This is a genomic window from Agrobacterium vitis (assembly GCF_014926405.1).
Lineage (GTDB): Bacteria > Pseudomonadota > Alphaproteobacteria > Rhizobiales > Rhizobiaceae > Allorhizobium > Allorhizobium vitis_H.
On record NZ_JACXXJ020000005.1, the window covers coordinates 2,753,330 to 2,810,386 of the forward strand.

52 protein-coding genes and 2 tRNA genes (2 of these 54 only partly in view) are annotated in these 57,057 nt (G+C 58.1%); 24 read left to right on the forward strand and 30 right to left on the reverse strand.

All coding sequences use genetic code 11. The features are described 5' to 3' along the window. From IEI95_RS24090 to IEI95_RS24110, 5 genes are all read right to left on the reverse strand, one after another. Nucleotides 1-749, reverse strand: partial view of an alpha/beta hydrolase gene (locus tag IEI95_RS24090; protein ID WP_194417359.1) — the 5' portion only. It extends 502 nt beyond the left edge of the window; the window shows 749 of its 1,251 coding nt (coding positions 1-749); it begins with the start codon at nt 747-749; the stop codon falls past the left edge of the window. Nucleotides 750-952: 203 nt separating this feature from the next. Beyond that, complete coding sequence (scpC, locus tag IEI95_RS24095) at nt 953-2,443, reverse strand: succinyl-CoA:acetate CoA-transferase ScpC (protein ID WP_194417119.1); 1,491 nt, start codon at nt 2,441-2,443, stop codon at nt 953-955. Between the two features lie 487 nt (nt 2,444-2,930). Further along, entirely contained in the window at nt 2,931-3,416 is a 486-nt protein-coding gene (locus IEI95_RS24100; protein WP_156531362.1) for a hypothetical protein, read from the reverse strand. A 181-nt stretch (nt 3,417-3,597) separates the two neighbouring features. Next, nucleotides 3,598-4,890 carry an MFS transporter gene (locus IEI95_RS24105; protein ID WP_156531361.1) on the reverse strand — a complete coding sequence of 431 codons (1,293 nt, stop codon included), beginning with the start codon at nt 4,888-4,890 and terminating at the stop codon, nt 3,598-3,600. Nucleotides 4,891-4,922: 32 nt separating this feature from the next. Beyond that, nucleotides 4,923-5,786 (reverse strand): LysR family transcriptional regulator, encoded by an 864-nt coding sequence (locus IEI95_RS24110; protein ID WP_156531360.1) that lies wholly within the window; start codon nt 5,784-5,786, stop codon nt 4,923-4,925. Nucleotides 5,787-5,967: 181 nt separating this feature from the next. Here IEI95_RS24110 and IEI95_RS24115 point away from each other — a divergent pair, with 181 nt between their 5' ends. The 4 genes from IEI95_RS24115 to IEI95_RS24130 are packed head-to-tail and all read left to right on the forward strand — an operon-like array spanning nt 5,968 to nt 10,010. Continuing rightward, nucleotides 5,968-6,963 (forward strand): TRAP transporter substrate-binding protein, encoded by a 996-nt coding sequence (locus IEI95_RS24115; protein ID WP_156531359.1) that lies wholly within the window; start codon nt 5,968-5,970, stop codon nt 6,961-6,963. 10 nt (nt 6,964-6,973) lie between these two features. Continuing rightward, nucleotides 6,974-7,492, forward strand: a complete 519-nt coding sequence (locus IEI95_RS24120; RefSeq protein ID WP_156531358.1) for a TRAP transporter small permease — start codon at nt 6,974-6,976, stop codon at nt 7,490-7,492. Next, the gene (locus IEI95_RS24125) at nt 7,489-8,775 is read left to right on the forward strand and encodes a TRAP transporter large permease (RefSeq protein ID WP_015914786.1); all 1,287 of its coding nucleotides are present in this window, start codon (nt 7,489-7,491) and stop codon (nt 8,773-8,775) included. The genes IEI95_RS24120 and IEI95_RS24125 overlap by 4 nt, the downstream gene beginning before the upstream one ends. A gap of 2 nt (nt 8,776-8,777) precedes the next feature. Further along, nucleotides 8,778-10,010: an aspartate aminotransferase family protein gene (locus IEI95_RS24130; RefSeq protein WP_156531356.1), complete on the forward strand. Its 1,233-nt coding sequence runs from the start codon at nt 8,778-8,780 to the stop codon at nt 10,008-10,010. Between the two features lie 113 nt (nt 10,011-10,123). Here IEI95_RS24130 and IEI95_RS24135 read toward each other — a convergent pair whose 3' ends face one another. From IEI95_RS24135 to IEI95_RS24175, 9 genes are all read right to left on the reverse strand, one after another. Further along, nucleotides 10,124-10,438 carry a plasmid stabilization protein gene (locus IEI95_RS24135; RefSeq protein ID WP_156531355.1) on the reverse strand — a complete coding sequence of 105 codons (315 nt, stop codon included), beginning with the start codon at nt 10,436-10,438 and terminating at the stop codon, nt 10,124-10,126. A 229-nt stretch (nt 10,439-10,667) separates the two neighbouring features. Then, nucleotides 10,668-12,155 carry an HAL/PAL/TAL family ammonia-lyase gene (locus tag IEI95_RS24140; RefSeq protein ID WP_156537825.1) on the reverse strand — a complete coding sequence of 496 codons (1,488 nt, stop codon included), beginning with the start codon at nt 12,153-12,155 and terminating at the stop codon, nt 10,668-10,670. 128 nt (nt 12,156-12,283) lie between these two features. Further along, nucleotides 12,284-13,042, reverse strand: a complete 759-nt coding sequence (hutC, locus tag IEI95_RS24145) for a histidine utilization transcriptional repressor HutC (RefSeq protein ID WP_156537826.1) — start codon at nt 13,040-13,042, stop codon at nt 12,284-12,286. A gap of 146 nt (nt 13,043-13,188) precedes the next feature. Then, a complete protein-coding gene (locus IEI95_RS24150; RefSeq protein ID WP_156537827.1) occupies nt 13,189-14,103 on the reverse strand; it encodes an ABC transporter substrate-binding protein in 915 nt (304 codons plus the stop codon). A 63-nt stretch (nt 14,104-14,166) separates the two neighbouring features. Beyond that, nucleotides 14,167-14,844, reverse strand: coding sequence for an ABC transporter permease (locus tag IEI95_RS24155; protein WP_156537828.1), 678 nt, complete (start codon nt 14,842-14,844; stop codon nt 14,167-14,169). Beyond that, nucleotides 14,841-15,491, reverse strand: coding sequence for an ABC transporter permease (locus IEI95_RS24160; protein ID WP_156537829.1), 651 nt, complete (start codon nt 15,489-15,491; stop codon nt 14,841-14,843). Before IEI95_RS24160 ends, IEI95_RS24155 begins: the two co-directional genes overlap by 4 nt. Further along, a complete protein-coding gene (locus tag IEI95_RS24165) occupies nt 15,488-16,600 on the reverse strand; it encodes an ABC transporter ATP-binding protein (RefSeq protein ID WP_156537830.1) in 1,113 nt (370 codons plus the stop codon). Before IEI95_RS24165 ends, IEI95_RS24160 begins: the two co-directional genes overlap by 4 nt. Before the next feature lie 469 nt (nt 16,601-17,069). Next, nucleotides 17,070-17,145, reverse strand: a tRNA-Thr gene (locus tag IEI95_RS24170). Nucleotides 17,146-17,228: 83 nt separating this feature from the next. After that, entirely contained in the window at nt 17,229-18,194 is a 966-nt protein-coding gene (locus IEI95_RS24175) for an NAD(P)H-dependent flavin oxidoreductase (protein WP_156531349.1), read from the reverse strand. Nucleotides 18,195-18,506: 312 nt separating this feature from the next. On the opposite strand from IEI95_RS24175, the gene IEI95_RS24180 reads away from it, so the two are divergent. Beyond that, nucleotides 18,507-19,775 (forward strand): hypothetical protein, encoded by a 1,269-nt coding sequence (locus IEI95_RS24180; protein ID WP_194417120.1) that lies wholly within the window; start codon nt 18,507-18,509, stop codon nt 19,773-19,775. Between the two features lie 106 nt (nt 19,776-19,881). On the opposite strand, the gene ppk2 is transcribed toward IEI95_RS24180, so the two are convergent. Continuing rightward, nucleotides 19,882-20,766: a polyphosphate kinase 2 gene (ppk2, locus tag IEI95_RS24185; RefSeq protein ID WP_156531347.1), complete on the reverse strand. Its 885-nt coding sequence runs from the start codon at nt 20,764-20,766 to the stop codon at nt 19,882-19,884. 251 nt (nt 20,767-21,017) lie between these two features. On the opposite strand from ppk2, the gene phoR reads away from it, so the two are divergent. From phoR to phoB, 7 genes are all read left to right on the forward strand, one after another. Next, nucleotides 21,018-22,235 carry a phosphate regulon sensor histidine kinase PhoR gene (gene phoR, locus IEI95_RS24190; RefSeq protein WP_071202818.1) on the forward strand — a complete coding sequence of 406 codons (1,218 nt, stop codon included), beginning with the start codon at nt 21,018-21,020 and terminating at the stop codon, nt 22,233-22,235. Between the two features lie 193 nt (nt 22,236-22,428). Further along, nucleotides 22,429-23,454 carry a substrate-binding domain-containing protein gene (locus IEI95_RS24195; protein WP_015914773.1) on the forward strand — a complete coding sequence of 342 codons (1,026 nt, stop codon included), beginning with the start codon at nt 22,429-22,431 and terminating at the stop codon, nt 23,452-23,454. Nucleotides 23,455-23,581: 127 nt separating this feature from the next. Continuing rightward, nucleotides 23,582-25,069 carry a phosphate ABC transporter permease subunit PstC gene (gene pstC, locus IEI95_RS24200; protein WP_015914772.1) on the forward strand — a complete coding sequence of 496 codons (1,488 nt, stop codon included), beginning with the start codon at nt 23,582-23,584 and terminating at the stop codon, nt 25,067-25,069. Beyond that, nucleotides 25,066-26,403, forward strand: a complete 1,338-nt coding sequence (pstA, locus tag IEI95_RS24205; protein ID WP_071202609.1) for a phosphate ABC transporter permease PstA — start codon at nt 25,066-25,068, stop codon at nt 26,401-26,403. The genes pstC and pstA overlap by 4 nt, the downstream gene beginning before the upstream one ends. Before the next feature lie 98 nt (nt 26,404-26,501). Continuing rightward, the gene (gene pstB / locus IEI95_RS24210; RefSeq protein WP_015914770.1) at nt 26,502-27,317 is read left to right on the forward strand and encodes a phosphate ABC transporter ATP-binding protein PstB; all 816 of its coding nucleotides are present in this window, start codon (nt 26,502-26,504) and stop codon (nt 27,315-27,317) included. Nucleotides 27,318-27,360: 43 nt separating this feature from the next. After that, entirely contained in the window at nt 27,361-28,068 is a 708-nt protein-coding gene (phoU, locus tag IEI95_RS24215) for a phosphate signaling complex protein PhoU (protein WP_015914769.1), read from the forward strand. Between the two features lie 360 nt (nt 28,069-28,428). Further along, entirely contained in the window at nt 28,429-29,112 is a 684-nt protein-coding gene (phoB, locus tag IEI95_RS24220) for a phosphate regulon transcriptional regulator PhoB (RefSeq protein WP_015914768.1), read from the forward strand. 104 nt (nt 29,113-29,216) lie between these two features. Here the strand turns inward: phoB and IEI95_RS24225 are convergent, their stop codons facing one another. Continuing rightward, a complete protein-coding gene (locus tag IEI95_RS24225; protein ID WP_156531346.1) occupies nt 29,217-29,768 on the reverse strand; it encodes a GcrA family cell cycle regulator in 552 nt (183 codons plus the stop codon). A 429-nt stretch (nt 29,769-30,197) separates the two neighbouring features. Here IEI95_RS24225 and IEI95_RS24230 point away from each other — a divergent pair, with 429 nt between their 5' ends. The 3 genes from IEI95_RS24230 to IEI95_RS24240 all read left to right on the forward strand — a co-directional run bounded on the left by IEI95_RS24230 (nt 30,198) and on the right by IEI95_RS24240 (nt 33,620). Continuing rightward, nucleotides 30,198-31,406, forward strand: a complete 1,209-nt coding sequence (locus tag IEI95_RS24230; RefSeq protein WP_015914765.1) for an aspartate aminotransferase family protein — start codon at nt 30,198-30,200, stop codon at nt 31,404-31,406. A gap of 15 nt (nt 31,407-31,421) precedes the next feature. Next, nucleotides 31,422-32,339, forward strand: coding sequence for an ornithine carbamoyltransferase (gene argF / locus IEI95_RS24235; protein WP_156531345.1), 918 nt, complete (start codon nt 31,422-31,424; stop codon nt 32,337-32,339). 291 nt (nt 32,340-32,630) lie between these two features. Beyond that, complete coding sequence (locus IEI95_RS24240) at nt 32,631-33,620, forward strand: Hsp33 family molecular chaperone (protein WP_041696131.1); 990 nt, start codon at nt 32,631-32,633, stop codon at nt 33,618-33,620. Nucleotides 33,621-33,631: 11 nt separating this feature from the next. On the opposite strand, the gene IEI95_RS24245 is transcribed toward IEI95_RS24240, so the two are convergent. The 5 genes from IEI95_RS24245 to dapD all read right to left on the reverse strand — a co-directional run bounded on the left by IEI95_RS24245 (nt 33,632) and on the right by dapD (nt 38,389). Then, the gene (locus IEI95_RS24245) at nt 33,632-34,912 is read right to left on the reverse strand and encodes a glycerate kinase type-2 family protein (RefSeq protein ID WP_420360075.1); all 1,281 of its coding nucleotides are present in this window, start codon (nt 34,910-34,912) and stop codon (nt 33,632-33,634) included. 8 nt (nt 34,913-34,920) lie between these two features. After that, a complete protein-coding gene (locus IEI95_RS24250; RefSeq protein ID WP_420360079.1) occupies nt 34,921-35,520 on the reverse strand; it encodes a DsbA family protein in 600 nt (199 codons plus the stop codon). Between the two features lie 129 nt (nt 35,521-35,649). Then, nucleotides 35,650-36,246 (reverse strand): hypothetical protein, encoded by a 597-nt coding sequence (locus IEI95_RS24255; RefSeq protein ID WP_087727128.1) that lies wholly within the window; start codon nt 36,244-36,246, stop codon nt 35,650-35,652. Further along, nucleotides 36,233-37,447, reverse strand: a complete 1,215-nt coding sequence (gene dapE, locus IEI95_RS24260) for a succinyl-diaminopimelate desuccinylase (RefSeq protein WP_156531343.1) — start codon at nt 37,445-37,447, stop codon at nt 36,233-36,235. The genes IEI95_RS24255 and dapE overlap by 14 nt, the downstream gene beginning before the upstream one ends. Nucleotides 37,448-37,531: 84 nt before the next feature. Next, on the reverse strand, nt 37,532-38,389 hold the full coding sequence (dapD, locus tag IEI95_RS24265) for a 2,3,4,5-tetrahydropyridine-2,6-dicarboxylate N-succinyltransferase (RefSeq protein WP_015914758.1): 858 nt from the start codon (nt 38,387-38,389) through the stop codon (nt 37,532-37,534). Nucleotides 38,390-38,655: 266 nt separating this feature from the next. Here dapD and IEI95_RS24270 point away from each other — a divergent pair, with 266 nt between their 5' ends. Then, nucleotides 38,656-39,534 (forward strand): LOG family protein, encoded by an 879-nt coding sequence (locus IEI95_RS24270; RefSeq protein WP_156531342.1) that lies wholly within the window; start codon nt 38,656-38,658, stop codon nt 39,532-39,534. 250 nt (nt 39,535-39,784) lie between these two features. Here IEI95_RS24270 and IEI95_RS24275 read toward each other — a convergent pair whose 3' ends face one another. Then, nucleotides 39,785-41,020 carry a flagellar hook protein FlgE gene (locus tag IEI95_RS24275; protein WP_071202597.1) on the reverse strand — a complete coding sequence of 412 codons (1,236 nt, stop codon included), beginning with the start codon at nt 41,018-41,020 and terminating at the stop codon, nt 39,785-39,787. A gap of 460 nt (nt 41,021-41,480) precedes the next feature. Here IEI95_RS24275 and IEI95_RS24280 point away from each other — a divergent pair, with 460 nt between their 5' ends. Together IEI95_RS24280 and IEI95_RS24285 are read left to right on the forward strand one after the other, a co-directional pair. Beyond that, nucleotides 41,481-42,710, forward strand: coding sequence for a DNA recombination protein RmuC (locus IEI95_RS24280; protein ID WP_418884137.1), 1,230 nt, complete (start codon nt 41,481-41,483; stop codon nt 42,708-42,710). 86 nt (nt 42,711-42,796) lie between these two features. Next, nucleotides 42,797-43,696: a ribokinase gene (locus tag IEI95_RS24285; RefSeq protein WP_156531340.1), complete on the forward strand. Its 900-nt coding sequence runs from the start codon at nt 42,797-42,799 to the stop codon at nt 43,694-43,696. Between the two features lie 57 nt (nt 43,697-43,753). Here the strand turns inward: IEI95_RS24285 and argB are convergent, their stop codons facing one another. Continuing rightward, nucleotides 43,754-44,641 (reverse strand): acetylglutamate kinase, encoded by an 888-nt coding sequence (argB, locus tag IEI95_RS24290; protein WP_015914753.1) that lies wholly within the window; start codon nt 44,639-44,641, stop codon nt 43,754-43,756. A 146-nt stretch (nt 44,642-44,787) separates the two neighbouring features. Between argB and IEI95_RS24295 the strand changes: the two genes are divergently transcribed. The 3 genes from IEI95_RS24295 (at nt 44,788) to IEI95_RS24305 (ending at nt 46,855) form a co-directional block, all read left to right on the forward strand. Next, nucleotides 44,788-45,324, forward strand: a complete 537-nt coding sequence (locus tag IEI95_RS24295) for a sigma-70 family RNA polymerase sigma factor (protein WP_194417121.1) — start codon at nt 44,788-44,790, stop codon at nt 45,322-45,324. Then, a complete protein-coding gene (locus IEI95_RS24300) occupies nt 45,321-46,043 on the forward strand; it encodes an anti-sigma factor (RefSeq protein ID WP_015914751.1) in 723 nt (240 codons plus the stop codon). The genes IEI95_RS24295 and IEI95_RS24300 overlap by 4 nt, the downstream gene beginning before the upstream one ends. A 254-nt stretch (nt 46,044-46,297) precedes the next feature. After that, on the forward strand, nt 46,298-46,855 hold the full coding sequence (locus IEI95_RS24305) for a fasciclin domain-containing protein (RefSeq protein ID WP_194417122.1): 558 nt from the start codon (nt 46,298-46,300) through the stop codon (nt 46,853-46,855). Between the two features lie 189 nt (nt 46,856-47,044). Here IEI95_RS24305 and yihA read toward each other — a convergent pair whose 3' ends face one another. From yihA to rpmH, 4 genes are all read right to left on the reverse strand, one after another. Beyond that, a complete protein-coding gene (yihA, locus tag IEI95_RS24310; protein ID WP_015914749.1) occupies nt 47,045-47,704 on the reverse strand; it encodes a ribosome biogenesis GTP-binding protein YihA/YsxC in 660 nt (219 codons plus the stop codon). Between the two features lie 86 nt (nt 47,705-47,790). Then, on the reverse strand, nt 47,791-49,641 hold the full coding sequence (gene yidC / locus IEI95_RS24315; RefSeq protein ID WP_194417123.1) for a membrane protein insertase YidC: 1,851 nt from the start codon (nt 49,639-49,641) through the stop codon (nt 47,791-47,793). Continuing rightward, nucleotides 49,641-50,030, reverse strand: coding sequence for a ribonuclease P protein component (rnpA, locus tag IEI95_RS24320; protein WP_156531337.1), 390 nt, complete (start codon nt 50,028-50,030; stop codon nt 49,641-49,643). Before rnpA ends, yidC begins: the two co-directional genes overlap by 1 nt. Before the next feature lie 32 nt (nt 50,031-50,062). Continuing rightward, entirely contained in the window at nt 50,063-50,197 is a 135-nt protein-coding gene (rpmH, locus tag IEI95_RS24325) for a 50S ribosomal protein L34 (protein WP_194417124.1), read from the reverse strand. Between the two features lie 438 nt (nt 50,198-50,635). Here rpmH and IEI95_RS24330 point away from each other — a divergent pair, with 438 nt between their 5' ends. The 3 genes from IEI95_RS24330 to IEI95_RS24340 all read left to right on the forward strand — a co-directional run bounded on the left by IEI95_RS24330 (nt 50,636) and on the right by IEI95_RS24340 (nt 54,589). Next, nucleotides 50,636-52,108 carry an ATP-binding protein gene (locus IEI95_RS24330; protein ID WP_420360076.1) on the forward strand — a complete coding sequence of 491 codons (1,473 nt, stop codon included), beginning with the start codon at nt 50,636-50,638 and terminating at the stop codon, nt 52,106-52,108. 157 nt (nt 52,109-52,265) lie between these two features. Further along, nucleotides 52,266-52,342, forward strand: a tRNA-Arg gene (locus IEI95_RS24335). 327 nt (nt 52,343-52,669) lie between these two features. Further along, a complete protein-coding gene (locus IEI95_RS24340) occupies nt 52,670-54,589 on the forward strand; it encodes a HAMP domain-containing methyl-accepting chemotaxis protein (protein ID WP_156531336.1) in 1,920 nt (639 codons plus the stop codon). A gap of 302 nt (nt 54,590-54,891) precedes the next feature. Here IEI95_RS24340 and IEI95_RS24345 read toward each other — a convergent pair whose 3' ends face one another. From IEI95_RS24345 to IEI95_RS24355, 3 genes are all read right to left on the reverse strand, one after another. Further along, nucleotides 54,892-55,695 carry an EF-hand domain-containing protein gene (locus IEI95_RS24345; RefSeq protein WP_194417125.1) on the reverse strand — a complete coding sequence of 268 codons (804 nt, stop codon included), beginning with the start codon at nt 55,693-55,695 and terminating at the stop codon, nt 54,892-54,894. A gap of 210 nt (nt 55,696-55,905) precedes the next feature. Continuing rightward, nucleotides 55,906-56,658 carry a pyrimidine 5'-nucleotidase gene (locus IEI95_RS24350; protein ID WP_156531335.1) on the reverse strand — a complete coding sequence of 251 codons (753 nt, stop codon included), beginning with the start codon at nt 56,656-56,658 and terminating at the stop codon, nt 55,906-55,908. A gap of 82 nt (nt 56,659-56,740) precedes the next feature. Beyond that, nucleotides 56,741-57,057, reverse strand: partial view of a nucleoside hydrolase gene (locus IEI95_RS24355; protein WP_156531334.1) — the final stretch only. Its footprint extends 628 nt past the window's final position; 317 of the gene's 945 nt are visible here — the last part of the coding sequence; its start codon lies off the right edge, out of view; the stop codon is at nt 56,741-56,743.

Consider the following 57,057-nt stretch of genomic DNA (forward strand, 5'->3'; position numbering starts at 1 on the left):
ACATCGACATCCAGATCCGGAGAGGCAAGAATGACATTGGTAATCTTGGCATTGACGCCGCCATGGCGGATGGCCATTTGCCGCAGCGCTTCGACGGCAAGCCACGACCCCATCGAATGCGCCATGACCGTCACATCCGAAACCTGCGGGTCGCTGGTCATGCGGGTCAGCATCTCTTCCAGGGCATCGCGGGAATAATTGGTGCTTTCCTTGTCGTAATTATAGTCGAAAATACTGGCGCGAGACGGCCAGGTAAACACCATTGGCACCACATCCGTGCCTGAATCGTGAACGATCTGGGCAAAGCGATAGAAGGAATCCTCGTAGGTATTATTGAACCCGTGCACGAATAGCAGCACGCGGTGCTTGCCCTTTGCGTGGGTGTTCAGCCAGGCCCGGCGCTGCGGGTCGGTCTGAATGGGCTGGACGGCAACGGTCGTGAAGTCCTTGCGCGGATCCGGCGGCAGTTTCTTTGGCCATTGAACCTCGCCGATCTTGCGGTTTGCGGCGGGAGGAATCGAAATGGTGACGGCATCGATCAACAGACCCGTTCCGCGCTCGCCGCTGAACAGGATCGATTTATCTTCGGAGGGGGCGCGGGTCGTCGCAGCCAGGAGATTGACCTCGCTGGCATTGGCGGCCTTAACCGCCGCGCCGACCGGCTTCATCACGCCCACCGCCCGCGACGCGCAGCCCACCAACAGTACGCCGAGCATGATAATAGCGAGCGGCCGAGCCGCCGAGCGCATGGAAATAGAGAGGCCACGCCGCCTTGAGCGGCGGGGAAGAGCTGTGATGTTTTGCTTTTCAGGAAGAGATGGGGCGGATAGGTCGGCATGCGGCTTGATCATTGTCGGGTCCGGTCTATATCCGTCCCGGGTCAGCATCATGCAGCCCGGCTCTGGTGTCGAAACCGGTTTATCGTCATTAGACGCTTGACACCAGTCAAATCTTATCGGCGCATGGTTCCTGTCTCACGCATCGATTGATGCCAGGAAAACGCCTCTTCGAGAATGTGAGGCGTATGACCGCCACGCACGAGCGCCCTCTGATAGTAGTCAGCAAGCTGGTCGCGGTAATCAGGATGCACGCAGTTGTCGAGCACCAGCCGCGCCCTTTCGCGCGGTGCCAGGCCCCGCAGATCGGCAAGCCCCTGTTCAGTGATGAGAATATCAACGTCGTGTTCGGTATGATCGACATGGCTAACCATCGGAACGACAGAGGAAATCGCCCCATTCTTGGCAATCGACTTGGTGACGAAAATCGACAGATAGGCATTGCGGGCAAAATCACCGGATCCGCCGATGCCGTTCATCATCTGTGTGCCGCTGACATGGGTGGAATTGACATTGCCATAGAGGTCGAATTCAAGCGCCGTATTGATGCAGATTAGCCCCAGCCGCCGAATGACTTCCGGATGGTTGCTGATTTCCTGCGGGCGTAGCACGAGGTGATGCTTGTATTCAGCCAGTTTTGGCAGGACTTTCTGATACATTTCCGCCGACAATGTAATGGACGACGCAGAGGCGAAACTCATCTTGCCGGCATCGATCAATTCAAAGGTCGAATCCTGCAAAACTTCCGAATACATCTTCAAGTCATGGAACGGTGTATCGATAAAGCCATGCAACACGGCATTGGCAATGGTGCCGATCCCGGCCTGCAACGGTTGGAGATCGTAGCCCATCCGACCTTGGCGCACTTCGTTGAGCAAAAGCTCGATCAGGTGACCGGCAATGGCCTTGGTATCGTCGTCCGGCGGCTGAATGGGGGCCGAGCTGTCATGTTTTTCAGAGACGACAATGGCGACAATTTTTTCCGGAGCTATGGAAATATAGGGCAGCCCGACACGGCTTTCCGGCGTCACAACGGGGATCGGCATGCGGGCCGGGCGCCGCGACGGGATATAGATGTCATGCAGGCCTTCAAGCGTGATCGGCTGCGACAGGTTCAGTTCAATGATCACCTTCTTGGCAAGAATGGCAAAACTGGCAGAATTGCCAACCGATGTGGTCCGCACAATGCCACCATGCTCGGTAATGGCCACCGCCTCAATGATGGCAATATCGACCGGCGCGATCTGACCGGTGCGCAATTGCTCCACCGTTTCCGAAAGATGCTGGTCGATGAACATCACCTCCCCGGCATTGATCGCCTTGCGCAGCGCCGGATCCGCCTGGAATGGCATACGCCGCGACACGACATGGGCCTCGACAAGCGTCTTGTCGAGATCATTGCCCAGCGACGCGCCGGTCATCAGTGTGATCTTCAAAGGATGCTTGCGAGCCCGCTCCGCCAGCGCCATCGGCACCGCCTTGGCTTCACCGGCGCGGGTAAAGCCGCTCATGCCGATGGTCATGCCGTCTTCTATCATGGCGGCGGCCTCGTCGGCCGTGACCAGCTTGTCCATCAGAGGCCTGTAGCGAATACGATCACGCAGCATCGGAAATCCATCTCCTCTATCGTCAGGCCTGTCCGGAAGGGATACTTCGGCCCACGCCAACGCTTTTCGCCCGGTCAGGCTTAATCACGTCAATTGTAACATCTTGTGTTATTTTCATAATTTACCCCCATGGCACCAAACTCGCCGGTGAATACTGGAGTAATGTCGGCGCGATAAAACGCGATTGCCGGGTGGTCGGCATTGACATATCTCAAGTGGGGACATTGCGCGCGGCGCGGGTGCTTGCGCTATCAAACGTAGCCGTCCATGCAAGATGGCGAGCGTCCGGACGGACGACTTAGCGTATAGGTATAAAGACCTGAATACTGTCGTTAGAGCATTTCCAGCAAAAGTGCTTAGCGGTTTTGCGTCCGGAAATGCGTCAAACAAAGGGTCAGAGTATTTATGCGTTTCCAGAAAACACGGAAATGCTCTTAGGGCGCACGTTAACGTAACGGCGTATGGGCCTTAAGACGGGCCTATGGGATCAGGCGGTAATCGACGGTGCCGAGGTCGAGATGGTCGATGATGCAGACGATGTCCCGGCAGCAATGGGCGAGGATATCGCATTGCTTCCACTGGCGGCGAAGCCGCTATCAGGCTGGGCAGGTTTGGCTCCCTGTTGATTTTTCGAGCTGTCGCCGACATCAGGCACCTCAATCTCCGTGGTATCAGCCATGCGATCATACGCATCCTGCGCCTGGGGCAGAGGCACATCCGGGAAGACCCGGCCAGCATCCAGAAGGGCAAACAACACGAGAGCGGGAGGCCGCACGACGTTCAGAATGACCTTATCCAGAACATTGTCACCATTTCGCGCATCAAGCGCCAGATTATAGGTCTCCCGTTCGGCAAGACTTAAGGTCTCCGGCAAAACGGCTCCTTCCTGCAATGGGCTGGCCTGAAAAGGACTGGCCGTATCTTCTTTTGCCGCACCCGCAGAAGGAACCGAGGTGTTAAGTTGAACAATCATACTTGATCCTCACACTCTATCCGGGAGGAATTTATCATGGCCAAGTATGCATTCAGCTAAATCAATGATTCGATTTTTATCAACCGACCTATTTGAAACGGAGAGCCTCTGGATCTTTTTGTTGCCATTTGTCCTTTCAGGAAAACCAGCCTCTCCTTTTCCCTGACAATGGCTCCTCGTCTCAACGGGCTGCCGAGAGCGCCGAGCGACCGGTTTTCTCCAGAGTAATCGCCAGGATCGAGGCCAGCAGGCAGAAAGCTCCGGCGATGAAGAAAGCGGGTAAATAGCTCTGCAACTCCGTGCGCGACAGACCGGCGCCATAGGCCGCAGTCGCAGCGCCGAGTTGGTGACCGGTAAAGACCCAGCCGAAAACGATACCTGCTTTCTCACGACCGAAGCGGTCGGCGGCGATCTTGACGGTTGGAGGCACGGTGGCAATCCAGTCGAGGCCGTAAAAGACAGCAAAGATCGATAGCCCATAAAAGCTGAAATCGCTGAACGGCAGGAAGAGCAATGACAGGCCACGTAGACCGTAATACCAGAAAAGCAGCCAACGATTGTCGAAGCGGTCGGACAGCCAACCGGAGCCGATCGTCCCGAAGAAGTCGAAAATGCCCATCACCGCAAGCACGCTGGCGGCGGCCACCGGCAGAATGCCGAAATCGCCGCAGAGCGTGACGAAATGCGTCTGGATCAGGCCATTGGTGCTCAGCCCGCAGATGAAGAACGTCGCAAACAGAATCCAGAAGGTGGACGTCTTTGACACCTCCCTGAGCACGGAAACGGGTGTTGCCAGCATTGTCAGCAGGCCACCGGCTTGCTGAGGTGGCGGCGTCACCTGTTCCTCCCCGAAAGAGGGAAGGTTGAGATCGGAGGGGCGGTCACGCATAACCGCCAACACGATCAGAGCAGCCAACAGGATCATGCCGCAGACGAAAAACACTGTCATTCGCCAGCCGTAGCTTTCCGTCAATTGCGCCATCAGCGGCAGAAAAACCAATTGGCCGGTAGCCGAGCTTGCCGAGAGCATGCCGACGACGAGGCCGCGATGCCTGGTGAACCAGCGGGCCGAAACGGTAGCCGCGAGCACCATGGCTGTCAGGCCTGTACCGAGGCCGACGACCACGCCCCAAAGCACCAGAAGCTGCCAGATCTTCGTCATGAACAATGACCCAATGAAGCCGCTGGAAATCAGGATCATTGCGAAGACGATGACTTTCCGGACGCCGAAATAATTCATGAACGCCGCCGAGAACGGCCCCATCAGGCCAAACAGCACCAGCCGTACGGCAAGCGCCGAAGAAATCTGCGAGGTTTCCCAGCCAAACTCGTCCTGAAGTGGCTTGATGAGCACGCCAGGCGCGCCCATCGCACCTGCCGTGACCAGCATGGTGAGGAAGGTTGCCGCGACGACGATCCAGCCATAATGGATGTTACGCCGTGCCAGCATGGAGGCAAGTGCATTGGAGATCATGAGACTATTCCAGGGTGACACTGGTTGAGGTGTTATGCGGTAGAAAGAGAATGCTGGAATTCCGCACGCAGGAACGTCGCCAATTGCCTGACCGGCAGGCGCGGTTGTTGGGGCAGAACCATTGCCAGCCGCAGGATCGGCAATTCCGGCAGGCCATCATCAATCCCCAGCTTGCGCCAGTTCGCAGGCACGGCCGTCTCCGGCAGAACCGTCAACAGGTCTCCTGAATGAACCGCCAGCTGAATTCCAGCAATATCCGATGACGAATAGACAATCCGCCAACGGCGATCCGCACGATCAAGCGCTGCCAGAACCTGTGGCCGGGACCGGCAGCCGTCCGGAAAAAGCGCCAGTTGAACGGTACTGCTGTGTTCCGGGTAACGGTTTGGCGCCGCGCACCAAACCTGCCGTTCCAGGCGGATCAACTCCCCCTTAGGCTCTGCCGGACTTTGCGTAATGATGGCAATATCCAGCTCCCGGCTTTCAACCATGCCTTCCAGATGGTGAGAGAAATCATATTGCAGGTCCAGATTGACCTTGGGATGCTGTGGCGCAAAACGCTGCATCAGCGCCGTGCCAAACAACGTCAGGTAGTCATCGGGCATGCCGAGCCGGACGCGGCTTTCATTGCGGCCTTCAAGCAGCGTCGCCAGGGCTTCATCCTCGATTGCCCGTATGCGCCGCGCATAGCCAAGCAATCTTTCCCCGATCGGCGTCAAGGTGACCCGGCGATGCCCGCGATCGAACAACCGCAGATCAAGACGCTCTTCCCATTTGCCGATCGCCATGCTGACCGCGGCCTGCGTGCGTCCCAGCCGTTCTGCCGCCGCCGTGAAACTGCCCGTCTCGGCAACAGCTACAAAGCTTGCCAGTGCGTCGCTATCGAGATTGCGCATTCTGCTCCGCCATTGACCAATCGACCGTCGAAACGCTTCCTATCTCCCAAAGCGCAACCGTTTCAGAAAACGGCTGCTATCAGCGGCGCTTATGCATCAATAATAAAATTGTCATTTTCAGCCGCGCAATGACAATTATTCTCATGCTGCGTCAACACAAGAAGAACGTAAAGGGGAATTCATGTTCACTCTCAACAAAAGCAGCCGGCTGCCGGCCATCATGCTCGGCACCGTACTTGGTCTTTCCAGCCTTTGGTCCAGCACCGCCAATGCTGAAACAACATTGCGGCTGGCGCATGCTTCGGCGCCTGAAAGCCTGATCAACGAAGCAGTTCAAAAATTCGCAACAGAAGTTGGGGAGAACACCAAGGGTTCGGTCAAGGTTCAGATCTTCCCGAATGCCCAACTGGGCGACGAAGGCCCAATCGCCGACGGCGTCGGTGCGGGGTCGATCGATATCGGTCTTGGCGGTGCGGTCGATGCCATCGATCCGCGCCTTAACGTGCTGTCGCTACCGTTCCTGTTCAAGGACGCATCAAACGTTCACGCATTTCTTGATGGCGAACAAGGCCAGAAGATCCAACGCCTCGGCGAGGAGCGCGGCTATGTGATGCTCGGCGTGCTCGACTCCGGCTTTCGCCAGTTTGCGACCAATAAACCTATCGAAAAGCCTGCGGATCTGGCTGGCGTAAAAATTCGCACGCCTCCCAATCCAGTCATTCTCGCCACCATGAAGCAGCTTGGCGCCTTGGCAGAATCCATTCCTTTCGGTCAGGTCTATACAGCGCTGCAATCGCATGTCGTTGCTGCCGTCGAGCCTGAAATGCGCGATTACTGGGACTCCAAATGGTACGAAGTCGCCAAGGACCTGTCGATCTCCAATTATATCTGGACCGCCAACTGGTGGTACATGAACAAGGATAAGCTGGATTCGCTGACGCCTGACGAACAGGCCGCCGTGAAGAAGGCCGCGACAGACACCGTCGTCTGGTATCGTAGCGCGCTGGACAAGGCCTATGCCGACACCCAGAAGAAGCTCGAGGGCAAGGGCGTCAAGGTGACGAAAGTCGACACCGCACCGTTTGCTGCTCTGGTCTCGCCGGTCTACGAGCAGTTCTCGAAAGAATGGGGCAGTGACCTCGTGTCGGCGGTGAAACAAGCCGCCAGCGCGAACTGAGGCGTCACCCATGGATCATTTTTCAGAAAACCCCTCACCCGGCGGGTGGGGGTGGTTGAAGCGCATCTTCGAGTTTGCGGGTGTGCTGGCCTTCATCATCATGTTCGGATCAACCCTGCTTGGCGTGATTGCTCGCTATTTCGGTTTGGGCGGTTTCGAATGGTCTTTCGAAGTCGCGGGGATCGCTTTCATCTGGATCATCTTCATCGGGTTGATCAATGCCGAAGTCCGGGGTGAAAACGTGGCTTTCGAGGCCTTCAAGCACAGTGCTCCACCCCGTCTGCGGGCCGCCTTCGATGCCATCGCCAATCTGGCGCTGCTGACCATGGGACTGGCTTTCGTCATCAGCGGCTGGGCGGTCTGGCAGCGTTCTTGGAAGGTGCCGACATCCGTCTTGCGCATGCCAACAGGCGTGATCACGGCGACCATCCTCATTCTCGGCGTCGCAGCCGTCTGCATTGCGCTCTACCGCCTTTCCCACAGGGTTCATCCCCTGCCCGGAAAGCCACAGGAAGGATCACTGCGATGACCGTTGCCGTCCTTATCCTCAGCTTTTCGTTTCTGCTGCTGATCGGCGTTCCCATTGCATGGTGCATGGGCGTGGCCAGCCTGCTGACAATCTATGTCGGCCATCTCGGCCTGCCATTCGCCTGGTTTGCACAGCAGACGATCCGCGGTGCCGATGCCATTACCCTTGCGGCCATTCCTCTGTTTCTCTTTGCCGGGGAATTGATGAACCGCGGCGGACTGACAGCCCGGATCATGCGGGTCGCGGAACATGTCTTTGGTCGCATTACCGGCGGCCTTGGCCTCGTCAATGTTGCGACGGCCCTGGTCTATGGCGGCATCAGCGGCTCGGCGACCGCCGATACCGGCGCTGTCGGATCGATCATGATCCCCGCCATGGCCGAGCGTGGCTATCCGAAAGCCTTTGCCGCCGCCGTCACGGCAGCCTCGGGAACCCTCGGCATTATTGGTCCGCAGAGCGTCATTCTGATCCTCTACGGCGTGCTGACCAACACCTCCATCGGTGGTCTGCTGGTGGCAGCCCTGCTGCCAGGCCTGTTCATCGCGGTGACATTCATGGTCACATCCTACATCGTCGCTAAACGCCATAATTTTCCGCGCAATGAAACACCGGCGCAATGGGGTGAAATTGGCAGGGATGCGCTTGGTGCCCTCCCTGCCCTGCTGATGCCCGTGCTGGTGCTGGGCTCGATCATCGGCGGTATCGCCACGGCCACAGAGGCCTCGGCGCTCGCCGTTGTCTATTCATTCCTGATCGGAATCTTCGTCTATCGTGAGCTTCCTCTGCGGTCACTCTATTCGGCGGCGTCCGCTGCCGTGGCAACAACAGGTGTGATCATGATGATCATGGCGCTCGCGACACCGTTCGGATGGATTCTGACGGTCGAACAGGTGCCAGCCAATGCCGCCGCCTGGATTACCGGACTGCATACGACGCCGCTCGTCACCATCATCCTCGTGTTGGTGTTGTTGAAAGTCGTCGGTTTCTGGCTCGATCTGGGGCCAGCGCTGATCATCCTGGCGCCGATACTGGTTCCTATCGCCCTGGCAGCGGGCATGACGCCTTATCAGACCGGTATTGTCTTCACCATGACGCTCGGCATCGGCCTGTTTACCCCGCCGATCGGCACAAACATCTTTGTCGTCTGCAATGTCGCGAAAATCGACATGTGGTCGGTCTCGAAGTGGCTGGTTCCCTATTGGATTGCCAGCGTGGTTTGTGTTGCGGCGCTTGTCGCTTTCCCCATCCTGACCGAATGGCTTCCAAGCCTGTTTGGAGTTTAATGATGCAACATCTGGTTTGCGGTATATCCAGCGGCGGACGTGAAGTTCCCGATCTGGACGGGAAGAGGTTTCTCGTCGCCAATGCACAGGGGCCGTATGTCTGGGACGAAGACGGTCGGCGATATGTCGATACGGCCCTTGGTTTTGGCGCGACGTTCCTCGGACATACCGATCCTATCGTCACCGAAGCCATCCGCGAAGCCTTGAGCAAAGGCTCGATGCCCGCCTATGCCCACGCCCTTGAAGAGGAAGCGGCGGCAGCCCTTGCTGCCCATAGCGGGGATCTGACCAAGGTCATCTTTCTCAATTCGGGCAGCGAGGCCGTGCATCTGGCGTGCCGGACGGCACGTGCGCTGACCGGCCGGCAAAAAATCGTCAAGATGGCTGCCGGTTATGACGGCTGGTTTGACGACGTGGCTTTCGGCAATGCTGGCGCACCCGAAGCGAAGATGGCGGCGAATGAGCGGCCATCGAACGGTAATACCTTACTGCTTCGCTTCAACGACCGGCAGGATGTCGAACTGCTGTTTGAAGAATGCGATGATATCGCCGCCATCGTCCTGGAGCCGATGATGGCCAATGCAGGATGTATTCTCGCCGATCCCGGATATCTGCAACACGTCGCCTCGATTGCCCACCAGCATGGTGCGCTGGTGATCATGGACGAAGTGCTGATGGGCTTTCGGCTCTACGGTGGCCTGGCAAGCCATCTGATGGGCATCCGTCCAGATCTTGCCACGGTTGGCAAGGCAATTGGCAACGGCGTTGCCGTTGCAGCTTTGCTGGGTACGCCAGAGGTCATGGCAGCCTTTGAGGACCGCCGCGTCAACCGCGCCGGCACCTATAACGGCAACCCGGTCGCCTGCGCAGCCGTGAAAGCGGCGATGAGCGTTATCGATACCGTCGATTACGGCGCGCTCGAAAAGGTGGGAACCGAGCTTCAGGCGCATGCGATCCATGTCTTCAACAACGCAGGCATCGACATCTGTGCGAGCGGCTATGGCACCGTCTTTACGCTCTGGCGCGGCAAGACGCCGCCCTCGACCTACCAGGAAGCGGCACAGCTGTCCGACAAGGATTTTACCGCCAGACTTCATACAGAACTGCGGCGCAACGGCGTGATGTCGATGTATAGCCAGTTCGGTCGGTATTATCTTTCCGCCCGGCATGAGGAGGAGGCAATTGGTCTCTGGGCCGAGGCTTTTGAAAAAGCCGCCAGATCGGTCGCAGCCTGACGGGCTCTGGTGCAGAGCTCCTTAAATCAGACTCGATTGAGGAGAAAAATTAGGCAACACATATAAATGGTTACAGCGCTGTTCGCTTCATGAAGCGCACGGCGCTGTAACGGTCAATGATGGGCATGCTGCTCATTATGTTTACGGGTTGCTGCGGCCTTCTTTGCGGAGGCAGATCGTTCTTCCCTGCTTCTTGCAGCAGACGCCTTGCCACCCTCGCGCCCACCCTTTTGCGAGGATGCGTGGCTTTCGGGGTGGCCCCGACCAGACCCTGACTTGTTGCCGCCACCGCTTTCTTTGTTCACCGTCGCCCAGGCGCGGCTTTGCGCTTCCTTTTCGGGTACGCCACGATTTTCGTAACTCTCTTCGATATGTTCCGCCTTGCGTTTTTGCTTGTCGGTATATGCGGATTTGTCACCACGGGGCATGAAACATCTCCTTTTGCTGATTTGAAAAAATAACCGCGCTGGAGGTCGTAAAGTTCCGAAATGATGTCGACATGAGCGCAAATGGCCAAAATCCCGTCGGAGCGATTGGAGCGGACTGGTCGCGGACCCAGGCCGGCCGAGTGGCAACAGACGAAGGATGGCTATGTCTTTCAAACACACTGCCGATTTCAAGCACAGGACAAATCCGGCAATGCAAAAGCCATTTGCCTCAATGCGGCGGAGCCTGCTCTCTCAAGAGGGCGCGAACCTTTTCAATATCGCCGGAAAGTGGCCGGTCGTCTGAATAGGGCGGGAGGTGCTCGCGAACCATGCTGTAGAGCACATTCGTTCCAGCTGCTCGCTGCCCCGCAGCTCCGAGGAAATCATGGGCCTGCGCGCCAGCCATCCATTCAATCGCCAGAATATACTCGGCATTGTCGAGGACCGCGAGCAGCTTGTTGGCGGCAGCGGTAGGATGAGCCAGGAAATCCTCCTGCAGGCCGGAGGTCAAACCGCCATCGGTAGAAGCCGGGGCCGCAAGGCGGCGGTTATCGCCAACAAGAGCCGCCGCCGTATATTGAGCGATCATCAGGCCGGAATGGCTTCCGGCATCGGTGGCGAGGAAAGGCGGCAAGCCACTCACCAGCGGATTGACGAGCCGGTCGATCCGGCGCTCACTCATGGCTGCGATCTGCGCAATGGCAATCGCCAGACTATCGGCTGCCTGACCCAGCGCCGGGGCGACAGCATGGGCCTGTGATGAAACGATGGGCTTTTCTGGTGTCCCCAGGATCGCGGGATTATCCGTGGCCGAGGCAAGTTCACGATCGACGATCACCGCGCAAGCATCGAAGACGTCACGTGCGGCACCGTGGGCATGTGGCACGGCCCGCAAGCTTAGGGCATCCTGGGTACGAATGCCGCGCGCGGCGGCAATCAGTCCACTGCCCTGGAGCCTGGCCCGAAGCGCTGCCCCGACAGCCGCGATACCCTTTGAAGGGCGCAGGGCGAGAACGGCTTCATCGAAGGCATCCATCTGGCACCCAGCCGCTTCAAGCGTCAGAGCCGCGATAGCATCCGCCCAATCTTGCAGGCGCGCGGCGCGGGCCAGTGCCACACTCGACAGACCGGTTGCACATGCCGTGCCGTTGACGAGGCTCAGCCCTTCCTTGGCGCCCAGCACCAGCGGTTGAAGACCGATCTGAGCCAAAGCCTCCCACCCGCTGAAAGGACGACCACCGACGCGCGCTTGCCCCTCACCGATCAGCACAAGCCCGGTATGGGCGTTGTGGGTCAGATAACCGGCAGACCCCCGCGATGGCACATCGGGAATGCAATCCCGCTCTAAAAACGTCAACAGATGCGAGACGATATCGCGCCGGACACCGGAATGGCCGTGGGCGAAATTGGCGATCTCCGCCGCCATGATAGCCCGCACCTCACGCGCATCCAGCAACGGACCGATGCCACAGGCATGGCTGAGGATAATCCCGCGTGACAGCCGGCCCTGCGTTGCGCGATCGACAACCGTATCCGAGAGGGCGCCGATGCCAGTCGTGATGCCATAGGCGCGGACACCGCTTTCCACGATACGATCCAGGATCTGGCTTCCCCGATCGATGCGCCGATAGGCCTTGTCTGAGAGAGAAAGTGCCTCACCCTCGCCGACACGCGCAACAGCGCGCCAATCCAGCCCGTCATCAAGAACAACGCTCATGAAATTCTCCTGAAGAGTATGGGCCGTGATGCAACGATAGACAAAGGCGTTTCTCCATTCTTGGAACCAGTCGGTCTTGAAACCAAGGTGCCTTGAAATCGGTCAGAGCGCGGCATTTGGGCAGGGCCTCACGTGCTGCTGTAAAGACGATAGCGGCTGCCGGGATAGAGCAAGCGGACAGAAGAAACGATGCCCTCAACCGACCATGTACGGCGGCGCACAAGCAGACATGGTTCGGACTTCTGGATCGCCAAAAGCTTGCACTCCCAGGCCTGCGCATTGACCGATTCTATATGCTGCTCCGCCTTGACGATTGGCGCGACGTCCGTCAGGTAGCCATTGGGCGTGACGACATTGAAATCCTGATGCAGATAATCAGGCACGCAGCTGGGATTGACGAAGCGATCCTCGATCTGCATCGGAAGTCCATCTTCGGCATGCATGATAATCGAATGCGCCACGGGGTCTGCGGGTGATACGCCCAGAGCTTCGGCAAGTTCCTCGCCACAGGCTTCCATCTGAAGCAGGATTACCCTTGCGCTATGAATGCCACCGTTGCGACGGATCTCATCAGCAATGTTGGGCACGCTCTGAAACTGCGAAGTTCGTTTCCTGGTCGCCACAAAGGAACCTTTGCCGCGCAGGCGCACCACAAGCCCTTCGTCCGCCAGTTCCCGCAGGGCGCGATTGGCCGTCATCCGGCTCACCCCGAGAATGTCGACCAACTCGTTTTCCGAGGGAACGCGCTGGCCGATCTTCCACTCACCGGCTTCGACACGGCTACGAACATAGTCTTTCAATTTGACATAAAGCGGCGTGGCGGAGAGCAACGTGGCAGGAGGTTGGCCCTCCTGCCCGATCGCCGCATCTTTCTGGACCAGAGGCATCACGTTCCCGGAAAAATTCTGTGTCACGATCCATAACCATGAAGTCGCCGATAGGCATACGTATCTGGATATCAGGCGCCCGGTCGCTGGTAGGCCCCGGGCGTTGGCAGGCAAACATCGGATACAGCTCGCCTACCAACCCCACATCAGTTCAGCTTGTGTTGCGCAAGCCAGTCGCCGGCCACCACATCGAAACTGTCATGATTGCCCAGACGACCGTTCATAACAACGAGATCCTTTGTGGTCAGGGCGGCTGATACAGCATCGAGCGTCTTTGTCACGGTCTCACTGACTTTCGCAGTGGCGATCACAGGAACGACATTCTGGGCAGGAAAGAGGTTCTTGACATCTTCCAGCATGACCAGATCGTTCGTCGCGATGGCAGGATCGGTCGAAAACAGGTTTGCGGCCTGTATCTGACCATTGACGAGTGCCGACAACGTCAGCGGGCCACCGACATCAAGCGCCTTCAACGACTTGAACTCCAGCCCATAGACCTCCTTCAGGCCGATAATGCCTTCCTTGCGCGTCTTCCATTCCGGTGGACCGCCAAGCACGAATTCGGAAGCAACCGGGGCGAGATCGGCAATCGTCTTCAGTTTGTATTTCTCGGACGTCGCGCGTGTCACCGCAACGCCGTCCGAATCCTGCGCCGCTGACGGTGTCAGCATCGACACGCCCTTCGGCAGGGCAGCCTTGAGGGCCGCCGCCACATCGTCTGGCGTATGGGCTGTGGCTTTCTTGTCGAGATAGCTCAATGCCGCACCCGCATATTCCGGCAGGAGATCGATTGATCCGTCGAGCAAGGCCGGCATATAGACCTCGCGGCTTCCGATGTTCAATTTTGTCTCAACCTTAATCCCCTTGGCGGCCAGGGCCTTGGCGTAGAGTGTCGCCAGAAGCTGGCTCTCGGGGAAATCGGCAGAACCAACGATAATCGTCTTGGTATCGGTTCTCTCAGTAGGCGGAGCCGCCAGCGGATCGCCTGCAGCAAGCGCTGATGCGGCTGAAAGGGTCATGAGCGCGAAAGCGCTGACGGCGGTGATGATCCTGAATGCCATGCGAGCTTCTCCTGTGTTGCTTATCGAGACATAGGGTGAAAAGTCGTTATTGCATCGTCAGCGCTACCGTTTCAGGCGGCGCGTCAGTCCGGGCGAGACGGTGAACCTCGATATGACGCCGATCAAAAGATCGACCGTCAGCGCAAGCGCACCGACAAGAACGGCGCCTGCCGCCATCTGGTAATAATCGTGCTGGGCCCGGCCATCGATAATAAGACGCCCCAAACCGCCAAGGGAGACATAAGCGGCAATCGTTGCGGTTGAGATGATCTGAAGCGTTGCACTGCGCAGGCCGGAAAAAATCAGCGGCAGCGCGCAAGGCAGCTCGACATCAAACAGGATATCAAGCGGGCGCTTACCCATGCCGCGCGCCGCATCGACCGCCGCCGGGTCCACCGCCGCGATACCGGCATAGCTGCCGGTCATGATCGGCGGTACAGCCAGGAGCACCAGCACGATGAGGCTCGGCACAGTAAACGCCATATCGGACGAAAAGACGGGGCCGAACAGGATCACCAGGAGAACAATAAGGCCAAGGCTCGGAAGGGATCGCAACGCATTGGCGAGACCGGCGATGAACACCACGCCGCGCCCGGTATGTCCGACATAAAGCCCGACGGGCAAGCCAATCAGGCAGGCCAGTAGAAGTGCGGCGCCACTATAGGCCAGATGCTGGATAACCAGCGCGATGACGCCACCGTCTCCGGTCCAATGGGCCGGATCTGAAAACCAATCGATCATCGCAGCCCCCTCCCCGGCTGCCATGGTGTCAAGCGATGCGCGATGAACAGCACAAGCCCATCCAGAAGCGCCGCCAGAACCACGCAGAGCACGATGCCCGCAATGATCGGAGTCAGGAATTGCAGCTGGAGGCCTTGCGTAAAGAGAAGGCCTAGCTGTGGCGTGCCGACCAGAGCGGCGACGGAAACGATGCTGACATTCGACACCACGGCAACCCGCAATCCGGCCGCGATGACCGGAACGGCCAGCGGCAATTCCACCGTCAGAAGGCGTGCCGCGCGGCGGTAGCCCATGGCATTGGCGGCCTGAAGGACATCAGGAGAAATTGAATCCAGGCCGTCGCTGACCGTGCGCACCAGAAGCGCCAAGGCATACACCGTCAACGCAACGACGACATTCAGGGGATCGAGGATCCGCGTGCCAAGCACGAGCGGCAACAGAACGAACAGCGCCAGCGACGGAATTGTATAGAGAAGTCCGGCGGCACCCAGCAGAGTGGATCGAAACACACCGGCACGCTGGGCAAACCAGCCCAGCGGCAATGCGAGAACAAGACCGATCAATACCGGGATGACCGACAGGGAGAGATGCCAGATGAACAGCTCGGCGATCCGCCCGGATTCATGATAGAGCCAATCGAACCTCATGGCTGCATTCCGAACTGGCCGGCACGCGCCCCCTCAATGGCCGCAACCACATTCGACAGCGTGACCGTACCGACGAGTTCGCCCGATGCACTCACAACAACGCCGCGGCCTGAAGGCGAACTGAGCGCAGCATCAAGCAAATGGCGAAGACTGCTGCCTTCGGGTGCCAGCGTCCCGCTGAGATTGAGATCACCCTCGCGCAAAGGCTGTTGAAGCCCCCGCGCATCGGCCCAGCCGATGGGTCGGTTCGCGGCATCGGTCACAAGAACCCAACGGTCCGTGGCAGCATGGCGAAGGGCTTCCGGCGTCGCACCAAGTGTGGCCGTCGGTTCAACCCCAAGAGGGACCGTGCTGCCGAATTCGGCGAAACTCAGGAAGCGGTAGCCTCGGTCCCGACCAATGAAGTCTGCCACGAAGGCATCCGCCGGTCGCGCCAGAAGTTCCTGCGGTGTGGCGATCTGCGCCAGCGTCCCCCCGGAGCGCAGCACCGCCACTTGATCCCCGAGCTTCAGGGCCTCGTCGATGTCATGGGTGACCATGATAATCGTTTTGCCGATGTCACGCTGAAGACGGAGAAACTCATCCTGCAACTGGCCGCGCACGACCGGATCGACGGCGCTGAACGGTTCGTCCATCAACATGAACTTGGGATCGGAGGCCAGCGCCCGAGCCACGCCGACACGCTGCTGCTGTCCGCCCGAAAGCTGCCATGGATAGCGATCGGCAAAAGCGCTGGTCAAGCCAACGCGCTCCAACAACTCATGGGCAGTCCGAAGCGCCTGTTGTTTCGGCGCACCGTTCAGGCGCGCTGTGGTCGCGATGTTCTGTACAACGGTGCGATGGGGGAAGAGACCGGCATGCTGGATGACATAACCAATTCGGCGCCGCAACAAAGCAACATCCATCCGACCGGTTTGTTCGCCATCCAGCAGAATAGATCCGGACGACGGCGTAATCAGCCTGTTGATCATCCGCAAAGACGTTGTCTTGCCGCAGCCGGAAGGGCCAACCAGAATGGTCAGCTTACCAGTGGGAGCCACCAGCGAAAGACTGTTAACGGCAGTTGTTGCGTCGCCGTAATGCTTGCTGACTTGGTCGAATGTTATCATGCAATCCCCTGCGGTCAGTGGCTGCGCATTCACATCTGACGTAAGCAGTCAGTGACGAAGTTGTCTATACAATCATGGGGAAATCACTTTCGCAAGATGGCTAAAATATATTATTAGGACACCGTTAAGGTAGCGATTGCTGACATAGATCGACAGTCTGGGATCGCATCCCATTCTCCCGGCAACCGTTTGCGGAGCGGGGCGTACAACTGATACAGAATTACAAGCTGTAAAGTCCCATGCATTTTAAGAGGCGCATAGTACTGTAACGCTTTATAACTGTTGTTTAAGGTCTTAAACCGATGACCGATCTACTGGGCGCTTTTCCGGTACTTGGTCAAATGGCGAGGATGCGCTGACTTCGGTAGTTTCCTGAAACCGTTGGAAGCAGGACACGTTTGCCGAATCCAAGAAATTAGTAGACCTTGAAGATCTACTGTTTTCGATAGCGAATTCAGTGAAATGTTAGTGGTGCCGCTTGCAGGACTCGAACCTGCGACCCCATCATTACGAATGATGTGCTCTACCACCTGAGCTAAAGCGGCACGCGAGGCCGAAGACCAGCCTGCGATGTGTGCGGGTGGATACAGGCAAACATTGCAGATTTCAAGATGCCTTTTGGTATCCGTTACACTTTTCCGCAGATCCTGTCTCGGGCGGCGCGATATTCCGTGTCCAGTCGATCGACCAGCGCGGCAACGGGTTCCACGGCCTTGATGGCACCGATGCCTTGGCCGCAGCCCCAGATGTCCTTCCACGCTTTGGCGCCGGTGACGGCGCTGCCGAAATCCATCTTGCTGGGATCGGCTTCCGGCAATTTGTCCGGGTCCAGGCCCGAGGCAACAATGGATGAGCGCAGGTAATTGCCGTGAATGCCGGTAAAATAGTTAGAGTAGACGATATCGGTGGCGCTGGCCTCAACAAGAGCCTGCTTGTAGGCATCCGGCGCCCGCGCCTCTTGCGTGGCAATGAAGGGCGAACCGATATAGGCCATGTCGGCACCGGCTGCTTGAGCAGCAAGAATGGCGCCGCCGGTCGAGATCGAACCGGCAAGCAGCAACGGCCCATCGAACCATTCGCGGATTTCCTGTAGGAGCGCGAAGGGTGACAACGTCCCTGCATGGCCACCAGCCCCTGCGGCAACCGCGATCAAGCCATCGGCGCCCTTGCGGATCGCCGAATGGGCATGGCGATTGTTGATCACGTCATGCAGCACGATACCGCCGTAAGAATGGATCGCGGCATTCACCTCCGGCACGGCGCCCAGCGAAGAGATGACGATCGGTACCTTGTATTTGACGCACATGCCCAGGTCGTGCTCCAGCCGTTTGTTGGAGCCGTGGACGATCTGGTTGACGGCGAACGGCGCAGCCGGACGCTCGGGATGGGCGCGGTCATGGGCGGCAAGCTCCTGGGTAATCTCATCCAGCCACTCGTCCAACTGCGCTTCCGGCCGGGCGTTCAACGCCGGAAAGGCGCCAACCACACCCGCCTTGCACTGCGCCACCGTCAGACGCGGATGCGAAATGATAAACAAAGGCGATGCAATCACCGGAAGTCTGAGGTGACGAGACAAGATATCTGGAAGAGCCATTTGGGCCTCGAAAAATTGACGTTCGCGTAAACGTCAAAAGATTAGCAGACCTGTCGCCGGTTGAAAAGAGCAGAGCAGTTTGCCCACCAAGCTGAGAAGACCTAGATGTTGATCCGGCTAACAGCGGCAGCCGCACTGGCTCCAGAACCATCGCAAGCCGCTCGCCAGGCTTTATAATGATGTTTTTCCACTATCGATCTGTCGGGGGATGGGCTGCGGGCTTGCGGTTTGCCTAGTCTCCGATTACCGATTCAAGGGAAGAAGAATGCCCGATACATTTCGTCGCGGGCCATGAATGTGGAAAGGTCTCGCGTGAGCGGATTGGAAACGGCCATCAGAAGCGCCCTCGACCGGTCGGAGCGATCGCGGGCTGAAGTTCGGGCCAGAATTTACCAGTCTGCGCGACAGGCTCTGGAAGCAGGCCTCAAGAAGCAGAATGTCAATGATCCGGAGACCGTGGCCGAGCAGCGCCATCGGTTGGAAGCGACCATTCATGCGATCGAGCAGCAGGAGCGGGCACGGCTGAAAGCCGAAGCCGCAGTTGAGCCTGTGTCACGCGCTCCGGTTCCGCCGCCCACGTCGCCACCTCTCTCGACATCAACGCCGCCAAGAGGTCCCGCGCCATCGGTCTCAGCCGATGCGAACGCTCCCGGCGACGATTCAGCCTCGCTGTCCTTCGGCGTCGATCGGGATCACGGGCGGCCTGCCGAACCAAGCCTCGACCTTGATGATGTACGGGCCGAACGGCATGACCGGGCGGATCCGGCAGGCATGTCGAGTTTTGCTTCGTTTTCGGCCCGGCCAAAGAGTGCAGAGCCAGAGAGCGCGGAAGACGAATTTGACGAAGAGCCTGTCCGTGGCATGCGGGCGGAGCCCGTTGCAAAGCCACGCCGTCGCCGGGGCGTCCTGTCGCGCTTGCTAATTTCCGTCACCCTCCTGTCATCCATCGGCATTGCGGCTTGGTGGGTCTATTCCACCGGCCTGTTGCTGTCTCCTGACCAACGGCAGACGGGCGCGCCCTCACCGACGCCGACTGTGTCGTCGGAAGACTTCAATGGCGACCAGCCCACCGATCAATCCGGCGGCGAAGCGGCAAACGAGCCAAAGACAATCGATCCGCAACGCGGTTTTTCCAATGATTGGATAGAGGCCTTCCAGCCCGGCGACGCCTCGAAAATCAAGGCAAGGCCAAATGCCACGGCGGAAGTAGTCGGCGCCAGCGATGGCCAGGCTGTCCATATCGTTTCACGCAGCACCGACATGGATGGGACGGCCGCCATCGAAATCGCGCCTGACCTGTTGCGACAAATGGCTGGAGGAACCTCGACCATCGCCCTGACTGTGCAGTCCTTTGGTGAAAAACCGGTTCAGTTCTCGCTGAGTTGCGCGTTTGATCGTCTGGGTGACTGTGCCCGTCACCGCTTCACAGCCAATCCGGAAAAAGCCGACCTGTTGTTTCGAGTGACCCTGCCGAACGGCATCGCTCCCAACGCGCCTGGGCAGCTTCTGATCAACGCCGATATCAGCGGTCAGGGCAATGGCATCAATCTTTATGCTGTACGTGTTCTTCCCGGCAAGTGATGGCGGTGGCAGTATCGTTATCTCGACCGAAACCCGAAAAGATACTGCCGCACGCCAAAACTGCTGAATGTCCGCTTGAAAAACACCCTGCGGACAACGTCCGCCGTCAGAGAATATCCGGCGCCTCTGCGACGATCTTTTTGTCAATCTCGCCGATCGCCTTTATGTCGCGCCCTTCATAGTCAAGGGAAAGCAGCATATGCCTTATGACATTGAGGTGAGCCCGGCGCTTGTCATTGGCCTTGGCTACAATCCATGGGGCGTGCTTGGTATGGGTTTCCTTCAGCATCCGGTCGCGTTTTTCGGTATAATCGCCCCATTTATCCAGGGCGGCAATGTCCATGGGCGATAGTTTCCAGACCTTCAGCGGATCGTGACGGCGGTCATGAAATCGCTTGATCTGCATTTCCTGGCCGATATCGAGCCAGAATTTGAAGAAGTAAATGCCCTCCTGCCCGATCAGCTTTTCAAACCGTGGCGCCTGTTCCAGGAAATGCTCGTATTGGTCGGGCGTGCAAAAACCCATGACCGGCTCCACAACTGCTCGATTGTACCATGAACGGTCGAACAACGACATGTCGCCGCCGCCCGGAAAATGGGTGATATAGCGCTGAAAATACCATTGACCGAGTTCCGTTTCTGATGGCTTGGTCAAGGCGACGTTGTGGACCGATCGAGGATTCATATATTCGAGAATGGAGTGGATCGTGCCGCCTTTGCCAGCCGCATCTCGCCCCTCGAACAGGGCCATCACCCGTTTGCGGGTCGATTGCAGCCAATACTGCACCTTAACCAGTTCGATCTGGAGTTTTTTCAACTCCTCATCATAGACCTCTCTTTTCAACTTCTTGTCATAGGGATGACCGCCAGAGCTCAGCGCTTCCTTTTCAACCCAGTCCGGCAGAACCGGATCGTCGATATCAAAGGCGCGCAATTCACCCCTGATCCGCAAAGTTACGCCACGACTGCCTGCCTGCTGCTCATCACCCATTCCATTCTCCCTGTCGCCGCACTGTGTGATTTGAGTATATTGACCATGAAACTGTCAAAATCTTCAACAACCTGTTTGAAACGTGGGAGTGCGACGCTTCGTTCCCGTCCGTGCGTTGACATTCATTCGTGCGTAGGCGGTAAAAACCTGTCATGCAACAGGAATAGGGTATCTCTCCAGCCCACCCATACCGCCGCCGGAGGTTTTCATTGAAGCAGTTATTTCCATCCTGGCGGCGCTTTGGCGAGCGATTGCGCGACCGCTGGGATTTTATCCTCCTGGCGATCCTGGTCTCCGGCTCGTCGGTGTTGGCCGGTGCCGATAGCGAGTTCGGCGTCGTCTTGCTGCTCTTTTCGCTGATGGTCATCCTGCTCTATAAGGGCGCAGAAGACAAAGATCCGCCGGTGCATTTCCCTGTGGCAGCCTCGCCTGTCTTGCCGCACGGCGAGGAAGTTGAAGGGCTTGTGCAGGCGACGATCGCGGCCATCGACCTGCCCTGCGTGGTCTTCGGCTCGGATGGAGGCGTCGTCTTCCAGAATGGCGCCGCCGAAAAGGCGTTTGGCAAACTGGAAACCGGCGTGCATATTTCTGCCCGTTGGCGGTCACCCGGCATTCTCGATATGGTGCGCGAGACCGTCGGCAATGGCTTGCCCAACCAGATCGAACATTCCGAGGTGCTGCCCTCCGAGCGGGTCTTCGCGGTGCGGGTCGCGCCCCTGTCCCTACCGCAACTGAAGCGGGATTCTGCCCTTTTCGTCATGACGTTTCGCGATATTTCGGAACTGCGCCGGATCGACAGAATGCGTTCGGATTTCGTCGCCAATGCCAGCCACGAACTGCGCACGCCGCTTGCCTCTTTACGCGGTTTCATCGAGACCCTGCTCGGCCCCGCCCGCAACGACCTGAAGGCGCAAGAGCGCTTTCTTGGCATCATGCTGGATCAGGCCAACCGGATGAGCCGGCTGGTGGACGATCTGCTGTCCCTGTCACGGCTAGAGTTGAAAGCCCATCTGGCGCCTGACCAGAAAGTGTCGCTCCAGCCCGTTCTAAGCCATGTGCGGGACAGCCTGACCCCACTCGCCGCAGAGCTGGATGTGGATCTGCGCCTGCATCTGCCACAGGAGAGCATCGAGGTCACAGGCGACCGCGACGAACTGATCCAGGTTTTCGAAAACCTGATCGAAAATGCCTGTAAATATGGCCAGGAAGGCAAGCAGGTGGACGTCTTTCTACGCCAGAAAACAAGCGGCGTGGAAGTCAGCGTGGTGGATAAGGGGCCGGGCGTGCCTGCCGAGGATGTGCCGCGCCTGACGGAACGCTTTTACCGTGTCAGTGTTGCCGATAGCCGCTCAAAAAAAGGGACCGGGTTGGGGCTTGCCATCGTCAAGCATATCCTGACCCGCCACCGCGCGCGGCTGATCATCCGCTCTGAACTAGGGCAGGGGACCGACTTTACCGTCCGATTTTGACAGATTTCGCGTCTCTTTTTAACTCTTGGAATATTTATATAGATATATCAAATGGTTGAACTGTCACAAATGTTTCACCTAACTGACATAAAAGCAAAGCCTGTCGGGGCTTAAGAACAAGCCGCCGGAGCACGGCGATTGTAAGCGACAGACGCTTGCATCCCACACGAAAGCTCATTCTCGGGAGAGATAAATGAATATGCTGAAATTGTCCGTAGCGGCTCTGGTCGCCTCAGTCGCCTTTGCTGGCGCCGCCGCTGCGCGTGATCAGGTCCAGATCGCTGGTTCCTCCACCGTTCTTCCCTATGCCAAGATCGTTGCTGAAACCTTTGGCGAGACCTTTACCAAGTTCAAGACCCCGGTCGTTGAATCCGGCGGCACCGGCGCTGGCCTGAAGGAATTCTGCAAGGGCGTTGGTCCGGAAACCATCGATATCGCCAATGCATCGCGTCCGATCAACAAGTCCGAAGCCGAAGCCTGTAAGGCTGCTGGCGTGACCGACATCCAGGAAGTCAAGTTCGGCTATGACGGCATCGTTTTCGCCGTCGACAGCTCCAACAAGGACCTGGCTCTGGTGCCGACCGACCTTTACAAGGGTCTGGCTGCTGAAGTCGTGGTTGACGGCAAGCTTGTTGCCAACCCCTACAAGAAGTGGTCGGAAGTCAACAAGAGCCTGCCGGACACCGATATCATGGCGTTCATTCCGGGCGAAAAGCACGGCACGCGCGAAGTGTTCGAAGTCAACGTCCTCCAGCAGGGCTGCAAGGACGCCGGTGCTCTTGACGTCATCAAGGCTGCCGTTGGCGAAAAGGATGCGCCTAAGAAGTGCATCGCCGTGCGTAAGGATGGCAAGGCTGTCGATATCGACGGCGATTACAGCGAAACGCTGGCCCGCATCGCTGCCAACAAGACCGCCATTGGCGTATTTGGCCTGTCCTTCTATGAAAACAATGCAGACAAGCTGAAGGTTGCCACCGTTTCCGGCGTCAAGCCTTCGGTTGAGACCGTTGCCACCGGCAAATACCCGGTTTCGCGTCCGTTGTTCTTCTACGTCAAGAAGGCCCATCTCGGCGTTATCCCTGGCATGAAGGAATATGTCGACTTCTTCCTGTCCGAGCAGATGATCGGCACTGACGGTCCGCTGGCCAATTACGGCCTGGTTCCGGCTCCCGACAAGGAGCGCGAAGAGTTCCGCGCCAAGTTCACCGCTGGCAAGTAAGACTTTGAGGCTGGCGCGGACACTGTCTGCGCCAGCCTCATCATGATGTTGCGGTTGATGTTTATTGATGACGTAACATGCGGCCCAGCCCTTGGCGGCAGGGCGTGGAGAGGCCGGGGATGGTAGAATGAGTACGTCAATCCTAATTTTTATCGTCATAGCTATCGGGATCATCGGCTATCTGCTGGGCTCGTCAAGGGCACAGTCGCTCGCACAAGGCCGTGCGTCTGCCCTGCATTCCCGCTATGGCTATCATGGCAGTTTTGTTTCTATTCTGGCAGTTGTACCCGCCTTCCTGGTGCTGGGTCTCTGGATGGCGATTGCGCCATCGCTGATCGAAACGCGTGTACGCGATGCGATGCCCGATGCGGTCAAGGCACAGGCCGGAGCCACCCAGAACCTCAATTACGGCACCATCGGTGCAATCGCTCGTGGCCTGAAAAGCCTTGACGACGACCAATTGGCCAAGTTGAAAAGCGCAGATGCCACGACTGCCCGCACAATGCTGGCCGAACAAGGCGTACCGCTGGCCGGCGAGCCTGAGCCCTACATGATCGTGGCTGCCGAGGCCTTGAACGGCATGCGCGCCATCAACGACCTGGCGCTGACCATCGTGGTAATCGCCACCTCGCTCGCAGGCGCCCTGTTCGGGCTTCGGTTGATCGCGCCACGCTTTCGCGCCCGCAATCGGGTGGAGCAAGCCATTCAGGCGGCCTTGGTCATCTGCTCTTCCATCGCCATCTTGACGACAGTCGGCATCATCATGTCGATGCTGACGGAAGCCACCCACTTCTTCCGGGAGGTTCCGGCCTGGCGGTTCTTCTTCGGGACGGTCTGGGATCCTCGCTTTGCCGCTGCTGGCGCCACCGATACCGGCGGCCAGTTCGGATTGATCCCGCTTCTGCTCGGCACACTCTATATCGGCGTGGTCGCCATGCTGTTTGCCGTGCCCGTCGGTCTGTTTGCTGCCATCTACATGGCCGAATATGCCTCGCCACGGCTGCGCTCGATCACCAAGCCACTGCTGGAAGTGCTGGCCGGTATTCCGACCATCGTCTACGGCTTCTTCGCGCTGACCTCGGTCGGTCCGTTCCTGCGGGATATCTCCGCCAAGATCAACGGCATCGCCACCGGCGATTTCGTCAGTTTCATCCAGGCACAGAGCGTGCTGACGGCAGGCTTCGTGATGGGGATCATGCTGATCCCCTATGTCTCCTCCCTGTCGGACGACATCATCACCGCCGTGCCACGCTCGCTCCGGGATGGTTCGCTTGGCCTTGGCGCCACGCGGTCAGAAACGGTCAAGCGGGTGATCCTGCCGGCAGCACTTCCGGGTATTGTCGGCGCGCTGCTGATGACGGCATCGCGTGCTATCGGCGAAACCATGATCGTGGTGCTGGCCGCAGGCGTTGCCGCGCGCATCCAGCTTAATCCTTTCGAGCCGATGACAACGGTCACCGTCAAGATCGTCAATCAGTTGACCGGCGACCTTGAATTCACCTCGCCGCAAACGCTGGTAGCCTTCGCGCTGGGTATTACCCTGTTTGCCATCACGCTTTGCCTTAATATCTATGCGCTTTACATCGTGCGCAAATACCGGGAGCAGTACGAATGAGCGAGACCCTCTCCCCCGCTGCGGCAGGCCACGGCGCTGGCGCCCTTGCCCCTGTATCGCGTCCTCGCCGGGACATTGGCATCAAGCGTCGCTACGCCGCCGAGCGCCGTTTCCGGGCCTATGGCATTGTCGCCATCAGCTTCGGTTTGCTGTTCTTGCTGCTACTGCTCACGTCGGTGGTTTCCAAAGGCTACACAGCCTTCTTGCAGACAACGATCACCGTTCCGGTTGAGTTTAGCGAGAAGCTGATCGACCCGAGCAACCAGCGCGCCACCAATCCCGATGTTTTGGTTGCGGCCAATTATCCGGTTCTGGTACGCAATGCGCTGGCGGCAAAACTGAAGATCGATACATCCAATCGTCCGGCAATGAAGCAATTGACCGAGATGGTCTCCGACAATGTCCGCGTCCAATTGCGCAATATGGTCGTTGCCGATCCGTCGCTTGTCGGCAAGACGGTTCCGGTCTCGGTCCTGGCCAGTGCCACAATCGATACGGCCTTCAAGGGGCAATTCGACCTGACGGTCGATGAGAGTAGCCGAAAGATTTCCGACCAGCAGATCGGCTGGATGAATGCGCTGGCTGAAAGCGGCGCGCTGGCCAAGTCCTTCAATACCGGTATTTTCGTCAACGGCGCATCCAGCCGCCCGGAAGCCGCAGGCGTTGGCGTGGCCTTGATCGGTACTGCCTATATGATGCTGACCGTGTTGATCCTGGCTCTGCCGATCGGCGTGGCAACCTCGATCTATCTTGAGGAATTTGCCCCGAAGAACCGTTGGACCGACCTGATCGAGGTCAATATCAACAATCTTGCGGCTGTTCCCTCTATCGTCTTCGGCCTGCTTGGTCTGGCGGTGTTCATCAACTTCGCCGGTCTGCCGCGCTCGGCCTCGCTGGTCGGCGGACTGGTGCTCACCCTGATGACCCTGCCGACGATCATCATTGCCACCCGTGCGGCCTTGAAGGCCGTTCCGCCGTCGATCCGCGCTGCGGCCCTGGGTCTGGGTGCGTCCAAGATGCAGACCGTGTTCCATCATGTCCTGCCGCTCGCCATGCCCGGCGTGTTGACCGGCACGATTATCGGCCTTGCCCATGCACTGGGCGAGACCGCGCCGCTGTTGCTGATTGGCATGGTGGCCTTCGTGGCGGATTATCCAGGCACACCGCTCGATCCGTCCACGGCGCTGCCGGTGCAGATCTATATGTGGGCCAATGAAGCCGAGCGCGCTTTCGTGGAGCGGACGTCCGGTGCCATCATCATTCTGCTGATTTTCCTGCTGATCATGAATGTTGGTGCCATCCTGCTGCGTAGGCGGTTTGAGCGGCGGTGGTAGAAACCAGCTGAACCACGGTCCTGGGCGATAACGTCCAGGAAAGTTCGTCGCGGCTTTCGCCAAGCAATTGCGTAAAGAAAGGCCGGAGGAGTAAGAATATGAACATGATGTCTGAATCAGCAGTTGAAAAGGCCTTGGATCAGAAGATGACCGAAGTGAACACCAAGATGGTCGGCAAGGATGTGTCCGTTTACTACGGTGAAAAGCGCGCCCTGTTCGACGTAAACCTGAATGTCCGCGAAAATACCGTCACGGCGCTGATCGGTCCTTCGGGTTGCGGCAAGTCTACGTTCTTGCGGACGCTGAACCGCATGAACGACACCATCGATCATTGCCGGGTCACCGGCCTTATCACCCTCGACGGCATGGATATCTACGATCCATCTATCGACGTTGTCGAGCTTCGCGCCCGCGTCGGCATGGTGTTCCAGAAGCCGAACCCGTTCCCCAAGTCGATCTACGAGAACATTGCCTACGGCCCGCGCATCCATGGTCTCGCCCGCAACAAGGCAGACATGGACCAGATCGTCGAAAAGAGCCTTCAGCGCGCCGGTCTTTGGAACGAAGCAAAGGATCGCCTACAGGAGCCGGGAACGGGCCTTTCCGGCGGACAGCAGCAGCGTCTGTGCATTGCCCGCGCCATTGCCGTCAGCCCGGAAGTCATCCTGATGGACGAGCCCTGCTCGGCCCTGGACCCGATTGCGACGGCCAAGGTGGAAGAACTGATCCACGAATTGCGGGCCAATTTCACCATCGTCATCGTCACGCATTCGATGCAGCAGGCCGCTCGTGTGTCCCAGCGCACGGCAATGTTCCATCTCGGCCAGTTGGTCGAGGAAAACGATACCGACAAGATGTTCACCAACCCGGACGACCAGCGGACCCAGGACTATATCATGGGGCGGTTCGGCTGATCCGACGGTTGATTGAAAATGCATCTTTTTAAAGGATCAGACCATGACAGCGCATATCTACACCGCCTTTGACGAGGAACTGAAATATCTGATGCGCCGCATTTCGGAAATGGGCGGTCTGGCCGAGCAGATGGTGGGTGAATCCGTCCGCGCGCTGGTCAATTCCGATGCGGCCCTCGCCCAGAAGGTGATCTCCGACGACGTGATCATGGACAATGCCGAGCGCGAAGTGGGCGACAAGGCGATTGTAACCATCGCAAAACGTCAGCCCATGGCCGCCGATCTGCGCGAAATCATCGGTGCGCTCAGGATCGCCTCGGATCTGGAGCGCGTCGGCGATCTCGGCAAGAACAATGCCAAGCGGGTCATGGCCGTGCAAGGCACCGGCGTGCCGCGCAAGCTGGCCCGCGGCATCGAGCATCTTTCGGAACTGGCGATGACCCAGCTCAAGGAAGTGCTGGATGTCTACACCACCCGCTCGGCGGAAAAGGCCAAGTCGATCCGCGACCGCGATGAGGAGATCGATGCAATCTACACCTCGCTGTTTCGCGAATTGCTGACCTACATGATGGAAGATCCGCGCAACATCACCACCTGCACGCACCTTCTGTTCTGCGCCAAGAATATCGAGCGCATCGGCGACCATGCCACCAATATCGCCGAGACCATCTATTATATGGCCACTGGCGCCCAGCCCGAGGGTGAGCGCCCGAAGGACGACACGACGACCGCTTTCGGGGTCGCCGATTGAGATGACAATGCGAGGATGTTGACCCATCCCCGCATTGCATGACGTGTTGATATCTCAAGGCATCAAGACCTTGAGATATCAAAGAAAAGCATACCAAGAGCCATGATCTGTGGCTGCCGGTATGAAACCATGACGGAGATTGGCATCGGACAGCTCAGCGTCTGACGCCAAATGGGGTGGGGGCTTCACCCGAAGGTTCGACCTGTGGCGACAGGCCAGCCTTCCAGTCACAGTAGAGCGCCATCATGAAGCGCAAACATGCTGTAAACATCGAAATTCTCGTATTGCCGTGTTCTTTTTCGCCAGAGCGGACAAGAAAAGGCTTGCGGGAAGACTCTCTCATTGAAGGTATGGGATCGAATGCTGCCGAAAATTGCCGTCGTTGAAGACGAAGAAGCCCTGAGCGTCCTTTTGCGTTATAATCTGGAATCGGAAGGCTATGAGGTCGAAACCATTCTGCGGGGAGACGAAGCCGAGCTTCGCCTGCAGGAACGGGTACCGGATCTGCTGATCCTCGATTGGATGTTGCCGGGTGTTTCCGGCATTGAGCTATGTCGTCGCCTGCGGATGCGACCCGATACCGAGCGCCTGCCGATCATCATGCTGACCGCGCGTGGCGAAGAGAGCGAACGGGTGCGCGGACTTGCCACCGGTGCCGACGATTATGTCGTCAAACCGTTCTCGACGCCGGAACTGATGGCCCGGGTCAAGGCGATGCTGCGCCGCGCCAAGCCGGAAGTTCTGTCCAGCCTGCTGCGGTGCGGCGATATCGAGCTTGATCGCGAAACCCACCGTGTCCATCGCAAGAGCCGCGAAGTGCGCCTCGGGCCGACCGAATTCCGGCTGCTGGAATTCCTGATGACCTCACCTGGTCGGGTGTTTTCCCGCTCTCAACTGCTGGATGGCGTCTGGGGCCATGACATTTATGTGGACGAGCGCACGGTCGATGTCCATGTCGGACGGCTGCGCAAGGCGCTCAACTTTTCCAATATGCAGGACGTGATCCGCACGGTGCGCGGCGCCGGCTATTCGATGGAAGCATAAGATCGCTGCTCTGTTTTTATGGACCGAAACCCCAGTGGAACGAAAAAAGCGAGCCGGGCGGCTCGCTTTTTTTATGACATGCGATCGGAGATCACGGGCAGAGATCAGCGCGCGTTCGCAGCAGCCCGGCGCCGCTCGTTTACCGGCTGGTAGGCGAGCTTCGCGTGATATTTGCAATAGGGAGAATTGTCCTGGCTGTCGCAGCCACAGAAGTGAAACTCGTCGGTCATCGGGTCGCCAACCGGCCATTTGCAGGTCCGCTCGGTCAGGTCCGTCAGCGACAAGCGGCGCGAGGCTGGCAGGATGGTGGTGTTGAGAACCGGCAAGGCAGCCATGTTCTCGGTGACATCCATGTCGAGATCGTCGTTCAGCGCAGTCGCCGCAACGGTGCGCGCGGCAGGACGCGGTGAGCTTGAAGGCGTGCGTGCGGCAAAACTCGGTGCGCGGGGCGTGGACGGTGCAGGCCGCTTGGGTGTGCGCGCTGGCGTGGCAGTAGGACCGCCTGCCTTGGCGCGTCCGGGAAGGCACAACCGATGCACCTTGCCAATCACGGCATTCCGGCTGACGCCGCCAAGCTGCGTCGCAATCTGACTTGCGCTCAGGCCTTCGGCCCATAATTTCGTGAGTCTTTCAACTCGCTCGTCCGTCCAGTTCATGCCGCAATCTCCGCCTGGTGCACGCGCTTGACGCGGAATCCATCATCCATGTCCCGGAAGGTTCCGGAACCCAACTTTCCTCGTGTTGTTGGTGACTTTTCCGCCGCATGCAGTGTAGTAATTCGTTATTAACCTAGTGTGAGCCTGACTCCGTGACAAGAGTCGCCGAATCATCGTGAATCGAATTTCAGGCTTTTCCCCAACTTGCTATCCACCGATTTTTTATCGATGCTGTTTGTTCAACAGCGCTCGCAAGGACATGTCGGAGCGATGCCTTTGCCCCGATGTTTTGTTGACAACGCTGGCGGAAGCCGGAATAGTGCAAATGCCGCCGAAAGGCGGCATTTTTGATTTTTTCCACCGGTTTTTCGGTGGTTGGCCTATAAACTCATTGAGACTTCAAAAAGCCGCTCGAAAGGATTTTCCGCCATGGCTCAGACATCAACGCCGCTGTTCAACACGTTTTCACGTGCGCCGCTGCGTTTCGAGCGAGGCGAGGGCCCGTGGCTTTATACTGAAACAGGTGAGCAATATCTCGACTTCGCTGGCGGCGTCGCCGTGACGTCCTGCGGTCATTCGCATCCGCATCTCGTCGAGGCATTGAAAAGCCAGGCGGAGAAAGTCTGGCACCTTTCGAACCTCTATGAAGTTCCCGGCCAGGAACGCCTGGCCGCAAGGCTGGTCGAGGCAACATTTGCCGACAAGGTGTTCTTCACCAATTCCGGTGCCGAAGCGCTCGAATGCGCCATCAAGACGGCTCGCCGCTATCATTATAGCAAGGGCCATCCGGAGAAATTCCATATCATCACTTTCGAGGGTGCCTTTCATGGCCGCACCATCGCCACCATCGCTGCTGGCGGCCAGGAGAAATATCTTGAAGGCTTCGGCCCCAAGGCACCCGGCTTCGACCAGGTGCCGTTCGGCGATCTCGACGCATTGAAGGCGGCGATCACCGACAGCACGGCTGCGTTGCTGATCGAGCCTATCCAGGGCGAAGGCGGTATTCGCGTCGTGGGGAGCGAGTTCCTGCGCGAATTGCGGGCAATCTGCGACGAGAAGGGCCTGCTGCTCATTCTCGATGAAGTACAGTCGGGCGTTGGCCGGACGGGCAAGTTCTTTGCCCATGAATGGGCTGGCCTCACACCCGATATCATGGCGGTGGCCAAGGGTATTGGCGGCGGCTTTCCATTCGGTGCCTGCCTTGCCACAGAAGAGGCTGCGTCCGGCATGACGGCTGGCGTGCACGGCACGACCTATGGCGGCAACCCGCTGGCCATGGCGGTCGGCAATGCCGTTCTCGATCTGGTTCTCGCCGATGACTTCCTGCAAAATGTCCGCGATGTGGCGCTGATCTTCCGGCAGGGTCTGGCTGGTCTGAAAGACCGTTTTCCAGGCGTGATCGAAGACGTGCGCGGCGAGGGCCTGATGCTCGGCATCAAGGCCGCAGTGCCATCCTCCGAACTGCTGCACGCTATGCGCCACGAGCATATCCTGGGCGTTCCGGCAGGCGATAACGTCATCCGCCTGCTTCCACCGCTGACGCTGACTGCCGAACAGGCCCGAGAAGGCCTGAAGCGCATCGAACAGGCCGCCGAGGCCTTGTCCGCGCAGGCCGCCCTCAAAATCGCTCAGGCATGAACGACAGGTAACACCATGGCATCCCCGAAACACTTCCTCGATCTCTCGGCCATGACGTCCGAGGACCTTCACTCTATTCTGTCCGACGCCCATCAGCGCAAGACCAGGACCCGGGCCGGAACAGCGGACAAGCCGCTGGCCGGCAAGATGCTGGCGATGATCTTCGAAAAGCCATCGACCCGCACCCGCGTCTCCTTCGATGTCGGCATGCGCCAACTGGGCGGCGAGACGCTGTTTTTGTCCGGGACGGAAATGCAGCTTGGCCGCGCCGAGACGATTGGCGATACCGCCAAGGTTCTGTCGCGCTATGTCGATGCGATCATGATCCGCACCACCGATCACAACCGCCTGCTGGAGCTGGCCGAACACGCCACCGTTCCGGTGATCAATGCGTTGACCGACCTGACCCATCCCTGCCAGATCATGGCAGATATCATGACCATCGAGGAACATCGCGGCCCGATCCGGGGCAAGACGCTGGCCTGGACGGGCGACGGCAACAATGTCCTGCATTCGCTGGTCGAAGGGGCGGCCCGCTTCGGCTACCGGATGAACATGGCTGTGCCAATGGGCTCTGAGCCGGAAGACCAGATCCTCAACTGGGCGCGCAACAATGGCGGCGAGATCATGCTGTGCCATGATGCCGACCGCGCCGTGACCGGTGCTGATGCCGTGATCACCGATACCTGGGTATCGATGAACCTGGAGCATAAGGCACGCGGCCATAACGTATTCCAGCCTTTCCAGGTCAACCCCGCCCTGATGAAACAGGCAAAGTCCGATGCATTGTTCATGCACTGCCTGCCCGCTCATCGCGGTGAGGAGGTGACCGATGAAGTGATCGACGGGCCGCAATCGGTTGTGTTCGACGAGGCGGAAAACCGGCTACATGCCCAGAAGTCCATTCTCGCCTGGTGCCTTGGCGCAGTATGACGGTTTCAGGCTACTGAAAGCCTTGCAGAGCGGGTTTACAGGGTGTGCTGCGCTTTGAGATTGCGAGAGCATGGCTGATGCGCAATTTTACCGCTTGATCTTGAGGCGGGAAGATACCATTTGTCCGTCTTGTTTCGAGGCATGGGCTTTTCCTCGGTTCGGACAGGTCGCTGTGAACCTACCTTGACCAAATAATCGTCATGCAGTCATTTTAGATTGCAGCGCCGTGCGGTAGATGCATGGCGTTGCCCTGCATTCATCCAGGGATGCATTCGTGCCAGGAGTTGTGCCATGACAGACAAATTGAGCGCGTTGGGCGAGTTCGGCTTTGCCGGTGACGACCGGGTCGTACCCTTCCAGGTCGATGGTCTGGATGTGCGGGGCCGTGCGGTCCAGCTTGGGCCTTTGCTCAACACGATCCTGGATCGGCATGACTATCCCCCGGCTGTTGCCCGCCTGCTGGCCGAGGCGATTGCACTGACGGTGCTGATCGGCACCTCGCTGAAATTCGAGGGCAAGTTCATCGTCCAGACCAAAAGCGATGGTCCTGTGGATTTGCTGGTCTGCGATTTTGCCACGCCGGAAAATGTCCGTGCCTATGCCCGCTTTGACGAAGAGCGGTTGGCGCAGGCACTGGCGGACGGCAAATCGACACCGACCGACCTGCTCGGCGCTGGTATTCTGGCCTTTACCATCGATCAGGGCAATTACATGCAGCCCTATCAGGGCATCGTGCCGCTGGATGGCTCTTCGCTTGAAGACATTGCCGGTTTTTATTTTCGCCAGTCGGAGCAAATCCCGACGCGGGTGCGTCTGGCCGTGGCCGAGCTGTTTGATCGAGACAGTTCCGGCAAGCCGCGCCATAGCTGGCGCGCTGGCGGGCTGATCGCGCAATTCCTGCCAGAAGCCCCTGAGCGCATGCATCAGGGCGACCTGCCGGGCGGCGATGGTGACGACAATGCGTATGACGGTCCCGATGATGACAATTGGGCGGAAGCCCGGATGCTGGTGGAAACCATCGATGGGGACGAGTTGACCGATCCGCAGATCGGCACCGAACGGCTACTGTTCCGGCTTTTCCACGAGCGCGGCGTCCGCGTTTATGAACCGCAGGCCGTTCATGATCGGTGCAGCTGTTCCCGCGACAAGATCAAGGGTGTACTGAAGGGTTTTACCGCCGAGGAAATCGCCGCCAGCGAAGAAGAAGGCGAGATTTCCGTGACCTGCGAATTCTGCTCGACCACGTATAAATACGAGGCCGATGAAGTGACGCCCGCATAATTTGCGGGCGCTCAACGGATCAGGATTGCCCTGAAATCATTGACATTGGTGCCAGTCGGACCGGTTTCAAACAGGTCGCCCAGCGCTTCAAAGGCGCTGTAGCTGTCATGGGCATCCAGCAGGGCCGCGCCATCCATACCCTCTTGTTTTAACCTGACAATGCTGGTGCCATTGGCAAAGGCACCAGCATTATTTTCCGTGCCATCAATGCCGTCGGTGTCGGCGGCAAGCACCTCGATATCGTGGCCAGCAATGCCCAGCGCCATGGCCAGCGCGAAAGCGCTGTTGCGCCCACCGCGTCCTGTGGCCTGCGTTCCTTGGTTTTTGATGGTGACTGTGGTTTCTCCACCGGACAGCAAGACGATTGGCTTGGGAAATGGCCGGTCCTTGGCAGCGATTTCACGGGCCAGCGCGGCATGAACGCTAGCCACATCGCGCGCCTCCCCCTCGATACTGTCGGACAGGATCGCAGCGCGCACGCCAGCCGCTTCAGCGGCAAGCGCAGCTGCCTCCAAGGAGACGCTGGCTGACGCGATGACATGATGCCTGTTTCGCGCAAAGGCTGGATCATGTGGATGAGGCGCATCGGCGGCTGGAGAATTCATGTGATCCAATGCCGTCTGCGGCAGGCGCAAACCATAGGCGCGAACAATCTCTAGCGCCTGATGACGGGTCGAGACATCCGGCACGGTTGGGCCGGAAGCAACATGCGCCGCATTGTCGCCGGGAATATCGGAAACGATCAGGCTGACGACCGGCGCCTTGGTCAAGGCCGCCAACCTCCCACCCTTGATCGTCGACAGGTGTTTGCGCACCACGTTCATCGCACTGATCGGCGCACCGCAGGCCAGCAATTGCCTGTTTAGGTCGATCTCGTCTTCCAGCGTCATCCCGGCGGGTGGGGCGGGCAGCAGTGCCGAACCGCCGCCGCAGATCAGGGCAATCACCAGATCATCAGGGCCAAGCGAGGCAATGGCTTGTTTCAGCCGCTCAGCTGCGGCAAGGCCATTGGCATCAGGCACCGGATGCGCCGCTTCGAGCAGTTCAAGTTTGGCGAGCGGGCAACCATAACCGTATCGGGTGACGACGACGCCTTCCAGCGGGCCGTCCCACAGCGTCTCCAGGGCGGCAGCCATCTGGGCGGCGCCTTTGCCGGCACCGACCACCACAGTGCGGCCTTTCGGCCTTGCAGGCAAATGGGTTCGGATACCGTTCAGCGGATCGGCCGCGGCAACGGCGGCAGCAAACAGTGAGGCCAGAAAGGAACGGGGGGCAAGCGTCAGAGGAGCCATCACCAAACTTATGCAGCCCTCGCCTTGGCAATTGCCTCCTTCAGGGCTTTTTCATCCAGCGCGCCAGGATAGAGTGTCGTTCCGATCACGAAGGATGGCGTGCCGCGAAAATTCAGCGCTTGTGCCTGGAGCCAATTGCGGTCAAGCAGGCGGGAAATCTTGTCGCTGTTCTTGTTGGCGGCAGCCTTGACGGCGGTCATGTTGACACCAACGCTTTCAAGCGCCTGGGAAACGCTATCGGGCGTCAATCCGCCCTTCGTATCCAGCAGGGCATCTTGTGCCGCTTTGTACTGGCCAAGGTCGGGAATAGAAAGAACAGCTTGGGCCGCGACGACCGAGGCCGGACCAAAGACCGGCCAATCCTTCATCACCAGCCGCACATGGCCGTCGTCCTTCACCACTTTGCTGACAATAGGGTGATAGGTTTTGCAGTAGCCGCATTGATAATCGAAGAATTCGGCAATGGTGACATCGCCCTTTGGATTGCCCAGCACGGGAATATCCTTATCGAAGAAAATCTCCTGCGGACCGAGCTCCTTGGCCCTCAGCACACCGGGCGTAGCAAGGCAAGCGGCAGCAGCAACCAGTGTCCGGCGTTTGATCATGATGGAATCCCCATTGTGAGTGCAAACTATCATGGGTGTTGCAAGTCGGAATAAAAATTTTCGTGTCCGGTTAAGGGCGATCGGTCAAGAGTTGAACAACGCACGCAGGTGCGCGGCAATCCAAAACCGGTTTTATAGCGGTGCCACGTCCAGATAGCGTTCCAGGAATTCCGACAGCAGGGTTGTCGGCACCAGCATGACCACGGTGATGGTCGAAACCAGCAGGGTCTGGCCATCCAGGACCGCCGATGTCAGCCGGAACACGCCACCAACCAGGCCAAGCAGGAGCAATAGCCAGAGCAAGATCACCACCTGCCCTAACCCGGGCATCAGGACGGATATGGCGATCAGCAGTGCATTGGCATAGGCAATCGGCAGCGCCAGCCAGTTGGATGTCACCACCAGGGCGTTGAAGCGGTCGTCAATCGAGAAGAAACGGCAGATGAAACCAACCAAAATCAGCGGCAGCATCCAGCTGGCCAGATCGATCATTGTCATGCGCAGGAAAAACAGGGTCCGCATTTGCTGATAGACCGGAATATCCTCCAGCAAGGCCTGATACCAGAACACCCAGGAAAACATCATAGCTGGCAAGGACCAGGCGATGGACCAGAAGGAGCGGCTGACGCCCCGGTCTGACAGGTCGAGATAGCTGAACCCCTGGCGGTCGCCCTTTAGCAACAGCCAGATCCCGGTCAGGTAGATTTCGACCTCTTTAAACCCCGGCATTGGCAAACCAACTGCTGATGAATTCACCGTAAATGCCGGTCAGCGCTTCCAGGTCAGGCACGGCGACCCGCTCATCAACCATATGCATGGTCTGGCCGACCAGGCCGAATTCCACCACAGGGCAGTAATCCTTGATGAAGCGGGCGTCGGACGTGCCACCTGTTGTCGATAGGGCTGGCGTTTTGCCGGTCATCTTTTCGATGGCAGCACTCAAGGAGGAGATCAGCGCGTTGTTGCGGGTCAGGAACACTTGGCTTGGCCGGTCGGCCCAGACCAGCTCATAGGCAATCGGCGAGCGGCCCGGTCGCAGCAGGGGATCGGCGCTGGACGCATCCAGGCGGGCAATGATTTCGGCCCTGAGCGTCTCGGCGGTCCAGGTATCGTTAAAGCGGATATTGAATTTGGCGCTGGCACGGGCCGGAATCACATTGGTGGCGGAATTGCCGACATCAATCGTCGTGACTTCCAGATTGGAAGGCTGGAAATTTTCCGTTCCCGCATCGAAGGCCGGATGCATCAGCGCTTCCGCAAGCTTGATCACGCCCCGTACCGGATTGTCGGCCAGATGCGGATAGGCGGCATGACCCTGGACGCCCTTGACGATGATCTCGCCTGACAGCGAGCCGCGCCGGCCGATCTTGATCATGTCGCCAAGCTGATCGGGATTGGTCGGTTCACCCACCAGGCAGGCATCCCAGCGCTCGCCTTTGGCGGCGGCCCATTCCAGCAATTTGGTGGTGCCGTTGATCGAGGGGCCTTCCTCATCACCGGTTATCAGGAAGGAAATAGACCCCTTCGGCGCGCCTTGGTTCTCGATATGGCGGGCAATGGCTGCGACAAAGCAGGCGATGCCACCTTTCATATCGACCGCACCACGCCCGTAAAGTTCGCCTCCAGCGATCTCGGCGGAAAACGGCGGATAGGTCCAGTCCGCCTCATTGCCTACAGGCACCACATCTGTATGCCCGGCAAACATCAGATGCGGCCCCTCCGTGCCCAGCCGGGCATAGAAGTTCTCGACATCCGGCGTGCCCTCTTCGCGCGCCACCATCCGTTCCACGGTAAAGCCCAACGGCTCCAGCATGGCGGCCAGCGCCGACAGCGCCCCGCCCTCGGCAGGCGTCACGGAGGGGCAGCGGATCAGGGTCTGAAGATTGTCGACGGGATCGGTGGCGGATGAATTGGCAGGATGTTTTGACATATCGATCTTGAGAACGAGGCAATGGAAGAGGGGCAGGAGCCGGCCAAGGATCGCCGTGTTCCTGCCCGGAGAGTCAGCCGAAAATCAGTCGCGCAGCAGCTCGTTGATACCGGTCTTGGAGCGGGTCTGGGCATCGACGCGCTTGACGATCACGGCGCAATAGAGGCTGGGCGCCGGCAAGCCGTTCGGCATGGTGTTGGGCGATGGCATGGAGCCTGCGACAACCACGGAATAAGGCGGCACTTCACCATACATTACCTCGCCGGTGGCGCGGTCGATGATCTTGGTGGACTTGCCGATATAGACGCCCATGCCGAGCACGGCGCCTTCACGAATGATGCAGCCTTCCACGACTTCAGAGCGCGCACCGATGAAGCAATTGTCCTCGATAATGGTCGGCCCGGCCTGCATCGGCTCCAGCACGCCGCCAATGCCGACGCCGCCCGACAGATGCACATGGCGACCGATCTGGGCGCAGGACCCTACCGTCGCCCAGGTATCGACCATGGTTCCCTCGCCGACATAAGCGCCGAGATTGACAAAGGACGGCATCAGGATGGCATTGGGAGCAATGAAGGCCGAGTGACGCACCACCGCATTGGGCACGGCGCGGAAACCGGCGGCGCGGAACTGGTTTTCACCCCATCCTTCGAATTTGGACGGCACCTTGTCCCACCAGGTCGAAGCCCCCGGCCCGCCCTTGACGACCTCCATGTCATTGAGACGGAAGGAGAGCAGCACAGCCTTTTTCAGCCATTGATGCACGGTCCATTGGCCATCCTCTCCACGGGTGGCAACCCGCACCTTGCCCTGGTCGAGCAGGGCAAGCGATTGCTCGACAGCATCGCGCACTTCGCCCTTGGTCGACAGGGTAATGGTGTCGCGATTGTCGAAAGCGGTATCGATGACGGTCTGTAACGAGGAGAGGTCCATAGCGCTCATGAGGATTCCTTAAACTTCATTGGCTAACGTCAAGTCCCGATGCCATCGGTCCTGCGTTGATAAACTGGTGATTTCCTCTAACGCATTGGCTTGCCCTTGGGAACCATTCAGCGTCCTTTCGCGCGCATGTTTTCCAAGGCGGTGCCGCAGCTTTGATCACCACATAGATGCGAGAAGTCCGTCGGCAGAAAGCGGCGCCGCCGTCATAAATCCCACTCGATTGACGGGATCATTCAGCAGTGCGGCAAGAGATGAAAGGTTCGAAGATGGCGAAGATGCGCAATGGAAAACGGCGAAAGACGGATGGCAGCTGGGCGCCGCTGAAGGATAACCAGACGGACCGGCAGAATGCCCGGATCGTGCCGCAGACGCCCCAGACCTTGTCGCCATCCTATCGTCTGGCCTATGCCGATGAAGATTTTCTGTGCCGGGAAGAATTGCGCCCGGTGCGTCTGCAACTGGAATTGCTGAAAACCGAAATGGTGCTTTCCGAACGGGGCATCAAATCCACCGTGGTGATGTTTGGCGGCGCGCGCATTCCGGCACCCGGCCAATCCGCCTGGGCGGCGCGCAACGACATACAGCGGCGCAATCTCGAAGCCGCATCGGTATTTTATGACGAGGCCCGCGCCTTTGCCCGGCAATGCAGCCAATACGCGGCACGGTTTGACTATCAGGAATATGTGATCGTCACCGGCGGTGGGCCAGGTGTGATGGAAGCCGGAAATCGCGGCGCCGCCGACGTCGGTGCGCCATCGATCGGCTTGAACATCGTGCTGCCGCATGAACAGGCGCCCAATGCGTTCGTGACGCCGGACCTGTCCTTCAACTTCCACTATTTTGCCATCCGCAAGATGCATTTCCTGATGCGGGCCAAGGCAATCGTCGTCTTTCCCGGCGGTTTCGGCACGCTGGACGAAATGTTCGAGGCGGTGACGCTGATCCAGACCAAGCGTATGGCGCCAATCCCGCTCATCCTGTTCGGTCGGGAATTCTGGCACAGGATCATTGATTTCGACAGCCTGGCGGAGTTCGGAACCATTGCACCCGACGATGTCAAGCTGTTGAGCTTTGTCGAAACCGCTGACGAGGCCTGGGATATCATCGCCCGGCGGTATGAAATCGAAACGGCTGAAACCGCGTGATCGTATGGGACGACCTATACGGAAAAAAGGAAAAACCTGCCGTGCGGGCACACGGCAGGTTTTCCGGGAATCGCCATCGGAATGAGCGACGGCGATCAAGCGTGGCGCGCTGGTAAAGGAATGGGCCTTTCCTTTGCTCCTCTGACAGCGCCGTGCGGCATATATGGCACGCGACGCTGTAACGCCTTATATCTGCTGCATAATCTTTCCATGCGTTCAGAGAGATGACAGCCGATAGATCTGCGATCCGTTACCGGACCATGTTGATGACGGTGTCGAGCATGTCGGCTGCCGTCTGGAACACCTTGGAGTTAGCGCTATAGGCGCGCTGAGCGGCGATCATGTCCGACAGTTCAGACGCAAGGTCGACGTTTGAACTTTCCAGCGTGCTGGATTCGATGGTGCCGAAGCTGCCTGTGCCAGCAAAGCCGACGACGACGGTACCGGAATCGGCATCCACCTTATAGGCAGTGCCGCCAACCTCCTCAAGGTTGTCAGGGCTGGCAACGGTGGCAAGCGCAATCTTGTAGGTATCTGTTGTGGTTCCGTCGGAAGATACGGTGCTGATAACGCCATCACTGCCGATCGTGTAGTCGGACGAGCTGCTGGCAGCACTGCCGTTTGCGCTACCCTCTATGCTGGTGGAGGTGGCCGTCTGGGTGATATCCGAAAAATCCAGATCAATCGTAAGGCCTGTCTCGGAATCGGTGAAGGACAGGGTGCTCGTGCTGCCGTCTTCCAACTCCCCTGCGCTATCGAAGGTCAATGTTGTCGAGCCTAGTTCACCATTGTCATAGGGGAAGCTGGTTCCGTCATCATCGTCATTAGCCTCATCGTTGCGGTAGATCGAAACTTCCCACTCATCGTCATCGGTCTTGGTAAAATAAATGTCGTATTGGGTGGAGGCACCTTGTTCGTCATACGTGACGATCGAAGACTTCGCCGTGTAGGTAGCATCCGCCGAGTTCGAAGACGGTGTATCCCCAGAAACGACTTCTTTATCGCTTTCCAGGTTCCCGCTGACTTCGCCGGAGGTCGTGGCCGACGCCGTGACCTCGCTGGTGTCGATTTTCACCGGTTCAAGACCGTCGAAACCATTGATGACAGAAGCCGGTTCGCCGTTGTCGTAGGAGTAGCCCAGCAGCGTATAGCCAGATGAGTTCACAAGGTAACCATCCTCGTCAATCTCGAAGTCGCCCTGACGGGTCAGGAAAACATCACCCTCATCATCCTGCACAACGAAATATCCGTCACCGTCGATCGCCAGATCCGTCTCCGACGAGGTCGACTCGAGATCACCCGACTGGGACACTGTTTGGGTGGTCGTCGAAGTCGTTCCGCCATTCACCAAACTGGAAAACGCAGTCTCCGTGCCTTTGTAGCCGGTCGTGCTCGTATTGGAAATATTATCCCCGATGGAGGTGAGTTTATTGGACTGCGCCGTCAGCCCCGATACCGATGAGTTCATTGCAGATGCAAGAGACATATAACGGTCTTTCTGTATAATTGTTGTCGTAGAGAATTGATGTCTATAAAAACTTGTGTGAGGCTTACGGCTTTTCTATTCATTTGATTTTATTTCCATATTTTAAATCCAGCCGCAGATTCACCTGGGTTGAAACGACCTTGGAGAATGCTTGGCCATGCAGCTGCACGCCCTGCGAATCGAGGAAATGAAATGGAGACGGCAAGATGGGCGATGGCTGGCAGCCCTGCCCTCCCTTGGGGACATCTGAAACAGGCGAAACCGCTGGCGTTAACGGGCGCGATAACGGCTTTTCGGTCTCTTCAACGCAGGCCTGACAACTCCAGCAATTTTGATTTTCGAAATATTTGATAGAATTCCTGGCGATGTCCTTGCCGAAAAACTGGTGGCACTACAGAATTTGTTCACGATTTGATCTAGCCTTCATCAACAAACCTGCTAGATTGCGCCTATGAACCAAATGCTTTCCGCCCTCAGCAGACCCGCACTGGCCTATGGTGAAAACCAGTTCAGCTTCGGCGCCGTGGCGCTGATCCTGGCCGTGATCGTGCTCGCTGCTCTCTGGCTGCGGCTCTGTTTAAAACTTCGACAAAAGGAAGATTTCGACCTCGGAGCCGCGATTGCCGCCGAGCGGCAGGCAAGCGAGGATCGACGTCTCGAGGCCTTGATGCAGGCGCAAGCCGAAATGCAGGGCCGGCTTGCCACCATGGCGGACCTGTTCGGCGCCCGGCAATCGGAGTTCAACCGCAGTATCAACGAGCGGCTGGACGGCATGACTCATCGCTTGGGAAACACGATTACCGAACAGACGAAATCCACCCATGACAATCTGCGTATCCTGCAGGAACGGCTGGCGGTTATCGATGCCGCGCAGAACAACATCCAGTCCCTGGCAAAGGATGTGGTCGGGTTGCAGGCCATTCTGTCCAACAAGCAGACGCGCGGCGCCTTCGGTCAGGCACGGATGGAAACCATTATAGCCGATGGCCTGCCGATGGGCGCCTACGCCTTCCAGGACACGCTCTCCAACGGATCAAGGCCCGATTGCACCATCCGGATGCCGAACGGTCAGCCGCCGCTGGTGATCGACGCCAAATTTCCACTCGAAGCCTGGAACGCCATCCGCGACGGGACGACGCCGGAACAGAAAAAACTCGCTGGCCAGCAGTTTCGGCGCGATATGGAGGTGCATCTCAAGGATATTGCCGAGAAATACCTGATGCACGGTGAGACACAGGACACCGCCTTCCTGTTTGTCCCATCCGAATCGATCTTTGCGGAGATCCACGAGAATTTCGAAGGCATTGTCCAGCGCGCCCATAAGCTGCGGGTGGTGATCGTTTCGCCCTCCCTGCTGATGCTGTCGATCCAGGTCATCCAGGCCGTGCTGAAGGATCAGCGGATGCGCGAACAGGCTCACCTGATCCAGGGCGAGGTCATCCATCTGATGGAGGATCTCGGGCGGCTCGACGAACGGACCCGCAAGCTGCAAAGCCATTTCCTGGCCGCCCAGAAAGATGTCGAGATGATCCTGACCTCGACCGACAAGCTCAATCGGCGCAGTGCCAGAATAGAGGCGATGGATTTTGCCAGCGCGCCGGACCCGACGGCAAAGCCAGCACCACAAACAGATGCTAGCGTCGAGAGCCGGACCGGTCTTCTCAAGCTGCGCCTTGTTGACGAAGACTGATCCCTGCCGCAAAACAGAGCCCGAATCAGTCGGACCGGTTTCTTTCAGGCCCGCATCGTTCAAGCAGCATCGTCAGGAGTGCGCCCATGATTACCGTTTTCGGCTCCATCAACATGGATCTCATCGCGACCACCAGCCGTCTGCCCAAGCCAGGTGAGACAGTGGCCGGCAACGGCTTTGCCACGGCAGCCGGCGGCAAGGGCGCCAATCAGGCGCTTGCTGCACGCCGCGCAGGCGCCCAGGTGCGGATGGCCGGTGCGGTCGGCAAGGACGGGTTCGCCGCCCCTGCACTGGCGCTTCTGGAGGAAAGCGGAACGGATCTCGACAGCGTCAAGACCGTAGCGGAGGCAACCGGAACCGCACTCATTCTCGTCGGCGGTGACGGCGAGAACATGATTGCCGTCGTTCCAGGCGCCAATGGCAGCCTGACCAGCGCCGATGCCAGCGCCACCATAAAAACTATGACCCGCAGCGACAGCCTTGTGCTCCAGCTCGAAATTCCAGCCGCAGCCGTCGAAACCGCCCTGCATGAAGCAAAGGCTGCCGGGATCCGCACCATCCTCAACATTGCACCGCTGACGGATGAGGCCGCGCGCCTCGGACGAATGGCCGATATTGTCATTGCCAATGAAACCGAATTCGAGCGGCTGGCTGGTGAGACCAACATGGGGGCTGCGGAACGCGAAGCCGCGCTTGTCCGCCTGCATGGCGAAACCGGCCAAATCGTGATCGTGACGCTGGGCGCCGAAGGCGTCATCGCCATACGCGATGGCAAGATTGAGCGTGCATCCGGCTTGACCATCGAGCCCGTCGATACTGTCGGTGCCGGGGACACCTTCTGCGGTTATCTGGCCGCTGGTCTAGACGCGGGCTTTGCCTTCGAGGAGGCGCTGCACCGCGCTGCCGTCGCCGGGTCCCTGGCCTGCCTGAAAGCTGGTGCGCAACCTGCTATTCCGCTAGCAGAAGCCGTCACGGAAAGACTCTGATGCCGTATCGGCGCCGTGCTTGATTCAGCGCGGCGCCGAAGGCCTGACTGCATAGCTTCAAGGCACGATCAGCGTGCCGGCGCCATGTTCCGTGAAGATTTCTAGCAGCACGGAATGCGCCGTCTTGCCGTTCAGGATGACAACACCATGCACGCCGGCATTGATCGCGTCGATGCAGGTTTCTACTTTGGGGATCATGCCACCGGAAATCGTGCCATCCTTGATCAAGGCGCGGGCCTGGGCGACCGACAATTCCTTGAATAGCTCGCCATTCTTGTCCAGTACACCAGGGACATCGGTCAGAAACAGCAGGCGGTCGGCCCGCAGAGCACCGGCAATGGCACCGGCAAAGGTATCGGCATTGATATTATAGGTATGTCCGTCCCGACCGGGGGCGACGGGGGCGATGACCGGGATCATTTCGGATTTCGCCAGGAGATCGAGCAGCGTGCGATCGACCTCGACCACTTCACCGACAAAGCCAAGGTCCAGAACCCGCTCGATATGCGAATCTGGATCAATCACGGTTTTCTTGGCCTTTTCGGCAAATACCATGTTGCCGTCCTTGCCACAGAGTCCGATCGCCCATTCGCCGGTCTGGTTGATCAGCGCGACGATTTCCTTGTTGATCGATCCGGCCAGCACCATTTCAACGATTTCGACGGTTTTCTGGTCGGTGACGCGCAAGCCACCTTCGAATTTCGATTCGATCCCCATCTTGGTCAGCATTGCGCCGATCTGCGGGCCACCGCCATGCACGACAATCGGATTGACGCCGGACTGTTTCAGCAGCGCGATATCGGCGGCAAAGGCCCGGCCCAATTCTGCGTCGCCCATGGCATGGCCACCATATTTCACGACAATCGTCTTGTTTTCATAGCGCTGCATGAAGGGCAACGCCTGCGCAAGAAGGCGGGCCTGGGTTTGGCTTTCGGAGGCGCTCATTGAGGATCCCTTCGGTTGGTTCGGCGCCTTTTACCTCAAGAATACGGCAGATGGAATAATCCAGACGGCACTGTTGATCGAAATGATATGGGGAAACTGCAATGAACGCAGCTATCCCTGGACCATTACGCGAAGTGGATGCATGGATGAGCGATGAGATCGGGATATTGCTGGGGAAAATTGCGCTCAAGGACCGTATGGCCCTGTCGGAGCTCTATCGACGCACCAGCCCGAAACTTTTTGGCATCTGCCTCCGTCTGCTGAAAGACAGGAGCGAGGCGGAAGACGCAATGCAGGAAATCTTCGTCAAAATCTGGCAGAGGGCTCAAAGCTTTGCCGCGACAGGCCATAACGCCATGGGCTGGCTTGGAACGATTGCCCGTTACCATTGCATCGACCGCCTGCGCACGAGGACACCAGTTGCCGCCGAACTCGACGAGGCATGGCATGTTGCCGACAGCGCACCAGACCCGGAACAAACCGCCAGCATACGCAGTGAAGGAAAGCGCATTGACAGCTGCATGGAAGCGTTGGAAGCTGATCGTGCCGCCGCCGTGCGGCAGGCCTATGTGGAGGGGCTTAGCTATCAGGAGTTGGCGGAGCAGTTCAATGTACCGTTGAACACGATGAGGACATGGCTGCGACGCAGCCTTTTGGCATTGAGAGAGTGCTTGGAAAGATGACGACACCGGATCAGAGCAAGGGGGACCGCTCCAGGGACGAGGTTCTGGCGGGGGAATATGTGCTCGGCGTGCTTTCGGCCCAAGGCCGCGTTGAGGTGGAGGCCCGGCTGAAGCGGGATAGACCCTTCGCCGCCATTGTCCAGCGCTGGGAGGAAAACCTTTCACAGTTCAATGACGACTATGGCGTGGAATTGCCGCGGCCGGAAAGTTTCCAGAAGCTGGAAGCGCGGTTGTTTATCGACCGGAGCAACGGCCCGGCTGGTCCCTGGGCGAGACTTTGGCATTCCGTCCCCTTCTGGCGCGGCCTGTCGTTGACCAGTCTGATCGCAGTCGCCAGCCTGGTCGGCGTCGAGCTTGGTATGTGGGAAAGCCGTTACGCGGTGCGTCCGCTGGTGGCAGATCTGCAAACTCAAAATGCAGATTTGTCGCTGGTTGCCAGCTATGACAGGCAAAGTGGACGGTTGCGCGTCACGCCGGTCGCGTCGCGTGCCGAAGGTCAGAAGTCGCTGGAATTATGGATGGTCGAGGCGAATAAGCCACCGCGCTCGCTTGGCGTGCTCCCGCAATCGGGTGAAGGTGAATTCCTGGTTCCCGACAGCATGCGCCCACGTCTAAAGGATGGCGTCACGCTCGCCGTCAGTATAGAGCCTTTCGGCGGCTCGCCGACGGGGATTGCCACTGGACCGGTGATCGCTTCCGGCAAAACCCATATCCCTTAAGAGAAATAGTGCTTTAAAATCAAAATATTAAAAGTCATTTTCACTTTTCTGCTCAGACCCTGAAACTCTTTTTCCCAAACCTCCGTCTTTACCATTGTCCCCGCCTTTGCGCGGGGACGTTACAACGGCCTGCATCTGGCAACACCATCCAAGGCTGCTGTATCGGTTTTCAATCTGCTGCATGGTTTCTGGCCGATCCGGCCTGCGGCCATGCGAGCCAAAGACATAATCAACCGGGAAGAGGACCTAGACCCATGACCAAGACCACCCTTCGCCTGCTGGCCGCCGTTTCCATCATCGCGGCCGGAAGCGCCGTGGCCTTTGCCAAGAACCCGATGGTCGGTGGCGCCGCCATGTATGAAAACAAGAATATCGTTGAAAACGCCGTTAATTCCAAGGATCACACGACCCTTGTCGCCGCAGTCAAGGCGGCTGGCCTGGTCGAAACACTGGAGGGCAAAGGCCCGTTCACGGTCTTTGCACCCACCAACGAAGCCTTCGATAAATTGCCAAAAGGCACGGTGGAAACCCTGCTGAAGCCGGAAAACAAGGAAAAACTGACCAAGGTGCTGACCTGCCACGTGGTTGCCGCCGATGCCATGTCCACGGCCATTGAAAAGATGATCAAGGACGATGGTGGCGAGCATGACGTCAAGACGGTTGGCGGCTGCGTGCTGAAGGCCAAGGAATCCAAGGGCAAGATCACCCTGACGGATGAGACCGGTGGCGTTGCCCATGTGACCATCGCCGATGTGAAACACTCGAATGGCGTTATCCACGTCATCGACAAGGTCTTGCTGCCGAAGATGTAACCCCCTCACAGTCCGATCTGGAAGAGCGGCTGGCGGGCCGCTAATCCGGTAAAGACTGGCAGTTTCGGCAGTGCCCGGCGGTAGAGTGCCACCTACCGCCGGGCTTTTTTTAATCTCGTCAGGCATATCAAAATAAGTGCCTTAACCGGCAGGCCCAGCGGTCACGCCAAGGCCGGGAGCCTCATGACATCAGCCGAAATGGCCGACGGTTTCGCAAATTGCCGCACGCAATTCTTTCAGTCCCTTGTCCTTTTCCGAGGACGTCGAAAGGACAAAGGGATAGGCCGCCGGACGCTTGCGGATTTTCTCGAGGGTTTCCTCGATCAGACGCGGCACGCCCGCCTCCTTGATCTTGTCGGTCTTGGTCAGCACGATCTGGTAGGACATCGCCGCCTTGTCCAGCAGCGTCAGCACATCTTCATCATTGGCCTTAATGCCATGGCGGCTGTCGATCAGCAGATAGACCCGCTTCAACGTCGCCCGTCCGCGCAGATAGTCGAAGACCAGCTTGGTCCAAGCATCCACATGGTCTTTGGGCGCCTTGGCATAGCCATAGCCCGGCATATCGACCAGCGCCATCGGCGGCAGGTCATCGCCCTCGCCGCTATAGCCCTCGGGAACGAAATAATTCAGCTCCTGGGTCCGGCCCGGCGTATTGGATGTGCGCGCCAGACCCTTCTGGCCGACGAGGGCGTTGATCAGCGATGATTTCCCCACATTGGAGCGCCCCGCAAAGGCAATCTCCAGCGGGCCTTCCGGCGGCAGAAATTTCATCGATGGCACGCCGCGGATAAAAATCCATGGCCGGCCAAACAGCGGCTGGTCGCTCGTTGCCTTTGTTGCAGTCATCGTCTTCTCTCCTGCGGCAGATCCTGATCCACCGATCAAACAAAAACCCCGGCGCGAGGCCGGGGCTTTGCTGTCATCTGGCCTGATTACTTCGTCTTAGCGGATTTTCGCTGGAAAAGCCCCTTGAGATTATCAAACAGTTCGATCTTCACACCGTGACGTTTCATGATGATCGATTGCTGCAAGACCGACAGGGTATTGTTCCATGCCCAGTAAATCACCAGACCAGCCGGGAAAGACCCGAGCATGAAGGTGAAGACCAGCGGCATCCAGTTGAACAGCATGGCCTGGGTCGGGTCCGGCGGCGTCGGGTTCATACGCATCTGCACGAACATGGTAATGCCCATGATGATCGGCCAGATGCCGAGATGCAGCATGGCGGGCGACTCGAACGGCAGCAGGCCGAACAGGTTGACAAAGCTGGTTGGATCTGGAGCCGACAAGTCATGAATCCAGCCAAAGAACGGCGCGTGGCGCATTTCAATAGTGATATAAATCACTTTGTAGAGCGCGAAAAACACCGGGATCTGCAACAGCAGCGGCCAGCAACCGGCGACCGGATTGATCTTCTCGGTCTTGTAGAGCTCCATCATCGCCTGTTGCAGGGCCATACGGTCATCGCCGTGCTTGGCCTTCAACTCTTCCATCTTCGGCTGCATGCGCTTCATATTGGCCATGGACGCATATTGCTTGCTGGCCAGCGGGAAGAACAACAGCTTGACGGCGATGGTCGTCAGCAGGATAGCCACACCGAAATTGCCAACCTGACGGAAGAAGAAGTCCATCAGTTTGAACATCGGCTTGGTGAGGAAATAGAACCAGCCCCAATCGATCAGAAGATCGAAACGTGGAATGTCATATTGCTGCACCGTGTCTTTGGCACCGGCAAACAGATTGGTAAACGCCTGTCCGAACCAGGACTTGTCGAGCGCATAGCCATCAACGACCGGCACTTCCTTGGCGCCGGCAAACAGCAGCGTCTTCAGCGTGGTCGATTGGCCCGGTGCAATCGTCACCGGATCGTTCTTGTAATCCGCCTGGAAGCGAGCCTGGCCATCGGTAAAATGCGAGAAGCGGGAATCATAGGCCAGCGACTGCGGTGGCACGAGGGTCGCGGCCCAATATTTATCGGTAATCCCGAGCCAGCCACCGGTTGCCTTGGCATTGGTCTCGTTTTCTTTTTCGATAGCCGCATATTTTGCTTCAACCGAGGCAAACTTCCCGTCGCCCGAGCCCATCACGCCGATGAAGCCTTCATGCAGCACATAGGTGGAGGCAACGGCGGGCTTGTTGTAGCGGGTAACACGGCCATAGGGGGCAAGGCTGACGTCAGCGCCCCCGGCATTGGCAACCGTGTCTTCGATCGTGAACATGTAATGCTTGTCGACCGAAATCTTCCGGCTGAAGGTGAGGCCGGCTTCATTGGTATAGGTCAGCGTTACCGGGGTGGTTTCGGTCAGTGTCTGGCCATCCTTGACCGTCCAGACCGTTGATGGCCCTGGAACGCTGCCGGATTTCTCGCCGCCGATAAAGCCGATTTCGGCGAAATAGCCGTCCTTGGTATCGGCCGGATTGAGCAGGGTAATGATCGGGCTCGTCTTGTCGACGGTCTCGTGATAGCCCTTCAGGCGAAGATCATCGAGCCGTGCACCCGTGAGATTGATGGAGCCGGACAGCGCTTCGGTATTGATTTCAACCCGAGCCGACTTGGCGACAGCGTCTTCGCGGCTTGTCGTGGCGCTGGCCTGGGTCTGACCTGGCAGGGCACCATTGACGGCCGCCCCCGGCGTTGCCTGAGTGGCCGGGGTCTTTGCCTGTTGTGCCTGCTCAGCCTGTCTTTGCGCCTCGATCCGCGGGTTCATGTAGAAGAACTGCCAGCCCAGGACGACCATCACCGACAGTGCAATCGCGATGAGATAATTGCGGTTGTTTTCCATCATACTTTCCTGGAACGGGCCGTATCTTGACGCCGAACATTGGATTTTTCTTGAATACGGCGCTGCAACACGTCCCGAAGCTCGCTAAAAGGAGCCGCAAGCACGTCGCGTCGCGCAACGATCACATAGTCATGTCCGGGCTGCATTGCAAAGCCCACGCCAGTCCGCACAGCTTCTTTTAACCGGCGTCGCATACGATTGCGCTCGACAGCATTGCCATGCTTTTTCGTGACGGTGAAACCGACGCGAGGCGGCGTATCGGGCTCGGCCCGATCCAGCACTTCTAGGAGAATGTAGCGCCCCTTGCGCTTTTCGCCGGCGCGAACAGCAAGAAACTGCGGGCGGCTTTTCAGCCGCCCGACAGTTATGGATGTCTTAAGTGACGTCATAAGCCCGGCGCTTTCATCGGGCCAACCCGGCCTTAAGCCGAAAGACGTGCGCGGCCGCGAGCGCGACGAGCACACAGAACCTTACGGCCACCCTTGGTTGCTATGCGAGCGCGAAAGCCGTGACGACGTGCGCGAACGAGCTTGGACGGTTGATAGGTACGCTTCATTTTTTTAAATACCGCGGTGTGCGGCCCTTCTTGGGTTTGCAACGAATTGCAAGAGCGTTAGGATTAAGGCAAGCATTACGGGCCCGCAGAACGGGAAACCTATGCAAGCCGCGCGGCTTATACGGAGGATAGAGGCGAGAGTCAATCTTGCCAGGGCTTTCCGGGGGTCAGAACTCTGGCAAAATCCGCCGGAACCGGGCGTTTTTTGCTTGTCGCCATTCAAGCGAACGACTGCAAGACCCACCATCATGCCTTACTTAAAATGCCAGGGCGAACCTGAATACACCATATTTGATGTATCGCGCCGGAACCGAAATCTTTGCTGCACCGCATTTTACCGGATGCATGAGGCATGGTATGCTGTGATCTAAATGATGCGGCACAGCTGGCAAACGGTACAGAAAACCAAAGTACCACCCGGCAAAATGAGGCTAGTCGATGGGCAGGCGAAAGGCACAGGACGCAAAGCAGGCGCAGGCAGCGTCGATGCCCAGCCGGTTGCGCGGCCTTTCCGGCAAGCTGCTGGTGTTGACTGTGGTTTTCGTCCTTGCGGCGCAGGTGCTGATTTTTGCGCCGTCGATTGCCACGATGCGCCTCAATTGGCTGAAAAACCATATCAACAAGGCCGCGGCCGCCGCAGTGGTGATCGATGGGCTACAGCCACCTGAACTTCCCAAGGACGTCCAGGCCGACACCCTGCTTGCCACCGGAACCAAGGCGATTGCGCTCACCAAGGATGGTACGACGCGGCTGCTGGCCATGGCGGACATGCCACAGGAAGTGGATGGTCAATATGACATTTCCGATGTGGGGACATTGACCGCCATCAAGGACGCAGTCGACACCCTGCTATTCGGCGGCAACAGATTGATCAGCGTTTCCGGTCCGATCGGCGATACGTCGATGCGGGTGGAAGTGGTGATGTCCGATGCGCCTCTGCATCGCGGATTATTGGCTTATGCAACGCGCATTGCCGTCGTGTCGTTGATCATTTCGGTGATCACCGGCCTCCTGCTGTTCGTGACGCTGAACCGGATGCTCATCAATCCGATTCGGCGCCTGAGCCGCAATATACAGGCATTTGCCAGCGACCCGGAAAATCCTGATAGGGTCATGGAAGTGGTCAGTGGTCGCGACGAATTGACCTTTGTCGCCCGCCATCTGGCCACGATGCAGGAGGATCTGCAAAAGACCCTGAGGCAGCAGAAAAGCCTGGCCGATCTCGGCCTTGCCGTTTCCAAGATCAATCATGACATGCGCAATATCCTTGCCTCTGCCCAGTTGATGTCCGACCGGTTGGTGGATGTCGACGATCCCATGGTGAAGAGCTTTGCGCCTAAACTGGTCCGCACGATCGACCGGGCCGTGGGCTATACGAGTGAAGTGCTTGCCTATGGACAGGCTTCGGAAGCCGAGCCCCGCCGGCGCCGGTTTGTGCTCTCCACGCTCAGCCAGGAAGTGCAGGATATCCTTGCCCTGGACAAGGGCATCGACTTTGTCGATCAGATTTCACCCGACATCGAAATCGACGCCGACAGCGAACAATTGTTCCGTGTCATTCATAATCTCTGCCGCAATGCTGCCCAGGCGCTTTCATCCGCCATGACGGAAATGACCACTGCAACACCCCGCATCTTGCTATCGGCTCACCGCATCGGCAGCGTTGTTGCAATCACCGTTGACGACAACGGCCCTGGCCTGCCGCGCAAGGCCCGCGAAAACCTGTTCACACCGTTTCGCGGCTCAGCCAGATCGGGCGGCACGGGCCTCGGCCTGGCCATCGCCCGCGAAATCGTGCTGGCGCATGGGGGAACGATCGCGCTTATGGAAAAACCCTCCTCCGGCACACAGTTCCGGATCGAAATTCCAGACAGGCCGGTGGCGCTCGATACCTTCCGGCTTCGAGCATAATGAAGCCGGCTTCAAGAATGACGGCGAAAAGACAAATTTCTTCAGGCCGTTAGAGACAAACTGGAAATCAAACCGGATTTTTTTACCGATTCTGCTTGCAATCAAACACGTCTCGCTTTAGAGGATCGGCACGCCAACGGAAACGACGGCGTCAGACGCACCCGTAGCTCAGCTGGATAGAGCACCAGACTACGAATCTGGGGGTCAGGAGTTCGAATCTCTTCGGGTGCGCCATTTTCCTCTTAAAATGATTAGTTGCTTTAACGCTCGTGTGTTTATGAGCCCTGTAAGCGCGTCTCTAGATGCTCGCTCATCTGGAGCACAGGTGACCGGGCTCTCCGAAGCTTTTACTCAGTCTGGTAATGGGATCAATGAGGCTTTAAAATCAGCCCATCGAATTTTTGCTTTCAGTGACAATATGTCTCTCGCCGCGGCACAATCATAGGGCGTAAAATTTGCCTTCATATTCCTTATATTACCGATAACTTCATTTTTAATTTATCAATTTGGGTCAATCCTCAGGCAGCCAAATATTGGGATGCCAGCCTGGGGGGCATAGTGATGAGTTTGAGGATTTCAACGCGATTAATGGTCATGGCAGGGGCAGCACTGATGCTTGTCATCCTCCTCGGCCTGTTCAGCTACAAGCAGACGTCCGTGGTCTTTTCGGCAGCCTCCGATACGCGGCAGGTGTGGATGCCCCGGATGGCGAAACTGGATGGCATTCAGTTTACCATGTTGCGCTATCACACGACGACGATCCGCAAGACCATTGCCGTCGATCCCGCCGAAATCAAAGGGTTGGATGACGAATTCGTGGAAATGGATGCCTCCATTCCGAAATCCTATGCGGATTTCCGCGCAACCCTGCGCAACGATGCTGAGAAGAAATTGTGGGGCGATTTCGAAGCCAAGTGGACCCGCTATCTCGAATTTCAAAAGAAGATCATCAACGCCGTCGCCGCCAAGGATCAGGTTGCAGCAACCGCCGCAATCGCCCCAGCCCGTCAGCCGCTGGTCGACAGCTTCATTGCGCTTGGCGAAATCATCAAGCTCAACGATAGCGGTGCGGCAGCGTCAAGCACAGCTGCCGAGGCAGCCTATACGCAGTCCTCCTATGTCACCATTGGTGTCATTCTGTTCGGCGTGCTGTTGATGAGCATCTTGACCGGCTGGATCATCCTGGGCGTGTCACGCCCTGTGACCCGCATGGCAAAGGTGATGCTGCATATTGCCGATGGCAAGCTGGATGTCACGGTACCCGACGCCGACCGCAAGGACGAAATCGGGGAAATGGCTGGCGCCGTCGAAGTGATGCGCCAGTCGGCCCTGGCGAAAGTTCAGCTGGAAGCACAGACCGAACAGAACCGGCTCAATGCGGAGCAGGAACGCAAGGATGTCCAGCGCCGCGCCGAGGAAGATGCGGAACGCCGCCTGAACGAAGCAACGGGCGCACTGGCCGCTGGCCTGAAGCGGCTGGCCTCCTGCGACCTTCTCTGCGAAATCGATCAGCAGTTTGCTACCCAGTTCGAACCGCTTCGTCACGACTTCAATGCCTCGGTCAACCAGTTGCGCTCCGCACTCGTGGCTGTGGGCCAGGTCGGCAAGGGTGTCACCAATGGCAGCGGTGAAATTTCGCAGGCCTCCGACACGTTGGCCAAGCGCACTGAACAGCAGGCCGCCTCGCTAGAGGAAACCGCCGCCGCGCTGGAGCAGATCACTTCCAACGTCCAAGCAACATCCAAGCGGACTGGCGAAGCCCGCAATCTGGTGCGCAATGCCCGCCAGCATGCCGAACATTCGGCGACCGTGGTCAACAATGCCGTCTCCGCCATGGAGCGGATCGAGGATGCTTCGCGCAAGATCACCCAGATCATCAGCGTGATCGACGAGATCGCCTTCCAGACCAACCTTCTGGCCTTGAATGCGGGGGTCGAGGCTGCCCGCGCTGGTGAAGCAGGCAAGGGCTTTGCGGTCGTTGCCCAGGAAGTGCGCGAACTGGCGCAACGCTCCGCCAATGCCGCCAAGGAAATCAAGTCGCTGATCGGCAATTCGGAAGCGGCTGTCAGCGAAGGCGTTAAGCTGGTCAACGATACTGGCGAAGGCCTGACGACCATTTCCAAGGTGGTCGAGGACATGAACCAGCATATGGATGCCATTGCGACGGCCGCCCAGGAACAGGCCAGCGGTTTGGCGGAGGTCAATACCGCCGTCAACCATATGGACCAGGCGACTCAGCAGAATGCCGCCATGGTGGAAGAAATGAACGCGGCTGGGGCCGGTCTCAATCAGGAAAGCCGTCGCCTTTCGGATCTGCTCGCGCAATTTAGAACCGGAAACGATATCGCCCAGCCAGTGCGCTCGGCTCCGGCCTCGCCTGCGCCTGCTCCCAGAGCGCAGGCCCCACGCAGAGCCCAGCAGTCTGTTCCGGTCAGCCATGGCAACGCCGCCGTCAGCCGCGACAATTGGGAGGAGTTCTGATTTTCGCCAGTGATGCCAGGCTCTCTTCTGCCTGATCGATAGACTTATACCAAGAGCCATTGAAAATGGCAGTTGGTATTCCTTTTTCGAATATCTCAAGCCTTTGACGCATTTGAGATATTCGAAACTCTTGTCAGGCGAGGATGCCTTAGCATCTTCGAGCCTTGGTTATTAAAAAGCGCCGTGCGTTTCTGACGCACGGCGCTTTTCATTTAAGACCATATTGCATATCCGCACTTGGCTATCGAAGCGCAAGCAAACAGGACCATGCAAATCAGGCTCAGGCAATCAGGCCTAGGCAATCAAGGCAGAAGCGACGGTCCCTTCGGGAAGTCATCGGCCGAAATGAACCCATCCTTATTGGTATCCAGACGGGTGAACAGCTTATCGAGCGCCGCATCGGCTTCGGCCTTGCTGATCTGGCCGTTTTCATCGGTGTCGACCTTCTCCAGCAGGCGCATCGCACCCATTGGACCACCCATTGGCCCCATCGCCATCATCGGGCGATGGCCATGAGGACCACGGGGTCCACCCATTCGCTCGCCCTCAGGACCGCGTTCCTTCGCCCAACGTTCAGGCCCTGGACGATGCGGACCACAACCGGCCATGCCGTCATCAGACGGTCCCATGGCGTCGTCTTCAGCACCCAGGCCACCTGGCGGCGGCGGTGGTGGCTGATCCGTCGCCTCGTCAGGCTTTGGCCCATTAGGATCGGCTGGCGCGGCACCCTCAGGCCCCGGAGGTTTCGGCATCTCGGCACGCATGGCCTCCATGCGTGCTTCATGGAACTTGCGCAGTTCACCTGGCGTCAGAACGCCGTCCTTGTCGGTATCGATGGCCGTAAAGAGCTTGTCTTCAGCAGCCTTGGCCTCTTCCTTCGAAATCTTACCGTCCTTGTTGGTGTCGAATTGCTGGAGGGCAAAGATGAACATCGCTGCCGGTCCACGCATCATCATCGGCCGTGGACCGCAGGCGTCGCGCATCTCATCAGGCCGTGGCGGGGGTGGAGGTGGAGCCTTACCGTCTTTTGCAAATACGGCACCGGATGACGCGCTGACCAGCAGGGTAGCCGCCAGGGCCGCAATGGTCGTTTTCTTCGCACTCATGAAGTTTCCTTTCCTCGGTGCCACATCGTTTCAAGACCGGAAATCGGTTCTGTGATCGAACGATGCAGCCGTATCAACGTTGCAGAACACCGCCAGCCTAAGGCAGGCTGTGTTCTGCAATATCGAGAGGATAGGCACTCGCCCCTGCGGCGGCCACTTAAGGTTCTGTAATGCTAGTTACTTTTTCGTAATGTTGTACTTAATAACGATCTATGACCTGCCTGGCTCACTCTGAACCTGAAACTCTCCAGCTGCCAAAAGAGAGGCAAGAAAGCCAGCCAGATCGTCGGTGGCGTAATCGACATGCGCATGGCCTTCGTCGCTATCCATCCGCTCCCAGCTTTCCAGCACCACGGCTTCCAGATTGCGCGGCACGAGCAGTACGGTTTTCATGCCCAAGGCCTTCGGCACGACGAGATTGCGCGGCAGATCCTCGAACATCGCTGCCTGCCCGGCATCGATCTGCTTCAGCCGGGTGAATGTGTCATAGGTCTGGCTGGCCGGTTTCGGCAGATAGGCCGCAGCAACGATATCGAAAATGTCGTCGAAATGATCGAGAATGCCGAGCGCCCTCGCCGCCGCCTCGGCATGTTCCACCGTGCCATTGGTGAAAATAAACTTTCGTCCCGGCAGAGCCTTGATCGCCTCGCCCAGAGCCACATCCGGCAACAGGGCGGAATAATCGATGGCATGGGCCTTTTCCAGGAAATCATTAGGATCGACGCCATGACGGGCCATAAGGCCTGCCAATGTCGTACCATGCTCATGATAATAGCGCTTTTGAAGGATGCGCGCATCCTCCGTCTCCATCTGCAACAGATCCGCAACATAGGCGGTCATGTTGCGATCAATCTGGGCAAACAGATTGATGTGATGCGGATAAAGCGTGTTGTCGAGGTCGAAGACCCAATCACGGATATGGGTAAAATCGGCGGGCTCTGGTGACGTTTTCGGTGTGCTCATCTCTCAGATGTGCCACAGGCCCGGCCAAAAGAAAATGGCCGGACCAAGACACCAAAAAGGATAAAGAGGATTTGCACCAGGTTTAGAGGCGCGCCAACCGTTCCGTCAGCAAGGCAAAGAAGCCGTCAGCATCCACATCGCGCATCACCTTGGCATTGGGCGTACGACCGGTCACGCGCCACCAGTCCACCACCGTCATGCCGACCGTCAGTTCAGATTCAGTTTCGATTTCTACGTTGCAATCACGTCCGGAAAACAGCTCCGGCTGGAGAAGATAGGCAATCACGCTGGGATCATGCAGCGGTCCACCATCCGAACCGTATTTCTCGATATCGAAACGCTCGAAAAACTCCAGCCAGTCCACCATGACCTTGGCCACCCGTGTACCAATGGCGCCAA

Excerpts from the sequence above, each read along its gene's own strand:
- scpC (WP_194417119.1), bottom strand. The coding sequence starts at position 2,443 with ATGCTGCGTGATCGTATTCGCTACAGGCCTCTGATGGACAAGCTGGTC.
- IEI95_RS24100 (WP_156531362.1), bottom strand. The coding sequence starts at position 3,416 with ATGATTGTTCAACTTAACACCTCGGTTCCTTCTGCGGGTGCGGCAAAA.
- IEI95_RS24105 (WP_156531361.1), bottom strand. The coding sequence starts at position 4,890 with ATGATCTCCAATGCACTTGCCTCCATGCTGGCACGGCGTAACATCCAT.
- IEI95_RS24110 (WP_156531360.1), bottom strand. The coding sequence starts at position 5,786 with ATGCGCAATCTCGATAGCGACGCACTGGCAAGCTTTGTAGCTGTTGCC.
- IEI95_RS24115 (WP_156531359.1), top strand. The coding sequence starts at position 5,968 with ATGTTCACTCTCAACAAAAGCAGCCGGCTGCCGGCCATCATGCTCGGC.
- IEI95_RS24120 (WP_156531358.1), top strand. The coding sequence starts at position 6,974 with ATGGATCATTTTTCAGAAAACCCCTCACCCGGCGGGTGGGGGTGGTTG.
- IEI95_RS24125 (WP_015914786.1), top strand. The coding sequence starts at position 7,489 with ATGACCGTTGCCGTCCTTATCCTCAGCTTTTCGTTTCTGCTGCTGATC.
- IEI95_RS24130 (WP_156531356.1), top strand. The coding sequence starts at position 8,778 with ATGCAACATCTGGTTTGCGGTATATCCAGCGGCGGACGTGAAGTTCCC.
- IEI95_RS24135 (WP_156531355.1), bottom strand. The coding sequence starts at position 10,438 with ATGCCCCGTGGTGACAAATCCGCATATACCGACAAGCAAAAACGCAAG.
- IEI95_RS24140 (WP_156537825.1), bottom strand. The coding sequence starts at position 12,155 with ATGAGCGTTGTTCTTGATGACGGGCTGGATTGGCGCGCTGTTGCGCGT.
- hutC (WP_156537826.1), bottom strand. The coding sequence starts at position 13,042 with ATGCCTCTGGTCCAGAAAGATGCGGCGATCGGGCAGGAGGGCCAACCT.
- IEI95_RS24150 (WP_156537827.1), bottom strand. The coding sequence starts at position 14,103 with ATGGCATTCAGGATCATCACCGCCGTCAGCGCTTTCGCGCTCATGACC.
- IEI95_RS24155 (WP_156537828.1), bottom strand. The coding sequence starts at position 14,844 with ATGATCGATTGGTTTTCAGATCCGGCCCATTGGACCGGAGACGGTGGC.
- IEI95_RS24160 (WP_156537829.1), bottom strand. The coding sequence starts at position 15,491 with ATGAGGTTCGATTGGCTCTATCATGAATCCGGGCGGATCGCCGAGCTG.
- IEI95_RS24165 (WP_156537830.1), bottom strand. The coding sequence starts at position 16,600 with ATGATAACATTCGACCAAGTCAGCAAGCATTACGGCGACGCAACAACT.
- IEI95_RS24175 (WP_156531349.1), bottom strand. The coding sequence starts at position 18,194 with ATGGCTCTTCCAGATATCTTGTCTCGTCACCTCAGACTTCCGGTGATT.
- ppk2 (WP_156531347.1), bottom strand. The coding sequence starts at position 20,766 with ATGGGTGATGAGCAGCAGGCAGGCAGTCGTGGCGTAACTTTGCGGATC.
- IEI95_RS24195 (WP_015914773.1), top strand. The coding sequence starts at position 22,429 with ATGAATATGCTGAAATTGTCCGTAGCGGCTCTGGTCGCCTCAGTCGCC.
- pstC (WP_015914772.1), top strand. The coding sequence starts at position 23,582 with ATGAGTACGTCAATCCTAATTTTTATCGTCATAGCTATCGGGATCATC.
- pstA (WP_071202609.1), top strand. The coding sequence starts at position 25,066 with ATGAGCGAGACCCTCTCCCCCGCTGCGGCAGGCCACGGCGCTGGCGCC.
- pstB (WP_015914770.1), top strand. The coding sequence starts at position 26,502 with ATGAACATGATGTCTGAATCAGCAGTTGAAAAGGCCTTGGATCAGAAG.
- phoU (WP_015914769.1), top strand. The coding sequence starts at position 27,361 with ATGACAGCGCATATCTACACCGCCTTTGACGAGGAACTGAAATATCTG.
- phoB (WP_015914768.1), top strand. The coding sequence starts at position 28,429 with ATGCTGCCGAAAATTGCCGTCGTTGAAGACGAAGAAGCCCTGAGCGTC.
- IEI95_RS24225 (WP_156531346.1), bottom strand. The coding sequence starts at position 29,768 with ATGAACTGGACGGACGAGCGAGTTGAAAGACTCACGAAATTATGGGCC.
- IEI95_RS24230 (WP_015914765.1), top strand. The coding sequence starts at position 30,198 with ATGGCTCAGACATCAACGCCGCTGTTCAACACGTTTTCACGTGCGCCG.
- argF (WP_156531345.1), top strand. The coding sequence starts at position 31,422 with ATGGCATCCCCGAAACACTTCCTCGATCTCTCGGCCATGACGTCCGAG.
- IEI95_RS24240 (WP_041696131.1), top strand. The coding sequence starts at position 32,631 with ATGACAGACAAATTGAGCGCGTTGGGCGAGTTCGGCTTTGCCGGTGAC.
- IEI95_RS24245 (WP_420360075.1), bottom strand. The coding sequence starts at position 34,912 with ATGGCTCCTCTGACGCTTGCCCCCCGTTCCTTTCTGGCCTCACTGTTT.
- IEI95_RS24255 (WP_087727128.1), bottom strand. The coding sequence starts at position 36,246 with ATGCCGGGGTTTAAAGAGGTCGAAATCTACCTGACCGGGATCTGGCTG.
- dapE (WP_156531343.1), bottom strand. The coding sequence starts at position 37,447 with ATGTCAAAACATCCTGCCAATTCATCCGCCACCGATCCCGTCGACAAT.
- dapD (WP_015914758.1), bottom strand. The coding sequence starts at position 38,389 with ATGAGCGCTATGGACCTCTCCTCGTTACAGACCGTCATCGATACCGCT.
- IEI95_RS24270 (WP_156531342.1), top strand. The coding sequence starts at position 38,656 with ATGGCGAAGATGCGCAATGGAAAACGGCGAAAGACGGATGGCAGCTGG.
- IEI95_RS24275 (WP_071202597.1), bottom strand. The coding sequence starts at position 41,020 with ATGTCTCTTGCATCTGCAATGAACTCATCGGTATCGGGGCTGACGGCG.
- IEI95_RS24280 (WP_418884137.1), top strand. The coding sequence starts at position 41,481 with ATGCTTTCCGCCCTCAGCAGACCCGCACTGGCCTATGGTGAAAACCAG.
- IEI95_RS24285 (WP_156531340.1), top strand. The coding sequence starts at position 42,797 with ATGATTACCGTTTTCGGCTCCATCAACATGGATCTCATCGCGACCACC.
- argB (WP_015914753.1), bottom strand. The coding sequence starts at position 44,641 with ATGAGCGCCTCCGAAAGCCAAACCCAGGCCCGCCTTCTTGCGCAGGCG.
- IEI95_RS24295 (WP_194417121.1), top strand. The coding sequence starts at position 44,788 with ATGAGCGATGAGATCGGGATATTGCTGGGGAAAATTGCGCTCAAGGAC.
- IEI95_RS24300 (WP_015914751.1), top strand. The coding sequence starts at position 45,321 with ATGACGACACCGGATCAGAGCAAGGGGGACCGCTCCAGGGACGAGGTT.
- IEI95_RS24305 (WP_194417122.1), top strand. The coding sequence starts at position 46,298 with ATGACCAAGACCACCCTTCGCCTGCTGGCCGCCGTTTCCATCATCGCG.
- yihA (WP_015914749.1), bottom strand. The coding sequence starts at position 47,704 with ATGACTGCAACAAAGGCAACGAGCGACCAGCCGCTGTTTGGCCGGCCA.
- yidC (WP_194417123.1), bottom strand. The coding sequence starts at position 49,641 with ATGGAAAACAACCGCAATTATCTCATCGCGATTGCACTGTCGGTGATG.
- rnpA (WP_156531337.1), bottom strand. The coding sequence starts at position 50,030 with ATGACGTCACTTAAGACATCCATAACTGTCGGGCGGCTGAAAAGCCGC.
- rpmH (WP_194417124.1), bottom strand. The coding sequence starts at position 50,197 with ATGAAGCGTACCTATCAACCGTCCAAGCTCGTTCGCGCACGTCGTCAC.
- IEI95_RS24330 (WP_420360076.1), top strand. The coding sequence starts at position 50,636 with ATGGGCAGGCGAAAGGCACAGGACGCAAAGCAGGCGCAGGCAGCGTCG.
- IEI95_RS24340 (WP_156531336.1), top strand. The coding sequence starts at position 52,670 with ATGAGTTTGAGGATTTCAACGCGATTAATGGTCATGGCAGGGGCAGCA.
- IEI95_RS24345 (WP_194417125.1), bottom strand. The coding sequence starts at position 55,695 with ATGAGTGCGAAGAAAACGACCATTGCGGCCCTGGCGGCTACCCTGCTG.
- IEI95_RS24350 (WP_156531335.1), bottom strand. The coding sequence starts at position 56,658 with ATGAGCACACCGAAAACGTCACCAGAGCCCGCCGATTTTACCCATATC.